We start from the raw sequence: 48,483 nt of genomic DNA, 5'->3' as shown, positions 1-48,483 counted from the left end.
TTGAAGCCTTGCAACTGGTTTGTTCTGATTTTGCTCAGGCAGCGATTCAGGACCCAGAACTGAATCGGTTCCGCAGCGCCGTCATCGGAATAGGCGATGGCTTAGAAAGGCTGGTTGCCGACAACACCTGAATTTTAAGTACCAAAGAAGGGCGCGGCATTTCCTGCGCCCGTTTTACATTTTGAGATTTGATATGTACCAATACAGCATCAACCGGCATTGGTCGGACCAGTTCTTGCCCGAAATAAAGAGCATCATCGGTTCGCAACTCCTGCAGGCCGCGCCAGATCCACTGGACCATTTCCAAGCCACGGACCTGTTGATGCTGGACGCCAAGGACATGCGGATCGCGGCGAGGGTGCGGCGACATGGTTATGCAGCCAGATACCCGCATCAGTTCACCATTCGGGCCAAGCTGCCAACTGGCGCTGAAACAGAGTTGTCCAAGATAGTAAACGGCTACGGGGACTGGATGTTCTACGGCCATGCAGGACCGAACGGACAATCGATTGTAAACTGGTGGTTGATTGACCTGCGGGCGTTCAGGGCGGCGCTGATCCGGCACAGGACATCAGGTGCTCATTTGCACATGGGTGACAAGCGCAACCCAGACGGGACGTGCTTCAAGTGGTTTGATATCCGGTCTTTCCCTGAAGATCCACCGTTGGTGGTGGCGAAAAGCTAATCGAATCTTCAGCGTAAAAAACCACCTTACACGAAGCAATCTCTTGCTATTCGGCTGCCTCGAGTTGAATTTTCACACTCTCCTCAAGACGCTCGCGTTGCTTCTCGTTGAGTTTTTTATGGGGTTTCCCTGCAGCTTTTGCGCGCGCAGAAATATAGGCCTCGTAGGTAGATACGAGCTCTTCAAATGCCTCTTTCCACTTGCTTTCAGAGGCGTTTTTCACCCTCAAAACAAGTTCTTCGGACACGATCCGAGTCATTTTTTAGCTCCCAGCCGAAACGGTGTATGTGACAGTGAGCTATGCTCGAGTAGCCAACTGTCAAGTGCTGAATATCATGCAGAATGCGGCTTTAATAGGGCGTTGACCACCCGCGCGCGGAAACGTGCCTGAAAAGTTTTCTTGACATAATTCATCATATCTAAAAGCCTCAACGCCGAATTATAGCATAAGTAGCGTTATGACGACACATTTTATGACGGTCGGTAATGCGATTAGCCGCATTCTACCTCAAGGCACGAACCCATCAACCGTGCATGACCTTATTCACGAATTGATCGGCAACAACAACGCCGAACAAGCCCCCCATGCTCTCTGGTTGGAGCCTCCTTTATTGCCACCCGACATGTTTGCAGTGTCCGGGTTTCTTTGCAAAGTGGGAGGTGTCATCCCCTTTTTTGATCCATCACCTTTCGCTGAAGACTTGCCCGGCTGCCATTTTACACTGTCACGAAAAGTACGAAACTTGGCGGACAGTGCAGCCAAAACATGGCAGAACAACGCAGAGAGCCTACCACCGGGATCTGTAAACTCCGCTTGGCGTGAATTGATCGCGGCTTGGGACATGTCCATTTACGCAGCGACCTATGACGACCAACAACAGTCAGCACCAGACTGGTGGCGCGCTGCGATGTTCTTGGTGTTGGTTTCCGATATGGTATGCGACAGAATTCTTCGCGATCCGCTCCCAAATGTTCCTGTCAGCAAGTTCGAAAAAGGCGTTAAGCTGCTGTACAAAGGCAAGGACGAAGACGACTTCAGGCCACCCGCGACATTAGGGTTTATGGCCGACCCAATGGTTGCATGCGTGCAGCCGAAGGTACGCGTCGCTCCAGTTGGTGCAACCCTCCGTAATGCCACAAGGAGTCTTTCTCTTCTTCCTCCAAAAGGGGAAGTCAGATGCTACTGGGACCTTTCAGTTGATCTGCCGTCCAACGAGGACTACGAAACCCTAGATATCCTATTGATCCCAGCGCCTTTTCTACTGCATTCAAAGGACTTCCGTGCACACGACAATGGTAAAGTCAACAAGAAGGACCTCAGGTACTCAAAGAAGAATTGGGAGAACTTTCACTTAGACCAAAACTGGATAAAATCTGAAGAAGATAGACAGAGCTTACTGGCAAAGTGCAAGGCACTGCTTGAGCAAGCGCAGAAAGAGTCAAACTGCGTAAATGGTGTCATTTTACCTGAATATGCCCTAGATTACAATTTTTTCGAGTTGCTTTGCGATGAGTTGAAGGCGGAAGAAGAGGGTTTAGAGTTCATCATTTCGGGCAGTAGAGACAACTGCGATGGCGAGGTTGGAAACACTGTACTGACGCGTGTGTGGGTAGAGAGGAACCTGCACACTACTGTTAGCAGAAAGAAACACCACCGCTGGCGGATGGACCGCAAACAGGTTGAAACGTATGCCCTGTCAGCATCGCTAAATCCAAAGATCCAGAACTGGTGGGAAACTACCCCTCTCGGAAGGAGAGAAATATATTTTCATCGGTTTCGCGAGAAATCCGTTTTTTCGGTGTTGATATGTGAGGAGTTGGCGCGCTCGGACCCCTGCCATGAAATTCTCAGGTCGGTGGCCCCAAACTTGATTTTTGCACTTCTTCTGGATGGTCCTCAAATTAGAAACAGGTGGCCCGCTCAATACGCGTCGAATTTGGCCGATGACCCAGGCAGTTCTGTGCTCACTTTTACCTCCTATGGGCTGATTGATAGGTCCAATAAGCAAGGCCATTTCGATGCCAATCACTCAATTGCAATGTGGAAAGACGATACAGGCAAGATAGTCGAGATTCCAATGCCGCCTGGGAAGGACGCGCGCGGAGTGTTGCTATCGCTCTGGTCTGAACATGTCATAGACATGACTATAATGGGCAAGCAATCAGAAGCACGAACATGGCGTTATTCAAGCCATTTTCCAGTAACGCTGGAATAGGGGTATTGGGCATTGATTAAGCAGAGAAATCCCACCAATTGTCCCCCATATGTCCCCCCTCACAACAATGACACATCCACGTCACCCAGTTTGTGATGCGGAGAACCTTCCAAGCATTTGTTCTATTTAATAAAAAAGTGGTGAGCCGTGCAGGATTCGAACCTGCGACCCACTGATTAAAAGTCAGTTGCTCTACCAACTGAGCTAACGGCCCACTCTTTGTCTTGGATCCTTAGGATCCGTGGCGCTCTGTAAGGCATTTTCCCGACAGGGTTCAAGACCTTATTTCACACCGCGCTACGCCTGTAGTTTCTTTCGAAACGGCGTCCCGATAGGCGGCCTACTTAGGCAGGTGGCGCAGGGGGGTCAACCCCTTTTTTCACGAATCTGCGCCACAGGGTGGATTCCCATCCGCAGCAACGTTATATGCCCGCCATGCAAGGAATTCAGAACACCGGATTGCCCTTTATGAAGATGCATGGGCTGGGCAATGACTTTGTCATTGTGGATGCGCGCGCGCATGAGGTCGGGGTGACTCCAGCCTTGGCCCAAGCCATTGGGCATCGGCAATTTGGGGTCGGCTTTGATCAGCTCGCCGTCATCGAAAATGGCGCATCAGATGCCCATCTGGTGTTCTACAACGCCGATGGCTCGACCTCGGCCGCCTGTGGCAATGCCACCCGCTGTATCGCGCGGTTTCTGATGGAGGAAACCGGCAAACAGACCCTGACGCTCACCACCGAGCGGGGAACGCTGTATGCAAGCGATGCGGGGGACGGGCTGACTTCGGTTAATATGGGAATACCGCAGCTGAACTGGCACGAGATTCCATTGACCGAAGACGTGGACACCTTGGAACTGCCGATCGAAGGCGCCCCAACCGCCACCGGCATGGGAAACCCGCATTGCACCTTCTTTGTCGACAATGCCGAGGCGATTCCGCTGGCAGAGTTCGGCCCGCGGTATGAATATCATCCGCTCTATCCAGAACGGACCAATGTACAAGTGGCACAGCTGATCGGTCCGGATCATATCCGCATGCGCGTATGGGAACGGGGCGTTGGCATCACCCTGGCCTCTGGCTCTTCGTCCTGCGCAACGGCCGTTGCCGCAGCCCGGCGCGGCCTGACCGGACGCAATGTTCGGATCGAGCTGGACGGCGGCACGATTTGGATTGATTGGCGCGACGATGGCGTCTGGATGACCGGCCCTACCGCCCATGTCTTCTCGGGCCTGCTGACGCCGGAATTCCTGAGGTCGCTGGGATGAACCCGCCCAAATTCACCACGCTGGGCTGCCGCCTGAACGCCTATGAGACCGAGGCGATGAAAGAGCTGTCGCAACAGGCCGGTGTGACCGATGCAGTGGTGGTGAACACCTGCGCCGTGACCGCCGAGGCAGTGCGCAAGGCCCGGCAGGAAATCCGCAAACTGCGCCGCGAAAACCCGAATGCCCGGCTGATTGTGACCGGCTGCGCTGCGCAGACAGAACCGCAGACCTTTTCCCAGATGGAAGAGGTCGATGCCGTCATTGGCAACACTGAAAAGATGCGACCCGAAACCTGGAAAGGCATGGCGGCGGATTTCATTGGTGAAACCGAGGCCGTCCAGGTTGATGACATCATGTCGGTTACCGAAACCGCTGGCCACCTGATCGACGGGTTTGGCACTCGTTCCCGCGCCTATGTACAGGTTCAGAATGGCTGTGACCACCGCTGTACCTTCTGCATCATCCCATATGGCCGCGGTAATTCGCGCAGCGTCCCCGCGGGCGTTGTTGTGGACCAGATCAAGCGTCTGGTCGATAAGGGTTATAATGAGGTCGTTCTGACCGGCGTTGACCTGACCTCATGGGGGGCTGACCTGCCTGCCCAGCCAAAGCTGGGTGATCTCGTTATGCGCATCCTTAAACTGGTGCCTGATTTGCCGCGCCTGCGGATCAGCTCGATCGATTCGATCGAGGTCGATGAAAACCTGATGCAGGCCATTGCCACAGAACCCCGCCTGATGCCTCACTTGCATCTGTCGCTGCAGCATGGCGATGATCTGATCCTGAAGCGGATGAAACGCCGCCATTTGCGTGACGATGCGATCCGCTTTACCCAAGAGGCCCGCGAGCTGCGCCCTGAGATGACCTTTGGCGCTGACATCATCGCCGGTTTCCCGACCGAGACCGAGGCCCATTTCGAAAACTCGCTAAGGCTGGTTGCCGATTGCGATCTGACATGGCTGCATGTCTTCCCCTATTCCAAACGCGAAGGCACACCCGCTGCCCGCATTCCGCAGCAGGTCAACGGCAATGTCATCAAAACCCGCGCCGCCCGTCTGCGTGCCGCTGGCGAGGTGCAGATTGCCAAGCACCTGACCGCGCAGGTTGGCAAGATACATCACATCCTGATGGAAAACCCGCATATGGGCCGGACCGAGCAGTTCACCGAAGTTACGTTCCAAACCCCTCAATCCGAAGGGCAGATCGTGACCGCGACGATCACCGGCTGCTCGGATACGCAGCTCAGCGCCTGATCCGCCTCTTCATCTGGCCGAAAATACCTCGGGGATGAATTGGCCGCAGGCCAAGAAGGGGCTGGCCCCTTCCACCCCAAAGCAACAAAAAAACCCCCGCTGCCAGTGGCGCGGGGGTTTCTAACTTTTCTGAAAAAGCGCTTAGTGTTTCTTCTTGCCTTTAACACCTGCCCACAGACGCTTGTTGACCAGGTACAGCAGGACCGACAGAAGCGTCAGGAAGACAACACCGACAAAGCCCGAATACTTACGCTCCATCATCTTCGGTTCAGCCGTCCACATCAGGAAGGCTGCAACGTCTTCCGACATATGCTCGACGTCATTTGCGTGGCCATCGGCAAACTCGACCTGCTCATCCGAAAGCGGGGGCGCCATCGAAATCCAACCACCGGGGAAGGCGGTGTTTTCGTACAGAACCGTTCCCGCTTCTTCCTTTTCGTGGCCGGTATAACCATCCAGCAACGAGGCGATGTATTCCGGGCCGCCCATGCCGTTGACCAGCTGGTTGATCCCCAGACCGTAAGGGCCGTGGAAACCGGCACGCGCCTTGGCCATCAGGCTAAGGTCGGGTGCGCCAACGCCATCATTGGCGGGGAAATGGTCAACGGGTTTAGCCGGGCGGAAATCGTCCAGCTCGGGGTCGAACACTTCAAAGTTGCCCGCCGCATAGGCGGTGACTTCGTCTTCCGAATAGCCCAGCGCTTCGAGGTCACGCAGAGGCACATAGCGCAGGCCGTGACAGGCCGCGCAAACCTCGGTGTAAATCTGCAGGCCGCGCTGCAACTGGTGTTGATCCCAGGTTCCGAACGGGCCTTCGAATGAGAATTGGAAGTCCTCGATATGCTGTTCGCCTCCGCCTGCCGCGTTAGACGCGACAGGAGCGAGTGCGATAGCAAACGCGGCACCGATTGCAAGTTTCTTGAACATGTTTCCGGTCCCTCTTCTTACTCGGCCGGCGTGGCATCGGCGTCAGCCTTGCCATAATGCGCGTTGAAGTCTTCTTCGATGGTTTCCGGCTGTGCATCGGGTTTTTCGATGACACCCAGAACCGGCAGGATCACGAAGAAATAGCCGAACCAGTAGGCCGATGCGATTAACGAGAAGGTCGCATAGGGCTCTTCTGCGGGCATCGCACCCAGCCACATCAGGGCAAAGAAGTCGACGATCAGCAGGTAGAACCACCATTTGAACATCGGCCGGTATTTACCCGAACGTACGGTCGACGTGTCCAGCCACGGCGCCAGAGCCATAGCCAGGATCGCACCAAACATCGCCAGAACACCAAAGAACTTGGCGTCAATGATGCCGCCGGTGATGAAGCTGGCGAATTGAACAATCCAGACCTCGCCGGTAAAGGCACGCAGGATCGCGTAGAACGGCAAGAAGTACCATTCGGGCACGATATGTGCCGGTGTTACCAGCGGGTTGGCTTCGATGTAGTTATCCGGGTGGCCCAGATAGTTCGGCATGAAACCAACAATCGCCCAGAACACAACCAGGATGACCGCCAGTGCGAACAGGTCCTTGATCACGAAGTAAGGCCAGAAGGGCAGCGTGTCTTTCTCAGCCTCGGCTTTCGAACCGCGGCGAACCTCAACACCTGTCGGGTTGTTGTTGCCGGTGGTGTGGAAAGCCCAGACATGCACGATGACCAGCGCCGCAATTACAAAGGGCAGCAGGTAGTGCAGCGAGAAGAAGCGGTTCAGCGTGGCGTTGTCCACAGCCGGTCCGCCCAGCAGCCAAGTCTGGATCGCGTCGCCCACAAACGGGATCGCACCAAACAGGCCGGTGATCACGGTCGCACCCCAGAAGGACATCTGACCCCAGGGCAGAACATAGCCCATAAAGGCAGTGCCCATCATACAGAGATAGATCAGCATCCCAATGATCCACGTAACCTCGCGCGGGGCTTTGTACGAGCCATAGAACAGGCCGCGGAAGATGTGGATGTATACCGCGACAAAGAACAGCGATGCGCCGTTCATGTGCAGATATCGCAGCATATAGCCGCCATTCACGTTGCGCATGATGTGCTCGATGCTAGCAAAGGCCAGATCAACATGCGGAGTGTAGTGCATCACCAGAACGATACCGGTGACAATTTGCAGGACCAGGCAAAACGCCAGGACGATGCCCCAGATCCACCACCAGTTCAGGTTCTTGGGGGTTGGGATCATCAGGGTGTCATAGATCAGGCCGACGATGGGCAGGCGGCTGTTCAGCCACTTCTCGCCACTTGTCTTCGGCTCATAGTGATCGTGGGGAATTCCGGACATCTGGGTCTCCCTTAGCCGAGTTTGATGGTGCTGGCGTCCGTCCACTCAGCGGGCGGAACGGGCAGGTTTTCAGGTGCAGGACCTTTGCGGATACGGCCAGCCATATCGTAATGCGAACCGTGGCAGGGGCAGAACCAGCCGCCAAAGTCACCAGCATCGCCCAGCGGGACACAACCGAGATGAGTACAGACGCCCATCTGGACGATCCAGGCACCTGCGGCTTCGCCTTCCGGCGACGGCATCACGCGGTTTGCATCCGTGGCCGGTGCATCAGCATTCAGATTGAAGTTACGGGCCAGCGGGTCAGGCAGGGCATCCACGCCATCGGCGTCCTGCTTCTGCGCTTCGTCGATTTCGACACCGGTGCGGTGACGGATGAACACGGGTTTGCCCAACCATTTGACGGTCAGCTGGGTTCCGGGCTCGACACCGCTCACATCCACGCGGATCGAGGACAGGGCCTGAACGTCTGCCGAGGGGTTCATTTGGTTGATCAGGGGCCATACGGCTGCACCCGTCGCAACGACACCTGCGCCGCCAGCGACGTAGTAGAGGAAATCTCTGCGGGTGCCTTCGTGGTCTTCTGCGTGGGACACGAGGTTTTCTCCGATTCCGGCGCCCGGCAATACCGGGCAAACATGCATCAGCACCGCATCAAAGCGGCGTCTCATCGCGGCTATCTATCCGGGAGAAATCGGTTCGTCCAGCGGTCATAGGCGCGCACTACGCCGCATCTTGGCATTCATGTCACAACGAAAGGCGTTTTTTTCAAGGGATGGGCCGGATTACCCGTGAAGGTTTGCCCTGCCGCGCGGGTGGTTCACGGAGTGATTCGGATGGCAACCAGGCAACGAAAACACCCTCACAACACAGAACCGAAGACTGTTGATCGGCGAAAATCTGCAAAATTCTGACCTGATTTTGCCACGCAAAAATCCACTTCGATTGAATCTACCTTGGTAAAAATAATGAGTTAAAAATAGATATTTTTCAACACACTAGACGAGTCTCAATTCGATTGCACATTTGGCTGGAATGTCCCAAGGGCCTGTAACAGGACCAACCTTAACGGGATTTTTCCATGCCAAAGCTTTTTACAGCCACTCTGACCTTCGCCCTGACTCTTTCATCGCAATCCTTCGCCGCCGGCGATCCGGCAAAGGGGGAAAGCCTCTACAATCGGTGCTCTTCGTGCCATGCAATTATCAAAGATGGAAAAGTTCTGGTCAAAGGCGGCATCACCGGGCCGAATCTCTATGGGGTCGTAGGTCGGGTGGCCGGAACAGAAACCGATTACCTGAACGGAAGCGAACGCCTACCAATCGGGATGTACACCGATGACATGATCCGTGCAGGCCAGGAAGGGCTGGTCTGGACACAGGAAAACATCGTCGAATATTCGCAGGACCCGATTGTTTTCCTGAGGGACTATCTGGATGACGAAACCGCCCGTCCGAACATGAGCGTCAAACTGAAAAAAGGGGCTGAGGATGTCGCCGCTTATCTGGCGACCTTCAGCAACTGACCAGCCCGTCCGCTCACCTAGACCGCATGAGCGCGGCGAGGTGAGTGGTCTCGCTTCCGAACCCGTCTACCGCCACATGATCTGCGGCGGCTAGACGGACATCGTCCGGCTTGTTCTGGTTCAGCTTCCAGGTGCCCTGAATGTCATCTACCTGCAATTTGCAGGGCACAATCATGCGCATCATCTTGTCCAGAGCCTCCGCGCTCATCTTGCTGGCGCTCCAGGGTGGCTTGGGGTTCAACCGGCGCTCATAAAAATCCGACTGACGATCGAGTAAATCGCGCAACGCGTCCTGCGGAAGAAGCGAAAGCGTTCCGGTCAGGTGCACCGCCACATAGTTCCAAGTGGGCACCTGATCCTCAATCCCGTACCAGTCGGGCGAGATATATCCGTCAGGCCCCGATACAGCGATTCGAACCGTGCGCGGTTCATTCAATGCCCGGACGATCGGATTGGACCGCACCAGATGCAGCGAGGCTTCTGCGCCATCTTCTGACAACAGAAACGGCACATGGCTAAGCAAAGGCTCCTGGTCCGCTGACAAAGCCAAAACACCAAATGCGCGCTCGCGCGCAAAAGCAATATGACTGTCACGATCCTCGGCGCGGAAGGCGGGATTGGGGTGCATGGCGGTCCTCCTGCAAAAGCTCTTGCAGAACCGCGCACCTATTGGCAAGGTGCGCCTCGTTCTCAGGGCGGGGCGGAATTCCCCACCGGCGGTATGCGGGCGATGACCCGTAAGCCCGCGAGCGGCCCCTTTTCGGGGTGTCAGCAGATCTGGTGAGAGGCCAGAGCCGACGGTTACAGTCCGGATGAAAGAGAACGTGCAGTGTGCCGGTAACCCCGCGCGCCTGCTCGTGATCGCCTTGGGTGACGTGTCATGTCGTGCTGGCAGCGAAAAGTGGGAACCGGTTTTCGCAACCGCCAGCAGACCACCAAACCGGAAGGAGATCTTGATGACACACACCCGCTATGCGTTTGTTAAGGCCAGCTGGCATGCCGATATTGTCGACCGTGCACTCGACGGGTTTCTGGAATTGATACCCGCCGATCAAGTGGACGTGTTCGACGTTCCAGGTGCATTCGAAATGCCCCTGCTGGCCCGCGATCTTGCCCAGACTGGGCGCTATGCAGCTGTGACCTGCGCGGCCTTTGTGGTGGATGGCGGCATCTACCGGCATGATTTCGTGGCGCAAGCTGTGGTCGACGGGTTGATGCGCGCAGGTCTGGATACCGGTGTTCCGGTTCTGTCTGTTTCGCTGACGCCGCACCAGTATCAAGAGACGGACCACCACAATGCCATCTACCGCGCGCATTTCGTGGATAAGGGGCGCGAGGCGGCACAGGCGGCGTTGAAAATCACCGCCATGCGGACGCAGCTGTCCTCGGCGGCCTGACCGGAAAGGGTTGGGGTGCTGCGCCCCAACCGCAAATCCGCTTGAGGCTACGGGCCTTGCCCGCTAATCACGATGCTCAGAAGGAGCACGCCTTATGTCGATGAACAGCTTTGGCCATCTTTTCCGCGTCACCACCTGGGGTGAAAGCCACGGGCCCGCCTTGGGTGCCACTGTTGATGGCTGCCCGCCGGGGGTGACCATCGACGCAGAGGTGATCCAGCACTGGCTGGACAAGCGTAAACCAGGACAGAATAAATACACCACCCAGCGGCGCGAGCCCGATCAGGTGAAAATCCTGTCCGGCGTGTTCGAAGGGCAGACGACCGGAACTCCGGTCCAGCTGATGATCGAGAACACCGATCAGCGGTCAAAAGACTATGGCGATATCATGGAAAAATTCCGCCCGGGCCATGCTGATATCACCTATTGGCAAAAATACGGTATCCGCGATTATCGTGGTGGTGGCCGCAGTTCGGCGCGCGAAACCGCCTCGCGCGTTGCCGCCGGGGGCTTGGCCCGCGAAGCCATCAAGCAGATCGCGCCGAATGTCCAGATCACCGGGTACATGACCCAGATCGGCCCGCATAAGATCGACCGCACGAATTTCGATTGGTCACAGATTGAACAGAACCCATTCTGGACGCCCGATGCGACAGCCGCCGAAGATTGGGCCGCCTATTTAGACGGGTTACGCAAGTCCGGCAATTCGGTCGGAGCAGTGGTTGAGGTCGTTGCGCGTGGTGTCCCTGCCGGGATTGGTGCGCCAGTTTATGCCAAGTTAGACACTGATCTGGCCGCAGCGATGATGTCGATCAACGCAGTCAAAGGTGTTGAGATCGGCGAAGGCATGGCCGCCGCTGAACTGACCGGCGAGGCCAATGCCGATGAAATCTTCATGGGGCAGAACGGCCCGCAATACAGCTCGAACCACGCAGGCGGCATACTGGGCGGGATTTCGACCGGGCAGGATATAGTCGTACGCTTTGCGGTCAAACCGACCTCGTCGATTCTGACCACGCGCAAAACGATCACCAAGTCCGGAGAAGAGACCGAGATCATCACCAAAGGCCGCCATGACCCTTGTGTCGGCATCCGTGCGGTTCCGGTTGGCGAAGCGATGATGGCTTGCGTAATCCTTGACCACCTGCTGTTGCACCGGGGTCAGATCGGCGAGAACCGTGGCCATATCGGCTGAGCTGCGCACCCGGCTGCGCGGCATCGTCGCACAGCGCATGAAAACAGATCCTGCCCATGATCTGGCGCATCTTGATCGCGTTTGGATCAATGTACAGGCCATCGCGGACACGCAAGCAGATATTCGGGTTCTGCTTGCGGCAAGCTATCTTCATGACCTGGTCAACTTGCCCAAAGATGACCCCGACCGCCACTTGGCCTCACGCCGGTCTGCTACTGAGTCAGAGCCTATTCTGGAGGAATTGACGTTTTCACGACCCGAGATCGACGCCATCCAGCACGCCATTGCTGCACACAGTTTCTCGGCCGGGATACCGCCAGAAACACCCGAGGCCCGCTTCCTACGCGATGCAGATCGGCTTGATGCACTGGGGGCCATCGGCATTGCGCGCACCTTCGTAGTGGCTGGCGCATTGGGGCGCGACTTGTATGACGCCGAGGATGCCTTTGCCCGCGCCCGTGATCTGAACGATCAGCAATTCTCGATTGACCACTGGAAGGTCAAACTGTTGAGCCTGCCGGCAGACATGCTGACGCCCAACGGGCGCGAATTGGCACAGGCGCGTGTGGCACGGATGATCCGGTTTCTTGAGGCGTTCAGCGAAGAGATCGGCCAACCCCTGCCCGACACGTGGAAATCTGCCTGATTGGTACAATCCAATCGTTGATCTTTCGCAGTCAAAGGCTCAGGTTCCCGGCCAATGGCACAATCCCTGACTTCCCATCGACCCATGCTTGCCGTGGGCCTGAAACTGGCCGCGTTGGTTCTGTTCACCTCAATGTCTGCACTGGTCAAAGCACTGTCCGAGGACTTCCCCCCCGGTGAACTGGTGTTCTTCCGGTCGCTCTTCGCCATTCCGGTCATCATCGTCTGGTTAATCTGGCGCGGAGAGCTGGCCAAAGGCTTTGTCGTCAAAAAGCCGATGGGTCATTTCTGGCGTGGCGTTCTGGGCACCAGTGCCATGGGTCTGACCTTTACCGGCCTCAGCCTGTTGCCACTGCCCGAAGTCACCGCGATTGGCTATGCCACCCCGATCTTCACCCTGATTCTGGCCGCGCTGATTCTGGGTGAGCGCATTCGCATGATCCGCATCGGCGCCGTCGCGCTGGGATTGCTGGGCGTGCTGATTATGGTTTGGCCCAGGCTGGGCACCACCCAGATGGAGATGGCAGCCACGATCGGCGCGCTTTGCGTGCTGGCGGCCACACTCGCCCGTGCCTTTGTTCAGATCCATATCCGGCAGCTGGTCAAGGTGGATCACCCGGCCGCGATCGTGTTCTATTTCTCGATGACCGCTACTCTGCTTTCAGCTCTGACCGCGTTTTGGGGTTGGACCATGCCGACACTTAATCAGGCTCTAATCATGATCATAATGGGGTTGATCGGCGGTGTTGCACAGATTCTAGTCACCTCGTCCTATCGCTTTGGTCAGGCCTCAATGCTGGCGCCTTATGACTATACCACCATGCTGTTTGCCATATTCATCGGCTATATCTGGTTTGATGAGCTGCCGACGCTTGCGATCCTGTTGGGTGCAGCGTTGGTGATTGCGGGCAATGTGGTCGTGATCTGGCGCGAACACCAGCTGGGACTGGAACGCGGCAAGGCCCGGTCCCTGACCGATCACAAAGCGTGACTTTACCTTTTTCAATCTTGCCCTAGTTTGGGCCCAACAATCACAGAGGTGCCCGAATGAGCGACGCGCAGGATCACAAAGAAAAGATGCAGCAGGTGCAGGCCAAGCACCGCAAAAAAGTGTCCGAGGCCGTCGACCCGGGCCGTGGTCTGGTGCTGATCAATACCGGCAAGGGCAAGGGCAAATCCTCGGCCGCGTTTGGTGTCGTGATCCGAGCGCTGGGATGGGGTCAGAAAGTTGCCGTCGTACAGTTCATCAAGGGCAAGTGGAAAACCGGTGAGCGGCGGTTCTTTGAAGAGCGCGACTTGGTCACCTGGCACACGATGGGCGAAGGCTTTACCTGGGACACTCAGGACCGCGAACGCGATATCGCTGCTGCCAACGCCGCTTTTGACAAGGCCCGGGCACTGATGGAAAGCGGTGAGTATGATCTGGTCGTGCTGGACGAGATCAATATTGCCCTGCGGTATGAATATCTGACGGTGGATCAGGTGATTGGCGGATTGAAGGCGCGGTCCGACAAGACCAGCGTGTTCCTGACCGGCCGCGACGCCCCGGAGGCGCTGCGTGACTATGCTGATCTGGTCACTGAGATGACCGAAGAAAAGCACCCGTTTCAGGCCGGAATCAAAGCCCAGCGCGGCGTAGATTTCTGAGCGCTTTATCAAGGTCACCGCGATAAGCCGCCCGTTGTTTGAACGGGCGGCTTTTTTCCGAGTGGGAAGCAAAGGTTTCGAGGCGTCAGGGCATGTGCCCGTTCAAGCAAACGCCTCTTTCTCTGGCGCGCTGAGCGAGATGACCGCCACCACCGCCGCGCCGTTCAGCCAGTAGAATATCGCATCCAGACCCTGGAACCCAAACAGGCTGGGTGCCGCCAGAAACACCACCCCGACCAGCAGATCGACGCCCAGATGGACGCGATAAGGCAATACCCTCCAAATCCCCAGATGATGATCGGTCAATACGGTCAGGACAAAGGCTGCAATGCCGGTCACAACCGACAGCCACAGGGCCATCGGATTGGACTGACCCAACCCCAGAACAAACGGCAGCGCCATCAGGGCGATGGCAACCGGGTAATCGAGGTAGGCATGAATATTGCGGGTAACGAAACGGAGAGACATTGCATTTTCCTTTCCTTGTTTGAGATGATCTCAAACTAGGACAAGTAGGTCGAACGTTTAATTCTGGATCGTCCATGAAACCTTGCAGATCGTTCAGAATGATGGAGGATCAATGCATGGCTCGATAAGCCGCCGGTGACAGACCGATCTGTTTCTTGAACACGCGGGAAAACGCGGCCTCAGAGGCATACCCCACCTCGGCCGCCGCATCGGAAACGTTCCAGCGGCTTTCGACCAATCCCTGACAGGCAATCTGCATCCGCCAATCGGTGAGGTATTGCATGGGCGTGGCCCCCATCTTTTCAGCAAAGAGCTGGGCAAAGGCCGTGCGGGACATAGCGGCCTCTCGGGCCAGGGTCTCAACGCTCCATTCTTCCGCTGGTGCGCGGTGAAACGCGGTCAGCGCGCGTGAAATTCGCGGATCTGCAAATCCTGCCAGGGCCGAGTCACTTGGGCTTTGATGTTCAAGATAAGCACGGATGGCCTGCGCGAACAGCACTTCGGACAGTTTCAACGCGATCAGGTCGCCACCGATACGCGCGCCGCTGACCTCGGATCCAATCATGCGCAGGGTGGACTCGAACCAGGCCCCAGCCTCTTCACCGTAATTCTCGATCAGGATGTAAGGAGGCAACCGATCCAGCAACATATGCCCGGTACCTTGTCGACCCGGAGGGCCGGTGAACGAGAAGTGGCCGCAGATCAGTTGCGTGTCACGACCTTTGTCCTCTCCGCCATAGATCAAAACCCCATCCCCCGTGTAACCCGCATCTTCCAGCACCTGCTCCAGAGGCAAAGCGTCCAACGGCTTGACTTCGTTGCACAGCAACGCATGGGCCGTACCATGGGGAATCAGGATCAGATCACCCTGCTTCAAACGCAGAGTTTCCCCTGTATTAGAGACGAAAACATGAAGCTCACCCCGTTGAACAAAATGAAACCGGGCGACGTTTTCAAAGGCTGGAACCTGAATTCCGAACGGAGGCGTAAAAGAAGTGCGGAAGTAAAACGTCCCGCGCAAGGACAGACGGGTGAGGATATCGCTGAGAAGGTCTAACATTACCGTAACCTACACCCCGCCACGCGTTCGTCCAGTTACCTGTACGATCTGCAATGAATTGCGAATGAACGGCAAAGAAAAACCCCCGCGAAATCGCGGGGGCTCTATCTGTCTCAAATCTGCGATCAGGCGCGGACCAGCGCCTCATAATCTGCGGCGATTTCGCGGGTGAGGTCACCGACCTCGAACGTATAGTCGCCGATCTGGCCCACAGGCGTGACCTCGGCCGCAGTACCGGTCAGCCAGCATTGTTCAAAATCGGCCATCTCTTCGGGTTTGATGCGGCGCTCATGCACCGTGATGCCTTTATCTTTTAGCATCTGGATCACTGTCTGGCGGGTGATCCCGTTCAAAAAGCAATCGGCCAACGGGGTATGAACTTCGCCGTCCTTCACAAAGAAGACGTTCGCCCCGGTCGCCTCGGCAACATAACCGCGCCAGTCCATGAACAGCGCATCCGAGCAGCCCTTGGCCTCGGCCTTATGCTTGGAAATGGTGCATATCATGTACAGCCCGGCCGCCTTGGCATGGACCGGGATGGTTTCAGGGCTGGGCCGCTTCCATTCCGCGATATCCAGCTTGGCGCCCTGCATCTTGGCGTCGCCATAATAGGCACCCCAGGGCCAGACCGCTACGGCCATGCGGACCGGGTTCTTGGCCGAGGCCACGCCCATATCCTCACCCGAACCACGCCAGACCAGCGCACGGACATAGGCGTCCTGCAAGCCACTTGCCTTCAGCGCGTCTTCCTTTGCCGCTTCGATCTGGTCGATCGTATAGGGCATCGGCATGTCCAGCGCCTCGGCCGAGGCGACCAGCCGTTCAGAATGCTCCCGACTTTTGAAAATTTTGCCGTTATAGGCCCGCTCGCCCTCAAAGACCGAAGACGCATAGTGCATCGCATGGCTCAGAATGTGGACATTCGCCTCGCGCCAGGGCACAAGTTCTCCATCCATCCAGATGACACCGTCACGATCATCATACCCCGCCATGCGAAACCTCCCTGCCTGGGTTGAATATTCCGATTATTGCGCAATATAGGTCCGAAGTGGACATAAAGTTGCGCAAAAACTGCGATTCGATACCTGTCCGCTCTTGGAATGTCAACAACGCTGACATAAACTCGGACCTGTGTAACGAATGAGGCAGAATATGTCAGATACCCGCCCCGCCCAGGCCTTTGGCGGAGAAAGCCTGTTGTTTCTTACGGATGAACAGCTGCGGCAGGGGATCGAGGCGATGTTTTTCGCCTATCGCGGGTTCACGGCGGACCCGGATCGCATTCTGACACAGCTGGCCTATGGGCGGGCACACCACCGTGCTATCCACTTTATAAATCGCGCACCGGGGACGACCGTCAATAACCTGCTTGCTATTCTTGGGGTGACGAAACAGTCTCTGAACCGGGTCCTTCGGACATTGATTGACGATGGGTTGGTCGAAAGCAGGGTCGGTACAGTGGACAAGCGCGAACGGCACCTGTTTCTGACCGAAGCCGGGAGGGCGCTTGAAACCAGGCTGTCCGAGGCCCAGCGCGTGCGGATGCGCGCGGCCTATAAGGACGCAGGCCCAGAAGCGGTGTCTGGGTTTCGCAAAGTGCTTGAAGCAATGATGGATGCTGATATGCGTCATGCCTATACCAAATTGCGGGATACGACCTCATGAGTGATATGGACGCCCATCTGTTGATCGTTGACGATGACGAGCGTATTCGCGATCTGCTCAAGAAATTCCTGATGCGAAACGGGTTTCTGGTGACCGCGGCGCGGGATGCGGCCCATGCACGTCGGGTGCTGTCGGGGCTGGATTTCGACATGATCGTTCTGGATGTGATGATGCCCGGCGAAGATGGTGTCAGCCTGACCAGAGCCCTGCGCGAGACCCACACCACCCCGATCCTGTTGCTGACGGCGCGGGGAGAAACCGAACACCGTATCGCCGGGCTTGAGGCGGGGGCCGATGATTATCTGGCCAAACCGTTCGAGCCCAAAGAGCTTTTGTTGCGGATCAATGCGATCCTGCGCCGGATGCCGGAAACCCCGGCACAGGATGCCGCAACCAAGATTCTGCATCTCGGCCCGATCCGCTATGATGTTGAGCGCGGTGAGATGTGGCGGGGCGAAGAAACGGTCCGCCTAACCGCAACGGAAAGCCAGCTGATGAAGATCTTCTCGGCCCAACCCGGCGCCCCTATCAGTCGCGCCAAGCTGGTCGAGGATCTGGGCCGTGATAAGGGTCAGGCGCAGGAGCGTGCCGTGGATGTGCAGATCACACGGCTGAGACGCAAGATCGAGCAAGACCCGAAACAACCCCGGTACCTGCAGACCGTGCGCGGGGCCGGGTACATGCTGGCACCGGATTGATTGAGCCGCTGCGTGGCGGTTCTTTGCCTTCGGCGAAGGTATTTTGACCAGATGAACAGGGGATTGTGATGAAAACTGCCCTTTTGACCCATGCGGATTGTCTTGGGCACGTGACACCCGAGGGGCATCCGGAACAAGTCGCGCGACTGGAACATATCCTTCATGCGCTGGATAGGCTGGACCTGGATCGTGTGACCGCGCCGCTTGCAGCCGATGATGACCTGCTGCGTATTCACCCCGAAAGCCATATTCGCGACATCCGCAAAAGTCGCCCGACAGAGGGATTCCGGCAAGTGGACGGCGATACATTCATGTCGCCGGGATCTGTAGATGCGGCCTATAGGGCTGCAGGGGCTGTGGTAAAAGCCGTGGATTTAGTGCTGGGCGGAGAAGCCCCAAATGCGTTCTGTGCCATTCGCCCTCCCGGCCATCACGCCGAGAATGAAACCGCCATGGGGTTCTGCCTGTTCGGCAACGCCGCATTGGGGGTGAAACACGCGTTGGATCATCACGGTCTGTGCCGCGTCGCTGTGGTGGATTTCGATGTACACCATGGCAATGGCACGCAGGATTTGCTGTGGGATGAGCCGCGCGCGTTGGTGATCACCAGCCAACAGATGCCCTTGTGGCCGGGATCAGGCCGCGCCGACGAGACCGGCGCCTTTGACAACGTCCTGAATATTCCACTGTCCCCCGGAACCGGCGGCGCCAAGATGCGCGCCGCCTATGAAACATTGGCTTTCCCGCGACTGCGCGCCTTCAAACCCGAGCTGATCATAATCTCTGCCGGGTTTGACGCCCATCAGGATGATCCGCTGGCCAATCTGAACTGGGCCACCGAAGATTTCGCCTGGATCACTGCCGAATTGTGCAAGATTGCCGATGAGCATTGCGCGGGACGTATCGTCTCGACTTTGGAAGGCGGGTATGATCTGAAAGCCTTGGCCGAGGCCACACGTGCCCATGTGGAAGAGTTGATGAAGGCAGCCCGATGACAGATACACCCGTTGACCAGATGACATTCGAACAGGCGATGAAAGAGCTTGAGGCCGTTGTCGGCCAGCTGGAGCGTGGCGATGTGGCGCTGGACCAGTCCATCGCCTTGTATGAACGGGGTGCAGCGCTGAAGAAACGCTGCGAGGATGAACTGAAGCGGGCCGAGGAAAAAGTGGCCGCGATCACCTTGGACGCCGATGGTCAACCGACCGGGACGACGGTTGTCGAAGGTCAGTAAATGTTTCGCGAAAGACTGGCGCAGGATGCAACGCTGATTCAGGACCATTTTGATCTGGTTCTGGGCGCGCTGGACGATCTGGATGTGACACAGGCGATGGCCTATGCCACGCAAGGCGGCAAAGGTCTGCGCGGGTTTTTGGTGCTGGAAAGCGCGCGGCTGCATGATGTGGATACAGCGCGTGCGATCTGGCCTGCCATGGGGATCGAGGCGTTGCACGCCTATTCTCTGGTGCATGATGACCTGCCCTGCATGGATGACGACGATTTGCGTCGCGGGCGCCCGACAGTTCATGTGAAATGGGATGAGGGCATCGCGGTTCTGGCAGGCGACGCGTTGCAGACGCTGGCATTCGAACTTTGCACCCGTCCCGAAATTGGCCCCGCCGAAATTCGCGCGGAATTGGCCTTGTCTCTGGCGCAGGCAAGCGGAGCGCAGGGCATGGTGCTGGGCCAGGCGCTGGATATCGCGGCGGAATCGGCAGGCTCTCCGCTGACGCTGGAAGAAATCACCCATTTGCAGGCAGGAAAAACCGGAGCGCTGATCGAGTGGTCTGCATGCGCCGGCGCGCGTCTGGCCCAAGCTGATCTTGCGCCCTTGCGCCAATATGCCCAATCCCTTGGTCTTGCTTTTCAAATCGCAGATGACATCTTGGATATAGAGGGTAACGCCGAAATTGCGGGCAAGCGCCTTCAGAAGGATGCCGAGGCGGGAAAGGCCACGTTTGTGTCTCTGCTGGGCCTCGACGCCGCCAGAACCCGTGCCGCGGAGCTGGTGGAACAGGGCTGCGCCGCGTTGGAAGGCTATGGCGCGTCGGCTGAAACCTTGAAGGACGCCGCCCGCTTCGTTATTGCCCGGGACAGCTAAGCCAGGAACGCGCCATATGTCTGACCGCCCGAACACTCCTCTGCTGGATCTTGTGAACCGCCCGGCCGACCTGCGGCAGTTTTCGGACGCGCAGCTGCATCAGGTGGCGCAGGAATTACGGGCCGAGACGATCTCGGCCGTATCGGTCACCGGCGGGCATCTGGGTGCGGGTCTGGGCGTGGTGGAACTGACCACCGCGCTGCATGCGGTATTCGATACGCCGCGTGACAAAATCATCTGGGATGTCGGGCACCAGTGCTATCCGCATAAAATCCTGACCGGGCGGCGCGACCGGATCCGTACCCTGCGCCAACCCGGTGGGTTGAGCGGGTTCACCAAGCGCAGCGAAAGCCCCTACGACCCGTTTGGCGCGGCGCATTCCAGCACCTCGATCAGTGCGGCCCTTGGCTTTGCCGTGGCGCGCGATCTGGGTGGCGTGACGCCCGAAGGTCTGGGCGATGCGATTGCGGTGATCGGCGATGGATCTATGTCGGCGGGCATGGCCTTTGAGGCGATGAACAACGCAGGCCACCTGAAAAAGCGCCTGATCGTTATCCTCAACGACAATGAAATGAGCATCGCACCGCCGGTTGGCGCCCTGTCCAGTTATCTGTCGCGCATTTATGCCGAAGAACCGTTCCACGATCTGAAGGCCGCCGCCAAGGGCGCAGTGTCCTTGTTGCCGGAACCGTTCCGCGAAGGCGCCAAACGCGCCAAGGAAATGCTCAAGGGCATGGCCGTAGGGGGTACTTTATTCGAAGAACTGGGCTTTTCCTATCTCGGCCCGATTGACGGACACGACATGGATCAGCTGTTGCCGGTGCTGCGCACGGTCAAGGCACGGGCAACCGGCCCGATCCTGATCCATGTGTTGACCAAAAAGGGCAAAGGCTATGCCCCAGCCGAGCAGGCCCGCGACAAGGGTCACGCGACCGCGAAATTCGATGTTGTGACGGGTGAGCAAAAGAAGGCACCGTCAAACGCGCCCTCTTATACGTCGGTCTTCGGCAAGACCCTGGTGGAAGAAGCCGCGCGGGACGACAAGATCGTCGCCGTCACCGCCGCCATGCCCGATGGAACCGGGTTGAACCTGTTTGCCGAACGCTACCCGTCACGTTGTTTCGATGTAGCGATTGCGGAACAGCATGGTGTGACGTTCTCGGCGGCTTTGGCTGCGGGCGGGATGAAGCCGTTCTGCACCATGTATTCGACCTTCCTGCAGCGCGGCTATGATCAGGTCGTGCATGATGTGGCCATTCAGCGCCTGCCCGTGCGATTTGCCATCGACCGCGCTGGTCTGGTGGGCGCTGATGGGGCGACCCATGCCGGATCGTTTGACATTGCCTATCTGGCCAACCTGCCGGGCATGGTCGTGATGGCCGCCGCAGACGAGGCCGAGCTGATGCATATGGTGGCCACCGCCGTCGCCCACGACGAAGGCCCGATCGCCTTCCGCTATCCCCGCGGTGAAGGCGTGGGCGTGGACCTGCCCGAGCGTGGTGAAGTGCTTAAAATCGGCAAAGGCCGGATAATTCAGAAGGGCGCGCGCGTGGCATTGCTGTCTTTCGGTACGCGCTTGGCCGAAGTACAAAAAGCCGCCGAGGCCCTATCCGCACGCGGCATCACCCCCACCATCGCCGATGCACGTTTCGCCAAACCGCTGGACCGCGACCTGATCCTGAATCTGGCCTCCGATCATGAGGCGCTGATCACCATCGAAGAGGGTGCGATTGGCGGTTTCGGCAGCCATGTGGCGCAGCTACTGGCCGATGAGGGTGTGTTTGATCAGGGCCTTAAATACCGCTCGATGGTGTTTCCGGATATCTTCATTGATCAGGCAAACCCGGCGGATATGTATGCGGTTGCCGGTATGAATGCCGAACAGATCGAGGCCAAGGTCCTGTCTGTTCTGGGTGTGGCCACGATTGGTGAAAAACGCGCCTGAGGGACCATTAAGGTTATCAACTCCAAGGAAGAGCGTGCCTCAAGATAGCTCTTCAGTGAGTGAAGATTGAACTAAGCCAACATAAGTAAAAGATATTGCAAGTTTGTGATTTCACACGTGTCGCTTTTGTTTCGCCTTTTTGACTCTTTCTGCATTGCTTACACAGTGCCGGCCAAAAAAACGGGCGCCTCAGCGCCCGTATTAGCTTTTTGTCGATGTTGATCAGTGAACCGTCTCGACCTTGTGGAAATCCAGATCACGGTCTTCGGGCATCCCATTGATGCTCAGCACCTCTTTGCGTTTGGTGATCAGGATATAGACCACACAGGCCAGATAGAGGCCGACAACAACTGCGCCGATCCACTGGATCTGCAACCACTGGCTTTGGAACAGCAAGGTCAGGACGAACAGCAGCACAACATTGCCCGCCACATAGATCGCTTTACCAAAGCGGGCGACTGTCATGTTCAGGTTGTCCGTATAGAGCCTAATCAACGAATCCAGTGAGTTGATCACGAAGGTCACGCCCACAATCACCATCGCAATGTTGGTGATGCCTGCAGTGCTGATGCCGTTCAGGTGGTAATAGTAGAGAACGGTGAACCAGATCGCCAAAGGTATCGACGGAAAGATCAGCAGAGCAGCCAGTAGCTGCCAGGTCTTCAGCCCACCTACAAAGCGAGATGTGAACTGGCCGATCATGATCGACCAGGCAAACCACCAGAACAGGTAGAAGGCGTGATAATCTGTCAGCGGCAGGACAAACTTGTGCAGGTTGGTGAAATAGGCACCAACATTGCTTCCGGTTTCCACAAAGCCATTCACGCCCATGCCCGCAGCAACCCACATGCCCAGGATCAGTGCCAGGAACAAAAAGGTCGAGCCCACCGACAGGATACGCACGTATTTCAGGTCGGTCGAAGAATAGGCCGCTGCCAGAATGACGACAAACACGATGACATAGAAGGTGGTGACCACTGACTCGCCGTCTCCGACCTCGGGCAGGTAGCCGGGCAGGTAGATCAGGAACAGGCTGGCGGTGAAAGCGCAGGTGCCGATGATGACCACGTTGTTGATCAGCTTGACCAGCGGAATTTCAAAGAACTTCACGCGCGGCTCGATGACACAGAAATAGAACGCGGTCAGAAAGTAGAACGCCCAGATCAGAAAGCCCCAGAACCCGAATTCGATCGCCAGTGGGTTGGCAAACGCATAGGCGGGATCTTCGGCATAGCCGCCGAATTCGGTCAGCGGAAACATGATCAGGCCGACATCCAACCCGGATGTGAACAGAATCGCGATGAAGGTGAACAGATGAACCGGCGTTACGCCGACGATCCGTAGATTCCACCACTTCACCACAAAGAAGGCAACAAGGCCCAACGCCAGCAAGACGCCAAATGATAGTATGTACTCCAATAGCACCGACAATCCTCCCATTAATGTCAGTTCATGACGCTGTTATAGTTTATTGGCTGATCAATCAATAAAAACAGCACTGCTTGCGGCGCGCGCTTATTCGGTCAACAGTGCGAAAATCTGAACAGGGGGTCGCGATGGATTTTCGCGCAATGGCCATGGGGCTGACATTTGCGTTTATCTGGTCTTCGGCCTTCACCTCGGCCCGGATCATCGTGGCGGACGCATCGCCGTTGTTTTCCCTGGCTCTGCGGTTTCTGATCTCGGGTTTGATTGGCGTCGTGATTGCACGGGCGATTGGCCAAAGCTGGCGGCTGACGCGGTCACAATGGTATGCCACCATCCTGTTCGGGATATGTCAAAATGCCCTTTATTTGGGCCTAAACTTCTATGCGATGCAAACAATCGAGGCCTCTGTTGCCGCCATCATCGCCTCGACCATGCCATTGCTGGTTGCCTTGGCCAGTTGGGTGTTTATGGGCGACAGATTACGGCCAGTTGGAATTGTCGGCCTGTGTGCCGGGTTCGCCGGTGTTGCTCTGATCATGAGCAGTCGGATCGGCGACGGCGTTGATCTGTTCGGCGTCATGCTTTGTGGCATTGGAGCGCTTGCGCTGACATTTGCCACGCTCGCAGTGCGTGGGGCGACATCGGGCGGGAATTTCATGATGGTGGTTGGCTTACAGATGCTGGTCGGATCGGCCATTCTGTTTGTTGCAGCACCGGTATTCGAAACGATTCATATCCACTTGACGGTGCCGCTGGTCCTGGCCTTCACCTATACAACTCTGTTTCCCGGCCTTCTGGCCACGTTCATCTGGTTCCTGCTGCTGGATCGGATCGGCGCAACCCGGGCGGCCACGTTTCACTTTCTCAACCCGGTCTTTGGTGTCACCATCGCCGCGATCTTGTTGGGCGAAAAACTGGGGCCGCTGGATGCGGTCGGGGTTCTTATCACCACTCTGGGCATTCTGGCGGTGCAACTGTCCCGCCAACCCGCTGCAAAACCGGCCTGACCCACACATAAGCGCGAGGAACGCAAAACCCCCTTTGCTTTCCGCCGCCAAACCCCATCTATAATGCGAACCACCAAAGCGACCGGAGGAGCCATGACCCGTTACACCAAATCCCCTGAGGCCATCGCCGCATTGTCGCCCGAGGAATATCACGTCACGCAAAACAGCGGCACCGAACGGCCCGGCACTGGCAAACTGCTGAACAACAAAGAGCCCGGCATCTATGTGGATATCGTCTCGGGTGAACCTCTGTTCGCCTCGGCGCATAAATACGAATCCGGCTGCGGCTGGCCCAGTTTCACCAAACCAATCGTGCATGAGCATGTTGAAGAACTGCGCGATGCCTCGCTGGGTATGATCCGGACCGAAGTTCGCTCGAAACATGGCGATAGCCATTTGGGGCATGTATTTCCCGACGGCCCCCGCGAACATGGCGGGCTGCGATACTGTATCAACTCAGCCTCATTACGGTTCGTCCATCGCGATCAGATGGAAGCCGAAGGCTATGGCGAATTCCTGATTCATGTGGAGGAGATCGAATGACCGAACATCGCGCCGTTCTTGCCGGGGGCTGCTTTTGGGGCATGCAGGATCTGATCCGCAAACGCCCGGGCGTTTTCCGCACTCGCGTCGGATATACTGGTGGAGACGTGCCCAACGCCACTTATCGCAACCACGGCACCCATGCCGAGGGAATCGAGATCTTTTACGATCCTACCGTGACCACTTATCGCGATCTGCTTGAGTTTTTCTTTCAGATCCATGACCCGACTACGGTGAACCGGCAAGGGAACGACATGGGGATGAGCTATCGCTCGGCCATTTATTATGTCGATGACGCCCAGAAACAGGTCGCCCTGGACACCATTGCCGATGTGAATGCCAGTGGCATCTGGCCCGGCAAGGTCGTGACCGAGCTGGAACCCGTTGGCGATTTCTGGGAGGCCGAGTCCGAGCATCAGGATTATCTTGAACGCATCCCGAACGGCTATACCTGCCATTTCCCGCGCCCGGATTGGGTTCTGCCCAAACGCGACGCGGCCGAGTAAGGATTAGGCCCGGATCTGGGGCTAGTCAGACGCCACCCGCGGCCTTCCACTGGCCTCGACGGTGATCATTGCCTCAACAAAGACCTCCTGCGCTTCGATACGGGCGGTGCGGATATCCCGGTCGACGATCACTCGGATATCCTCGGCACCGGCCCGGCGCACTTCTCCTTCCGCCTCAGCCCTCAGGATGGATTCCAGCAGCGCCATCGCCTCGTCAGAATCGCTAAAGTCCTGAGGCCCGTCTTCAAGATGCACCCTGTACCTCCCTTCGGATGGCGCGGTGACGGTCCCGGCCCGGCGCAGTGTCAGCCTGCCAACCACAGCTCCAATCGCATTGGCCACGCCCGTGTGTTCCGGCAGAATCATGCGGCATCGCAATCTTTCCCCGACTGCGGGGTAATAGCTGGGGGCCGACGCCCCAAGACCGATCACATCCACATTCAGTGCCGCGTCCAGCGCCACCAAACCGCGATGCCCGGCCAGACCTTTCCGCGTCAAAACATGCCGGGCCAGATCGGGTGCCGGAACGCCGAAATCTTCGGCTTCTTCTGAAAACGCGGTCTCTAACAAGGTCAAAGAGGTCTGTTCGGTCAGCTGATCAACGATCATCTGCGCCAACAGATCCGGTGTTGCAGCCAGCATATCACCGGTGCCAATCCGTTTTCGCGCCACCAGTTCCAGCGCTTTGCGTGCAGCCTCTGCGTCCCAGGCATCCAAACGGCCCAGAACATGGCTGGCATCCGAAGGTGTCACGCCGGATACCTGAACGATTCCACGATCCACCAAACGAGTAAGTGCGCCTGTCTCCATCCGCGTTTTAAGCAAATCAGACAGCGGCAGGACCTTCTGCCCCAAGCGATCCACCAGGGCGGTTTCCCTTGCCCCCAGACCTTCGGCATGAACACCCGGTACCAGACGTGCGAACCGGGTGTCATGTTCACCCACAGTTGGGGCCCGCAACTGCGCATCCAAGGCCGTGTGAACCTCGTCGGGCGCTTCTGACGCGATCAGAGATACGGGCAAAACACGGCGCGGTCCCAGGAAGATGCCGCCGCCCAGCCCTTCGGTTACAACATGTACCTGACTGTCCCCGCCCAACCCGTGGGTCCGCATTGCGACGGCCTCCACCATGGTACGAAAGCCGCCAACCCTGGCACCTTCGGGATCAATGGCGGGCTTGCCATCCCGGATCAAGGCGACATCGGTCGTGGTACCTCCGATATCTGATACCAGCGCGTTCTCGGCTCCCGTTAGCCAGCGCGCCCCGACGATCGAGGCCGCAGGGCCGCTCAAAATCGTTTCAATCGGTCGATCCCGCGCCTGTTCGGCGCTCATCAACGCTCCGTCGCCGCGAACCACCATCATTGGCGCTGAAATACCTAGCGTCACAAGCTGATCCTGTGCTCGTCCGATCAAGCGGTCGATCATGCCAATCAACCGTGCATTCAGCACCGCTGTCACCGCACGTTTTGGGCCATTCAACTTGGCCGACAGATGGTGCGAACATGTCACCGGCGCACCCGTCCGATCAGTAATAATGCGGGCGACCTCAAGTTCATGCGCCGGGTTTCTGGTGGCGAACTGACCGGCCACAGCGAAACCTGAAACCCCTGGATTAGAGTCTAAAAAGGCTTCAATCGCCTGAACATCCAATGGCCTGGCCTCTGTTCCCGCATGCGTGTGACCGCCCGCCACAACCAAAGCTGGATCCCCTTTCAAAGCATCCCGCAGACCATGCTTCTCCAGATCTCCTTCCCTGAACCCGATATAGACAAGGGCAACCCGGCCACCCTGCCCTTCGACCAGCGCATTCGTGGCCAATGTCGTTGACAGCGACGCCATTGAGATCTGCTCCGGTGACACCTGAGCCTGCGTCAGAACCGCGGAAATCGCCTTGCCGACGCCAATCGCCAGATCAGCTCGTGTTGTCAGAGATTTGGCTGAAGCAATCACCTCAGTCTCATCCCGGACCAGCACCGCATCCGTATAGGTTCCGCCTGTATCAACCCCCAAAGCCAGCGCCATCGGGTTCTCCTTCCTGTTCGCTGTGATTGGGTTTAGCGGTTTGCACCGACACGTCCAGCCTGTTTGCGGCACCTAGGAGAGTTGTTTGACTGCCCAGCGCGCGGCATCTGCCACGGCTGAATCCGGATCCTCTGTCAAACCTTGTGCAATCGGTATCAACCCCTGCAGGCCCGAGTTGCCAATGGCGTACAGCACATTTCGCACAAACCGGTCCCGTCCAATCCGCTTAATCGGAGAACCCGAGAATTTCGTTCGAAATTCCGGATCGTCCAGGCCAGCCAATTCCGCCAGCCGAGGAGCCTTCAGATCCTCACGCGCTGCATAGCGCATGTCACTGGCCGTGACTGCGAATTTGTTCCAGGGGCAGGCGGCAAGGCAATCATCGCAACCATAGATCCGATTGCCGAGTTTCGCGCGCAGGTCTTCATCAACCGGACCCTTGTGTTCGATTGTCAGGTAAGAAATGCAGCGCCGCGCGTCCAACTGATAAGGCGCCGGGAATGCGTCTGTCGGACAGGCGGCCAAACAGGCCCGGCAGGATCCACAGTGATCCACCTCTGCTTGATCCGAAGGTAGGTCCAGAGTTGTAAAAACAGACCCTATAAAGGCCCAATTTCCCCAATCGCGACTTACAAGATTGGTGTGCTTACCCTGCCATCCCAACCCCGCAGCATGACCCAAGGCCTTTTCCGGAACCGGGGCGGTATCGACAAAGACCTTCACCTCGCCACCAGCCTCGGCTATCAACCAGCGGGCTAACCTTTTGAGCCGCTTCTTGACCAGGTCGTGATAGTCCTTGTTCTGCGCATAGATTGAGATCGCCCCTTTCTCGGGGTGGTCCAGAATCTCGGTTGGATCATGTTCGGGCGCATAGCTTTCTGCCAACATGATCACCGATTTCGCCTCAGGCCAGAGCGCTGCCGGATCGCCCCGCCAATGGGTCCGTTCGGCCATCCATTCCATCTGCCCGTGATATCCGGCCTGCAGGAACGCCTCAAGCCGGTCGGGCACTAGGGGGACATCCCACGGGCGACAAATACGGCACGACACAAAGCCCTCGCTCAGCGCCTGCGCCACCAACTTACCCTTTAAACCCGATCCGCTCTTCATCTGGCCCTAAATACCTTTGGGGGGAAATCGCGTCTCAAGGCGCGATTGGGGGCAGACTGCCCCCCTTACGTGACCCTATCAGAAATCCAGATCTGCGTAATGGGTGGGCGGCCTGAACCCAGGAACCTGATCCGCCAGAATCGACCGGAAAGCAGGTCGGGATTTGATCTTGGCATACCAGTCTTTAACTGCCTGAGACCGATTCCAATCTACGTCCGAGATATAGTCCAGCGCCGATAGATGCGCCGCAGCCGCAAAATCGGCCAATGTCATCTGATCCCCGGCCAGCCAACGGCGGTGATCCAGCAACCAGGCCATGTAATCCAGATGATACTTGATGGCCTTGGCACCTTGCTTGACATTTTTGCTGTCAGGATAGCCCTGACCGGTAACTTTCTTGTTCACGCGCTCATAAACCAGTTTGGATGTCACCTCGTGATGGAACTTGTCATCAAACCAGGATACCAACCGGCGCACTTCATATCGCGCCTCGGGCGTTTTGGGCATCAGGGCAGGTTCTGGGCGGGTTTCCTCAATATATTCGCAAATCGCGTTGCTTTCGGACATGATCTTTCCGTCCAGACGCAGAACCGGGACTTTTCCGGCCGGGTTGCGGCGCAGGAAATCGGGATCTTTCTCCCAGTATTTCTCCTCGACCAGCTCAACCTCAATCTTCTTTTCCGCCAGTGACAGGCGCACCTTACGGCAGAAGGGGGACAAGGGAACATGAAACAAACGCGCCATGGGCTTCCAATCGAACCAGTGATTACACTCAAGCTTTAGCCTTGCAGGGCCTTGGGTTTCAATCCTCGAAACAATCCGCGCGACCATCTGCGCGAATGGTGGCCGCCCCATCGAGGATCGAGGCAGCCCGTCTGCGTGTGCGGACCGACGGATCCCGAACGGACCTGTTTTTGGGAGAAGGCAGGATTGCGGCAATACGTGCGGCCTGAACTGGCGACAGCTGGGCCGCGGTCACATTGAAGTTGCGCTGGGCTGCGGCCTCAACGCCAAACACACCTTCGCCAGTCTCGGCCACGTTCAAATAGACCTCGAGAATGCGCTGCTTGCTCCAGAAAATCTCGACCACGGGGGTGAGAGATGTCTCAAGCGCCTTACGCACCCAACTGCGCCCCTGCCACAGGAACACATTCTTCACCACTTGCTGCGTGATGGTTGAGGCGCCACGTGTACCGCCTTCCTCCAAAGCATCGCGAATGGCATCGACATCAAACCCCCAGTGCAGGCAGAAATTGGCATCCTCTGCCGCCACCACGGATCGCGCCATGACGGGCGAGATCTGTTCAATCGGCACCCAATCGCGCTGAACCTTGCCCAGCCGCCGCCATTCAGACCAGATCGTATGGGTTACCGGGGGATTCACCACGGAAAAAAGCACCACAAGCGCCACAACAAACGCAACCAGACCGAATACCACGCGGGTCACCCAGCGGCGAATCCGCGATTGTGTCTGGTTCTTTGCCTTCGACGCCTTGCTTTTCTTACTGCTCGATTTGCGCGCTGCTTTCTTTGCCATATTGTTGCTATACGACGCGGCGGCGATGTTTGGAACGGATTAAATCGCCAAAGCGCGCGCCTCGCGCGGGCGTATCACGGGACGGGCGGTTTCTGGCAGGACCGCATCGCGGGTCTGCAATTCGGGAAACAGGGCCAGAACTTCAGCCTTTGTCTCGGCGTCAGACTGAGAGAGCGCGTGCCCCGGGTAATAACTTTCGCTTTTGGCCCCATTTGCAATGACGATCTCATGGCGCGAAAATAGAAGATGAATATAGTCGATCTGACCACCCTCAACACGCGTAACAGAATCCCCGTTGACCAGGCTATGCGCTGCGATCAGCACTTCGGAATGGCCGAACAAATACGGCGCCCGCCAGTCCGAGACCAGCATCCGGTGCTGTGGCGATACGATCAAAGGCTGTTCCAGCCCCAGCACGCCAGCCTCAAACCGAATGGGCGCCAGCTTGCCTTCGGCCTCAACCGTGGTCCGCCCCATCCAAAGCAGCGGCTGCGCACCGTTGTCCGATGTGATGACCATATCGCCGGGCTTCAGATCTTCGATAAGACGAGGGCCATCAGCCGTTTCGATCAGCGTTCCGGGGGTGAAACAGGGCGGGCCAAGATTGCCAACATCTAGCGGCCCCTGCGTGTTGACAAAGGTTGATGAGACAAACGTGCCCGGTTGCAGAACCTGCCCGTCTGTTGGTGTAAAGACACGGGTTCCGTCAGCAAGATAGAAGGTCGTGCCGGTATAGGTGACATTGCCAACGCCTGTCACGTTAATCGTAACAACATCACCCGGCCACGACGAAGTAACATCCTGGCCGTTTACCGTATCCCCGCTGGGCGCGTCGATCTCGCCATCGTCATCCACATCGGTGAGGTTGAATTTATCAACAACTACCGATGTACCGCCCGGTGGCGGATTCGCGGGGTCAAACGAATAAAACTGATCAAGATAGGTGGTTGGCATCTAACAGACTCCTACGCGTTCGCACGACTGCAAAGCAGCCTAACCGCAACTTCCGAACAAAAAGTGACGAAATCTAGGCTTATTGGGCCCGTTTCGACAAGCAAACGACCACCTAGGACCAATAAAAGAAAACCCCACGTGGTTTAAAAGACACGCGGGGTTGCCATTTTCATTAGTCCTCAGATTACTCTGCAGGAACCGCTGTTGCCTCGACCGCCAACGGATGGCTAAGCTTGTTCAGCATCTCTTTCGGGCAGACCTGGATAAAGTTCGCCTTCTCGACCTCCCAGTGCTGCAGGATATCCGCAGCCTTGCGGCTAATGGTTTCGGCCTGATGGGTTTCGATCAGCGATTTCAGCTGATCTTCCCAATGGCCAATGGTCACGGGGCATGTCACCAGCGTTTCCATATTCATCAGCGCCTGCGCCTTGCCGTCGGGGTCGTACAGGTAAGCCATGCCGCCTGTCATGCCCGCTCCGAAATTGGCGCCGATACTGCCCAGGATCACGGCGACCCCGCCGGTCATGTATTCGCACCCGTTCGAGCCGCAGCCTTCGATCACCACCTTGGCGCCTGAATTGCGCACAGCGAACCGTTCCCCGGCGCGGCCTGCTGCAAACAGATACCCGTCCGTGGCCCCATACAGAACCGTGTTGCCAATGATGGTGTTGTCATCCGCCTTCAGCGGGCTGACCTGCGGTGGACGCACAACAATCATACCACCAGACAAGCCCTTTCCGACATAGTCATTGGCATCACCCGAAACTTCAAGCTTGAGTCCCGGCGCTGCAAACGCTCCCAGCGACTGACCGGCAGAGCCCTGCAGCTTCACGTGCAGGTGATCCGACTGGAACGTGTTCCGCATCCCGAAATTTTGCACGATATGGCTGGAAACCCGCGTCCCAACGGTTCGGTGCGTGTTTTGCACTGCGTAAGACAGCTGCATTTTCTCGCCGTCTTTCAGGAACCGGGCCGCATCGCGCACGATTTCTGCGTCCAGCGTATCGGGCACCGCGTTCCGGTCTCTGTCGCGATTATAGACGATGTTATGGGCACCATCGACGGTGATCAGCAGCGGGTTGAGGTCCAGATCATCCAGATGCGCCGAACCGCGGCTGACCTGCGCCAGCAGATCGGCCCGACCGATGATGTCGTCAATCGACCGCGCACCGAGGTTGGCCAGCAGCTCGCGCACTTCTTGCGCGTAGAAGGTGATCAGGTTGACGACCTTATCCGCGTTACCGGTGAATTTGGCGCGCAGGCTTTCGTCCTGAGTACACACGCCAACTGGGCAAGTGTTGGACTGGCACTGACGCACCATGATACAGCCCATCGCGATAAGGGCGGCAGTGCCTATACCGTATTCCTCGGCCCCCATCATCGCGGCCATGACGATGTCACGACCGGTACGCAAGCCGCCATCGGTTCGCAGGGTCACGCGATCCCGCAGGTTGTTCATCGCCAGAACCTGATGCGCCTCGGTCAGGCCCATCTCCCACGGCAGACCAGCATATTTGATGGATGTCGCAGGCGACGCGCCGGTGCCGCCATTGTGACCCGAAATAAGGATAATGTCCGCTTTTGCCTTGGCTACACCTGCAGCAATCGTGCCAACACCCGAGGACGCCACCAGCTTGACCGTCACCTTACAGCGCGGGTTGATCTGTTTCAGATCATAGATCAACTGCGCCAGATCCTCGATCGAATAGATATCGTGGTGCGGCGGCGGTGAGATCAGTGTTACACCCTTGGTCGAATGGCGCAGGCGCGCAATCAGGTCGGTGACCTTCATGCCAGGCAACTGCCCGCCCTCACCGGGTTTGGCACCCTGGGCAACCTTGATTTCCAGCTCTTCGCACTGGTTCAGGTATTCGGCGGTTACACCGAACCGGCCCGAAGCCACCTGTTTGATCTTGGCCGAGGGGTTGTCACCATTGGGTTCCGGCACGAAATGCGCCGGATCTTCGCCGCCCTCGCCGCTGTCGGATTTCGCCCCGATCCGGTTCATCGCAACGTTCAGCGTCTTGTGCGCCTCGGGCGACAGCGCCCCCAGCGACATGCCCGGCGTCACGAACCGTTTGCGGATCGAGGTGATAGATTCCACCTCTTCAATCGGGATCGGCTTGCTCAGCGGTTTGAAATCCATCAGGTCGCGCAGATGGATCGGCGGGTTCGATTGCATCTTGGCCGAATACTGCTTCCACAGCTCGTAAGACGCTTTGTTGCAGGCCATCTGCAGCATGTGCATCGAGGTCGCTTCCCACGCATGGGTCTCGCCTGATTTACGCGCCTTATAGAAACCACCGATCGGCAGAACATCCAGACCGCTTTCCCAGCCCTTGGCATGGATCTCTTCGGCCTTGGATTGAATGCCGGTAACACCGATGCCGGAAATCCGGCTGGTCATACCGGGAAAAAATTCGGCGACCATGGCACGGCTGAGGCCCACGGCCTCAAAGTTCAATCCGCCACGATAGGACGAGATCACCGAAATCCCCATCTTGGCCATGATTTTCAGCAAGCCCTGGTCAATCGCCTCGCGGTACCGCGCGACATTTTCGGTCAGGCTGCCATCCAGCAACCCGCGATCAATACGATCGGCCAGAGAATCTTCGGCCAGATAGGCGTTGACCACAGTGGCCCCGCACCCGATCAGAACGGCGAAGTAATGCGGATCAACGCATTCCGCCGACCGCACGTTCAGCGAGCAGAATGTGCGCAGACCCTTGCGGGTCAGATGCGAATGCACCGCGCTTGTTGCCAGGATCATTGGCATCGCCACGCGACCCTGACCTGAATTCATGTCGGACAACACCAAATGCCCCGCGCCCGAGCGCACGGCCTCTTCGGCTTCGGCTCTAATACGGGCCAAAGCTGCGCCCAGCGCCCCTTGTCCGGCTTCAAAGCTACAGTCGATTTCTGCCAATGGAGCATTGAAGTTTTCAGCCAGTGCTTCCCATTGGGCATTGCCCACAAACGGGCTTTCCAGCACGATAATTTCGGTTTGGCTGCTGTCTTCATCCAGCACGTTTTTCAGGTTTCCGAACCGGGTTTTCAGCGACATCACACGATATTCGCGCAACGAGTCGATGGGAGGGTTGGTCACCTGGCTGAAGTTCTGGCGGAAGAAATGGCTGAGCGGACGGTACTGTTTCGACAGAACAGCCGATGGCGTGTCATCGCCCATTGAAGCCAGTGCCTCTTTGCCATCTTCGGCCATTGGCGCCAGAATCTGCTCTAGTTCCTCGATCGAATATCCGGCGGCGATCTGACGCTTACGCAGCTCCTCGCCCGCATAGATCGGCGCTTCGGTGATTCCAGCCAGAGACTCGTCCAAATCGTTGATCTTGCCGACCCAATCGCCGAATGGCAGTGCGCGGGCCAGCTTGTTCTTGATCTGCGTATCGCGATACAGCTTGCCCTTTTTCATATCCACGGCCAGCATTTGGCCCGGGCCCAACGCGCCTTTTTCGGTCACGCTGGCCTCATCAATCGGGACCATCCCGGCCTCGGAGCCTGCAATTACAAGACCATCTCCAGTGACCACATAACGCATCGGACGCAATCCATTCCGGTCAAGACCGGCACAGACCCAGCGGCCATCGGTCATGGCCAACGCGGCAGGGCCATCCCAGGGTTCCATCACCGAGTTGCAGTAAGAATACATGTCGCGCCAGGCCTGCGGCAATTCCACCGCCTGCTTGGACCAGCTTTCGGGCACCAGCATGGTTTTCGCCATCGGGGCCGAGCGGCCTGCGCGTACAAGAACTTCGAATACAGAGTCTAATGCGGCAGAATCCGACGATCCACCAGCGATGATCGGTTTGATATCCTCGGCGTAATCGCCAAAGGTGCCGCTGGCCATGCGGATTTCATGGCTTTTCATCCAGTTGACGTTGCCCCTGAGGGTGTTGATCTCACCGTTATGGGCCAACATGCGGAAGGGCTGGGCGAGCCACCATTGCGGGAAGGTGTTGGTCGAATAGCGCTGGTGATAGATGGCGAAGGCGGATTCGAACCGTTCATCCATCAGATCGGGGTAGAAAACCGCGACCTGCTCGGCCAGCATCATGCCTTTGTAGATGATCGAACGACACGACAGCGAAGCCAGATACAGCCCGGAAATCCCGGCCGCTGCGGCAGCCTTTTCAATGCGGCGACGGATGACATAAAGCTCACGCTCGAATGTCTCTTCGTCCACGCCTTTGGAATTCGAGATCAGGATTTGCTCAATCTCGGGCCGGGTCGCGTTGGCCTTTTCGCCGAGGCAGGTGACATCAACCGGAACGTGGCGCCAGCCATAGATATAATAACCCATGCGCAGCACTTCGGATTCCACGATGGTCCGGCACTGTTCCTGCGCACCGAAATCGGTGCGGGGCAGAAAGACCTGACCAACCGCGATCAGCTGATCCAATTTGGGCTCGTGCCCGGTGCGACGGATCTGGTCATAGAAGAAAGGAACCGGGATCTGCACATGGATACCCGCGCCGTCGCCGGTCTTGCCATCCGCATCTACCGCGCCGCGGTGCCAGATCGCCTTGAGCGCGGCGATGCCAGCATCCACAACCTTGCGTGACGGCTTGCCATCAACTGAGACCACAAGACCCACACCGCAGGACGAATGCTCTTCTTTCTCGGAATAGAGACCGTTTTCGGCCATGAACTGACGTTTGGCTTCTTCGGCCCGTACCCAATCGGCATCATATTTGGTCATTGGCTGTCTCCTTCTTCCGGCAGGCCGTACATGGCTTCGACCTCAGCTTTGGTCATCTGCCGACGCTCGCCTGCGAACGCGTACCCGTCAGGCTTTTTGTCGATATAAAGTTCCAGTTGCAGCGGATTGTCCGTGTCGTCGAACAGGCCTGCTGCCATTTGGGTATGCCCTTGCATTTCACCCGGCAGCGTAATCCGGTACCACAGGGCCGATCCGCAATCGGCGCAAAATGCACGTTCCGCCCAGTCCGAGGACGTAAAGGTCTTAACCGGCCCAAGGGCCGCATACCCCTCTTGCGCGGGAAACGTTATCAGCATCGAGCTAGTCCAGCGGCGACACTGGTCGCAATGGCACGCGCCCAACGACTCTTTCGCCGGGGTGGCAGTCACTGTGACCGCGCCGCACATACATTGGCCTTGCAATTCGGGCATCTCTGTCCCTCCTGTCGCGGGGCTTATTCGGCTGCAACCGCAGCCGTGTTGTTGAAACGGTCAAGGATCGCGTCGGCGCAGTCGCGCCCATCGCGGATCGCCCAGACCACCAGCGAGGCACCGCGCACGATGTCACCGATGGCATAGACCCCGTCCATCTCGGTCTCGCCGGTCTCGAATGCTGCTTTTACAGTGCCCCAGCGGGTCACGGGCAGGTCAGGCTGGCCAAACAGGGTGGGCAGGTCTTCGGGCTCGAACCCCAGCGCCTTGATCACCAGATCAGCGTCTTCGACATAATCCGCGCCTTCGATCAACTCGGGGGCCTGACGACCAGTGGCATCGGGCTGACCCAGACGCATCTTCTGGACCATAACGCCGGAAACCTGATCATCGCCGGTAAAGCCCTTTGGTGCGCTTAGCCATTCGAATACGACGCCTTCTTCCTCGGCATTCTGCGTTTCGCGCTGCGATCCGGGCATGTTCGCGCGGTCGCGGCGATACAGGCATTTGACCGAGGTCGCACCCTGACGGATCGAAGTCCGCACGCAATCCATCGCGGTATCACCGCCACCGATCACGACAACTTTTTTGCCTTCGGCATTCAAACGGCCATTGTCGAAATCTTCGACCTCATCGCCAAAGCTTTTGCGGTTCGAGGCTGTCAGGAAGTCGATGGCCTTTTCAATACCCGTCAAACCGCTCCCAGGCATGGACAGGTCGCGCGACTTGTAAACGCCGGTTGCGATGATAATCGCATCATGTTTGGAACGGATTTCCGCGAATTTGGCGGCGTCCACGTCGCAATTCAGAACAAACTCAACCCCGCCATCAACCAACAGGTCATTGCGGCGCTGAACAACGTCTTTTTCCAGCTTAAAACCCGGAATTCCATACATCAGCAGTCCGCCTGCCCGGTCATGGCGATCATACACGGAGACCTGAATACCCGCACGGCGCAGCATGTCCGCCGCTGCCAGTCCACCAGGGCCGCCGCCGATGATGCCGACGCTTTCGCGGCGCTCAGCACCCGGTACGACCGGCTTGACCCACCCCTTTTCCCAGGCTGTGTCGGTGATATATTTCTCGATCGAGCCAATGGTAACAGTGCCGTGCCCGGATTGTTCGATCACGCAATTCCCTTCACACAGGCGGTCCTGTGGGCAGATGCGCCCACAAATCTCGGGGAAGGTGTTGGTGGCCTGACTGGTGTGATAGGCCTCCTCCAGACGGCCCGTTGCGGTCAGGTTCAGCCAGTCGGGAATGTTGTTGTGCAGCGGGCAATGCGACTGACAATAAGGCACACCGCATTGGCTGCAGCGGCTGGCCTGTTCTTCAGCTTTGGCAGCAGCGAATTCGGCATAGATTTCGTCAAAGTCTTCCGTGCGGGCATCGGCGGCCCGTTTTTCCGGCATTACTCGGTCGATCTGCACAAATTTCAGCATCGGTTGCTTGGCCACGGGTCAGACTCCATGAATTGGCTTGGTCGCGCCTCTTTAAAAGATGCGTAGGGAGATTAAAAGTCAAGTGTGCTGACCTTTTTTCAAAAACTTTGCGGGATTCCACCGATGGCCAGTGAGAAATACAGGATTTTAGTTCCGTTTCGGACCTATTTGCATCCTTTTCTTTTCCTTACCGCGCTTATACGCAGGGATCACAAAGAACACGTGACGGCAGCACGGGCAGGTAAATGAGTCTTTTTCAGTTGATTCTTGCAGCAGTCATTCAGGGAATTACCGAATTTCTGCCGATCTCATCTTCGGGTCATCTGATACTTTTACCCAGCCTGACCGGTATGGACGATCAGGGGTTGGCCATCGATGTCGCTGTGCATGTGGGCACTCTGGGCGCCGTAATTCTGTATTTCTGGTCTGATGTGAAAATGGCGATTTCCGGACTGCCGCAGGCTCTTTTGGGGCGCACCGATACACCACAAGCCCGATTGGCCCTGGGGCTGATTCTGGCCACGATCCCAACCGTCATTGTCGGAGCGATCCTGTTCAAAACCGGGCTCAGCCAGTCTCTGCGCTCAATGACGGTCATCGGCTGGACGATGCTGGGGTTCGGCATATTGCTCTACTGGATGGACCAGAAAGGGCCGCAAAGCAAAGAAACCTCTGACTGGGGCCTGCGCGATGCGATGATCATGGGCCTGTGGCAAGTCCTGGCGCTGATCCCCGGAACATCCCGGTCCGGGATCACGATCACCGGGGCGCGCCAGCTTGGATACAGCCGCGAAGACGGTGCACGCATCGCGATGTTGATGTCCATACCCACGATTCTGGCATCCGGAGCGCTGCTGTCCACAGAGGTCATCCGCCAGGCAAATGCCCAACTGGCGTTCGACAGTGCTGTTGCTGCGTTCTTTGCGTTTCTGTCCGCGCTGCTTGCCTTGTCGCTGATGATGCGCCTGTTGCGCAGCGTCAGCTTTACGCCATACGTGATCTACCGCGTAGTAGTGGGCGCAATCCTACTGGTCATCGCCTACAGCTGATCAGGTCCGCATATTGCTGGCCGAGTTCTGTATGTCATCATACTGACCCGAGGGGCGGAACTTCCACAGATAATCCGGCAGGACCGATTCCAGCGTCGCCGGCTCGATCCCCAGATCGGCAAAGCCAAGCGCGCTATCTGAGGCAACATTGTCGTGACGCAGATTCTTGAGTTGATCACGCGTCAAGATATTGTTCGGAAACAACTGAAAGCTCGCAAATTTCATTATGTCCAGCATTCCCGCCATGATCCGGGCCACCCAAAAGGGAATCCCAAGGATAATCCGGTGGCGGTTGATCACATCCAGCATCTGCAGCATCAACGCACGGAAGGTTTTCACTTCGGGTCCGCCCAATTCGTAGACACCCCCGCTGGCCTGCCCCAGCACGCCCTGCACCGCAGCCTTAGCGACATCATCCACATAGACCGGCTGAAATTGCGTCTGGGCCCCGACCAGCGGCAGAAATGGCCCCATCCGGGTCATCGCAGCGAAACGGTTGAAGAACTGATCCTCGGTTCCGAAAATCACCGAAGGGCGCAGGATCATTGCACCCGGCATATGCGCCAGAACACCGGCCTCGCCCTGCGCTTTGGTACGAGAGTATTCGCTCCCCGCCTCGGCATCAGCACCAATGGCCGAGATATGGACCATACGGGTTACACCTTCAGCGGCTGCTAGACGCGCAACGCGTTCAGCCCCTTCGGTTTGAACGGTATCGAATTCATTCCGGCCAATCTCGTTCAACACACCAACACAGTTCACCACCGCATCAGCCCCCCGCATCGCCAAAGCAACCGAAGCGTCATCGCGGATGTTACACAGGACAGGTTCGACCTGCCCCACCGCACCATAGGGTCTAACAAACATCGCTTCGTTCGGACGGCGCACCGCAACCCGAACGCGCCAGCCATCATTCGCCAGACGTCGCGCAATATATCGGCCGACAAATCCGGATCCGCCATAAATCGTGACCAGTTTGGACATTTGAGGGCTCCTGCTATTGGGTCCTGATCCGATCTACCGCCCAATGCCCTTTCAAACAAGGCGCAATAACGCCGCGCAGCCACGAAAAAGCAACGCGGCAAAGACGGTTGAAAGCAGTGGTCAAAAAACTTTCAAAAAACTTTCCGAATCCGGTTGACGCCTTCCGCCAGTAGGCTTAAACGCCCCTCCACGACACCTGCCCAGGTGGCGGAATTGGTAGACGCGCTAGCTTCAGGTGCTAGTGTCCGTATGGACGTGGAGGTTCGAGTCCTCTCCTGGGCACCAAATATCCATAATATTATAATATTTTTCAATCGCTTAAGGCGGGTATCTGTATTTCTATCCACCTTATAGCCCACCTTTGAGCGTATGGTGTTCTTCCAGCTTTCCGACTTGAAGGGACGAAAGCCGAAGTTCGCTGCATCCGCGAGAGCATCCCGTAAGAAAGATCAAAGCGGCCATTCAAGCGGGAAGTTGCTCCATCCCAACTCTGCACCAGCCATCAAGGTCAGCGACGCGCATTCTGTACATGCAGAAGCTTACAAAGCGCTCTTGCAGAAACTCATTTTGCTGAGGAACGAAAAAGGCTGGTCGCATGCGGATTGCCGATTTTTTTTGCAGCTCGTCGTCGTGTGGACCTGCGGCTTATTGCCATTTTCATTGCAAAAGGAATGATAGGCTTAGCCGCGGTGAATTTTAACTTCCTGTGCCTCGAATGCTCTGGCTCCGAGAATCAAGTACTTTGTTTGGCCGCTCGTGCCTTGCCTCTGCTGGCCTCGAAATGCCACCAGAAAGGCCCGACCAAACCCACTGTTGGATAGCGGTTCTGAATTGGCCGCTCAACCAAACCGCTTCACAACAGGTGGAAATGATTGACAACCATGTCGCCCTTCGGCGCGGCGACATTTAAGTTTAGTTCCCTGTCGCTCCAGATCTGCTTTTCCATATGCCAATCGCAATCGAGCAACAGGAAGCTGCAGAAGAGCCTGCCGAAATCGAACGCGTAGTCACGTCCTGGGCAACCATGGTCGTCACTCTTGACAGCGGCGGTATGAGAGGCGTGGGGCCAGACCAGATTGCCTGGGCATGCGCCCCGTTCAAAGCGATCCGGTCTAAAATCGTCCGGATTGTCGTAGACATCCGGATCCATTTGAACCATCGGGATGACCCCGGTCAGCTTGTCGCCCTTGGCAATCCGGTAGACTCCGGTCGAGGTTTTCAAACAGAAGTTCTGCGTGGCGGTTCCAAAAATAAAGAAGACCGGAGGATGTTTGCGAAGCACTTCAAGCAGGAAGTTGTCCAGCTTCTTCGAGGAACTCAGAGCGGCGAATTTGGTCTCACGCAATCGGCTGGCTCCTGCTTCGATCAGCTCTTTCTTGATATCGTTCGCGACGTATTCATTGTTGGATAACTCAGCCCAGATTGACTTGGCGATGTTTTGCAGACCCAGAAAATTGTTGACCCCAAGAACGAAGAGCAGTTGGTGCAAGATTTCCTCGGGGTCGTCGAGGTTCATATTTTCCTTGGCCAATTCGCAATAGTTTTTGAACCTGTCAGACGAACGCACGAAGTTTGTGAGCCCTTTGTACTCTGCTTTCCCGCCATAAAGCCCAAGAGAATTGATGAGCGAGATCAACGGTTTGTACTTGAATATCTTCAGGTAGACCTTTTTGACATCCGCAGTATCCGGGCCGTCTCCCAGATACCAACGGAAGACAAAATCCGCCGCAAAATCTTCAATCGCGCTCCGCATCGGCTGCCCCGATGTGGTCTCCCATCCGGAGGCGTGGTCATAGACGACGTTTTCGAACGTTGATTTCAACGTCGGCGCATTTTGGGTCAGTATCGCACTGTATAGGCGCTTGAATGCGTCGTGCGCCGGACCATCGGTAAATATGCTTGGGATTGTGTTGCCGATGAGTCGAGCCGGCGGTGCGGCCCAACCAAATCCAAAGGTCTTTTTCAGCCGTCCATCATTCCAATTCAGAAACGGTTCCATTCCCAATTTGTCCAGAACAACAATTGACCGTATCAAAAACCCTGATTTGAACACCGAGCTATTGTAATATTTCTTCCGCTTCTCGAAAAATCTGCGCCACCCCGAAATGAATAGGAAGTCAAGCGTATCAACAACGACGCCAAGGCCCGGGAGGCCATAAGAACCCGGAACAGCGCGGGGCGTTGTAAAGGACGCGCACACGGAATTGGGTCTCGTGACGTTTCGCCGAATGACCTGGCCCAGTGTGTCCGTGTTTTCAAGATATTGCCGCCCCTGCTGAGTGAAGGTGTCGTCAGTGTATACCTGCTGGGACAGAAGCGGGTTCGTGAGCGCAAGCGTGAAGGCATCGTAACCGACCATTCGTGACATCAGATCGCCGAAAGGACGACCTTCTTGAGCCTTTTCGGCGAACACGCCGACGTGCCATTCAAGCTCTCTCAGGTCGTCTTTCCCCGAATAGAGTTCATCTAGCTTCCTGCGCAGTCTCTGTTCGTCCGGCCCAGAATCTCCGGTCAGATCGGCGAACCCCTTAAGGGGTTTCAAGCCGAAGGCTTTTCGGTAGTCGACATATCTTCCGATTTCCGCATCCCGGCCCATTTTTACGGACCGAACCATGACACTGTCATGTGTTGTGTCGCCAACTTTGAAGGGTTGAAAGAACATCTTATGCGTGTTTTGCAACCCTATCCGCCCGGCCTTTTGCTGCGTCGCGGCCGTGATCAGCTTTTCAATCCCGAACTTTTTGAGCAGATCGGGGGCCTTGAGTTCCATCTGGTCAAAACTTTGGTCTCCAATCTGAAACTCATCCGGGACCATCGAGTGCCAGCGGTACAAAAGATTGAACTCGATCGCGATCCAGTTTTCCCGATACCATTTCTTCCGCTCAGCCATGCCTGGCACGATATCCAACGCCACATCTATCGGGGAAATATGCCGAATGTAGTCGCGTATGATTATCCGCAGGTACTGGACGATGTTGATGTTTCGCGCTCTCTCAAAGATTTCGTCGTCATCGGTCAAAGCCGTGCTGTCGCGCAGCATGCGGGCAATACGGTTATGCTCGCGCATCCAGATCGTGTTAAGAAGTGTCTGGCCGAGAGAAGAGTTTCCGTGCTCCAGACCGGTGGCGAAATAGTACCTCAGATTCTCAGGGTTCGAGTTCCCGAAAACAGCTTTGAGACGTTTGAGATCGTGTAATTTTGCAAAGTCTTTATGAACGAACGCCTGCGGCTGCGCGGCAAATTTCTTCGGATCGATTCCGATTTTGTCTTGATCAAAAAGGTAGGGAAGAAATTCCTCATCTCCCTGTTTCTGAAGTCTTTGGGATTTCAGGAGTCCGTCCTTCTTTTCTCGTAAGGCCTTCGTTTGATCGGGACCCAGCCCGTAGATCTGGCAAAGATCCAACTCATGGTTTGAATGGTTCCGTTTCGTGCACCCGAGATCCGTTCTCAGAAAGCTGTCTGTCAGCCATTGGGCGTAAAAAGAAAACAGCATGCTGGACTTGATGGATGGTATTTCCCGCTCGCCCCGTCGCCACAATTGCGCGACCGAATCCACATCCGGCAGGTCTTGGTACTTTTCTGGTGGCAGGTGGCGTCCGGTAAAGCTCTTGTCGGTCAAAGAGCGCCAGGACGTGTAAGGTGAGGCGAGCGATAGTGGTCGCGGGCGTGGCGGCATCGAGTTTGCAATAAAGTTAATGAATGCCCGGGAGAAGAGCCGAGATATCAGACCGGATTGAAACAAAAAATAGAAGAAGGTCGGAAACCTCTTAAATAACTTCGTGAATAACTTCGTTAAATACATCATGGCGGCAGGCCCCCAATCGACATGATACCTGCAGAAAGTGTGCCAGAGTTGACTGCTTTGACCAAGCGGCGATACTCGACCTTAGTCGGTTTGCCTGTGTTTTGCCGGTGATTGTCGTGTGGAAAGATGACCGATGAAGCGAGATCAACTTGATTTAAAAGAGGAAAGTGGCGAGCGGCGCTTGCTCACGGCGATTTTCTGCGACCTAGTTGACTCGACCGCCCTGGCCTCTGAACTCGGCACCGACGATCTGTTCGAGTTGATGGACGCGTATTATCAGCTCTGTCAGGAGGTCGTCGAAGACTTCGGCGGATCGATTTATCAGTTTGCCGGCGATGGCGTGGTCGCAGTGTTTGGTTACGCAGATGCGCTTGATGCCTTTGCGCTTCGTGCGGTATCCGCTGCCGTTGAAATTAGTCGCAAGGTGCAACGGTTTGACCAGAAACTGAGATCGAGGCTGCAAACGCGCATAGGGGTCGCCTCTGGTGAGGCGGTCATTAAGCCCAGCAGGGGTAGCGACGGCGAGCTGCAAATGACGATCACAGGATCCGCGGTTTTTCTAGCCGCCCGAATTCAAAGCGCCGTCGATATCGGTGCCGTCGGAATATCGGAGAGCACACATGGCCTTGTTGCCGACATGGTTCCGCTGAGCGGCCCACGACATGTGTCCCTCAAGGGCTTTGGTGTGGATGTCCCCTTTTGGACAGTCGAGGGAACCGAATTGTCCACCGCGCTCCCCGCCTTGGAACAAAAAAGCAACGATTCCGTCGCAACAGGGCGCGAGAGGGAACTGGGCGAGCTGAGGGCCAAATGGAAAAAGGTTCAGGCGGGTGTAAAACAGGTCGTGCTGGTCAAGGGTGAGCCAGGCATTGGCAAGAGCTTCCTCATAAATCTGTTTTTGGAAGAAGTCGGACACGAAGCTGCCAGCGTTTTGCTGCTCCGCGGGTCGCCAATTTATGCACATAGCCCGTTGCATCCTATTCGAGAATTGCTGTTGCACCAGATACAAACGGAGTCCGACAACGAATCGGGCAGCACGCTTGCGAGGCTAAATGCTGTGACTGGGGCCACGCTTGACAGTGACGAGCGTCAGGCGATCGAAGACTTGCTTGCCGGTGTCGCAAAAACCCCAACGAAACTTGGGCCTAAAAAGAGAATGGTCAGCATTCTATCTTCCTTGTCCAAGCTGATCTTTGCTCGGGTCAAGGAAGGCCCGGTTCTGGTTGTGGCCGACGATATCCAATGGATTGATTCAGCGACCAATGATGCCTTGCTGCAGATCGCGGAGGAAGACGCAGGCGCGCCGCTCATGGTTCTTTTGGGGTGCCGGGACCGCGACCATCAGAAACTTGCGTCTTGGGTAGCCCATGAAGCGGTCGAGTTGGCGCCACTGAACCCGGACGTGTCCATGGCGATTATCAGTTCGCTGGATGGCAAGAACTGTTTGGATGCCAAGGCCCGGTCTACACTGGTCGAACGGTCCGAGGGAATGCCCTTGTTCCTGGTGGAATTGGCAAAGGTCATGCTAAGCGACCATGAGACCGATCAGGCGGGTGTTACCGGAGATGTTGTGTCACGCGTTCCCCTGACCCTCCACGAAAGCCTTCAGGCGCGTCTGGATACTGTGGAGGCTCCGACGAGACATCTACTACAGGTCGCGGCCGCACTGGGGGGGCCGTTTGGCCCCAACCTGCTCTCGGAGGTCCTGAACGTTCCGCTAGAGCAGATAAACTCTGGCTTGAACAGCGCGGTCCAGGCGGGGTTGCTGCATACGCTGGAAGAAAATCAGGATTATGTGTTCGAACACTCCCTGATCCGCGATGTTGCATATGGCAGCCAAATTCGCCGGGCAAAGACCGCGTTGCACGCCCGGGTGGCAAGCGTGTTGTCAATGGACGACAATAACAGGCCGCCCACATCTCCGGAAGTAATTGCCTATCATTGGACGCAAGCCGGCATGGTCCACCAAGCTACACCACTTTGGCGAAAGGCGGCGTCGCTCGCGCTCAGCCGCGGCGCTCCAAAGGATGCGGTCACGTTGTACTCGAAAGGATTGAAGCTGGTTGCGGACAACGCCGAAAGCGACGAGGTGTTGCGAAGACTGGCATTCGAAATGCATCTCGGGCTCGGTCAGGCGTCATATGTTGCCAGAGGACCGGCCGAAGAGAAAACGGTTAACGCTTTTCGGAATGCGTTATCACTGATCGATACGATCGACGATCTGGATCAGCGATGCCAGGTTATCTACGGCATATTCGCCGGGTTTCACTTTTCGTCACATTTCGACGCGGCAAGGGAACCGGCGCAGCACATGTTCCAACTCGCAACAGAAAAGGACCAGGACCGGTATCTTTGCCAGGCGCACAGGATGCTCGCCTACATCAACTTCTTTCTCGCGAATTTTCCCGAGATGAACCAGCACATTGATCAGTTAACTGTACACTACGAGAGAGAGTCAGCCCTAGCGATGATGACGAGATTTGGTTCCGATTGTTTGATCGCGGCGTTAGGATTTCGGGCCGTGAGCCTAGCACTAAAGGGGGATCATACCGCAACGACAAATTTGCTCTCGAACAACCTTGCGGCAGCACACTCTCTGGGACATCCGGCAACAATCGGATGGTCTTACACGGCAGAAATCTACGCCCATTGCTTTCTTGGAAATTTCGGAAAAGTGCTTGAACTGGCGGAAGTTGCCATTCCGTATTGCGAAACAAATGACGTTACAGCTTGGGGAGCCCATAGTCGGTTTCTCCGCATCTGGTCCGAGTCAAAGCTCTTTGGTGCGAGCAGCAGCACGATCCTGGAGATGAAAGATACATTGCATTTGGCGACCAAGGGCGTTGCATTGGCTGCTCCACTGTTTCGCGCGTTGCTGGCTGATACATTGCGTAGGACTGGAAGGCTGTCTGATGCAACAAAGGAAGCGCGCACGGCCTACGATTTTTGCAAGCGAAGCGGACAACGTGTTTTTCAACCCGCAGCGACGCAAGTGCTTGCTGACTGTTTAGAAGCCGACCAATCGGATGAGTCAGTGTACAGGACCGAAGCGAACCTGTTGTGTTCGGAACTTTGCCTGCAAATTGACTTTGTCGCAATGAATTCAGACTAGGCGTCCGTCAGCAGCTTGCTGGCCTGGACACAATGGGTCTGTTTGTACTGCCTGTTCTCCGCCCACGCCAATTAGCGTAGGTTGCAGGTCTCTTTTTACAAAGGAGTCACGCTGTGCTCGACCAAAAGGAGCAAAATGAGAGCTACCACAGACCCGAAACCCGGAAACCACATTATGACCTGGTCGTAGTGGGGGCCGGGATTGCGGGACTCAATGCATTGCATGCCGCTTCGGTTTATCTTCCCAAATCCGCGCGGGTATTGCTGGTCGATGAAAAGGCCAAGCCCGGTGGTATGTGGACTGTGGCTTATGACTACGTGCGTTTGCATCAACCTCATCCTCTTTTTACAGTTGGAAATATGCGGTGGAACTGGCGTAACCCAAGACAGTACCTTGCCGCGCGCGATGAAGTTCAGGCACATCTGGCCAGGTGCCTAGAGACAATAGGCCGCCTGCTAACGCTGGAGCAACTCTTCGGCCATGTTGCGACAGACATCAAAGAAGTCGTGAAATCCGGCCGATGGAGCGCGGAAGTTTATGTGCATCCGACGGGGCGTCCGCACGAGATCATCTGCGTCGAAGCAAACCGTGTCATACATGCATCCGGGTTCTACTATCAGGTGCCCGAGCGCATGTCGCTGTCGTCAAGACAAGTACTTTCAATCACGCCATCTGAACTTAGGGAGACACTTTCGACCTCTCCGAATGCCCCGGTCTACGTAGTCGGCGGCGGTAAAACGGGATTGGACACGGTTCTTGAAATATTGAACGAAAACAACGGCCGGCCTGTCTCGCTTATCAATGGGAACGGAACCTATTACCTGAACAGAACGAAGTTTTTTCCGACTGGAATTCGCAGGTGGGTCGGTGGAGCGTTAGCGGCACAGGTGTTTCGCGATTGCGTCATCCGGTTCGACGGCCACAACGAAGAGGTTGTGCGCAAGCATTTCATCGCGAATTACGCCACCAACCCAGACCCAAGAAGCATGAACTACATCTATGGCCTCCTTGCGGAAGATGAGAACCAGCGGATTGAAGCGGGTTTACGAGAAAAGATATGGGACTATCTCGACGATGTCGTTGACGCTGGATCCGGGCCGCAGATGGTAATGCGAAGCGGAAAACGTCTTGCAGTCGAACAAGGTTGTATCTTCGTTAATTGCACGGGCAGCCTGATGCGCAATGTACGCCCGGAAGATTGGAAACCATGCCTGTCGCCGAACGGCGTCTTACTATCTGTCAATACCCGTCACGCCATACATATTCTTACGACCTACGCAAGCTTTATGCTTTCTCATTTGTATTTTAACGGAAGCTTGCGGACATCCGGGCTGTATTTCCTTGATCTCGAGGCATTGCTTCGCAAAAGCAAGGTCGCATTCACAGCGGCCACCATGACACAATCGTATCACAACCTACTGTTGAGCCTCAAAAACCTAGACATGGATGCCCACAAATGCTTTGGCATTGATTTCAACCGTTGGTATCCGACGCCACGGCGTTTGCTGGTGCTGAATGCGATCAGAAAGAACGCTCGCGAAGACATACAACATTGCCGCAAATCGCTGGATGTTATCGTCGAACGGTTTGGCATAGTGGGTGGACAAATTGAGTAACTTTACTTCCGGCAGCTTGGTTAGCCGCAAGTTGCGCAAGGTCACGGCTGTGGGATTCATGATCAACAATCTTGGGCATTTGATGCGTCCAATAGGTCCGGTTCACGAGTGCCAGTTATTCAACACGCAGTCCATAGTCGTTGCGCCGCCTAATCAAGGGGAGTGGTAAATT

General features: G+C 56.6%; 42 protein-coding genes, 2 tRNA genes and 1 riboswitch. Of the genes, 24 read left to right on the top strand and 20 right to left on the bottom strand.

Going from position 1 to position 48,483, the window contains the following annotated elements; genetic code table 11:
* Window positions 1-193 precede the first annotated feature (193 nt).
* Window positions 194-685, top strand: coding sequence for a hypothetical protein (locus AC2FH9_RS19635; protein WP_496872689.1), 492 nt, complete (start codon window positions 194-196; stop codon window positions 683-685).
* 46 nt (window positions 686-731) lie between these two features.
* Here the strand turns inward: AC2FH9_RS19635 and AC2FH9_RS19630 are convergent, their stop codons facing one another.
* Window positions 732-944 carry a hypothetical protein gene (locus AC2FH9_RS19630; RefSeq protein ID WP_496872687.1) on the bottom strand — a complete coding sequence of 71 codons (213 nt, stop codon included), beginning with the start codon at window positions 942-944 and terminating at the stop codon, window positions 732-734.
* A 199-nt stretch (window positions 945-1,143) separates the two neighbouring features.
* Between AC2FH9_RS19630 and AC2FH9_RS19625 the strand changes: the two genes are divergently transcribed.
* Window positions 1,144-2,901: an HMG-box domain-containing protein gene (locus AC2FH9_RS19625; RefSeq protein ID WP_496872684.1), complete on the top strand. Its 1,758-nt coding sequence runs from the start codon at window positions 1,144-1,146 to the stop codon at window positions 2,899-2,901.
* Window positions 2,902-3,039: 138 nt separating this feature from the next.
* Here AC2FH9_RS19625 and AC2FH9_RS19620 read toward each other — a convergent pair.
* Window positions 3,040-3,115 (bottom strand) — tRNA-Lys (locus tag AC2FH9_RS19620).
* Between the two features lie 212 nt (window positions 3,116-3,327).
* On the opposite strand from AC2FH9_RS19620, the gene dapF reads away from it, so the two are divergent.
* On the top strand, window positions 3,328-4,170 hold the full coding sequence (gene dapF, locus AC2FH9_RS19615) for a diaminopimelate epimerase (protein ID WP_496872683.1): 843 nt from the start codon (window positions 3,328-3,330) through the stop codon (window positions 4,168-4,170).
* Entirely contained in the window at window positions 4,167-5,423 is a 1,257-nt protein-coding gene (gene mtaB, locus AC2FH9_RS19610; RefSeq protein ID WP_496699271.1) for a tRNA (N(6)-L-threonylcarbamoyladenosine(37)-C(2))-methylthiotransferase MtaB, read from the top strand. Before dapF ends, mtaB begins: the two co-directional genes overlap by 4 nt.
* A 141-nt stretch (window positions 5,424-5,564) precedes the next feature.
* On the opposite strand, the gene AC2FH9_RS19605 is transcribed toward mtaB, so the two are convergent.
* From AC2FH9_RS19605 to petA, 3 genes are read right to left on the bottom strand one after another with little or no spacing between them, the layout of a single operon-like run.
* The gene (locus AC2FH9_RS19605; protein ID WP_142640228.1) at window positions 5,565-6,350 is read right to left on the bottom strand and encodes a cytochrome c1; all 786 of its coding nucleotides are present in this window, start codon (window positions 6,348-6,350) and stop codon (window positions 5,565-5,567) included.
* A gap of 17 nt (window positions 6,351-6,367) precedes the next feature.
* Window positions 6,368-7,699 (bottom strand): cytochrome b, encoded by a 1,332-nt coding sequence (gene petB / locus AC2FH9_RS19600; protein WP_496872682.1) that lies wholly within the window; start codon window positions 7,697-7,699, stop codon window positions 6,368-6,370.
* Between the two features lie 11 nt (window positions 7,700-7,710).
* Window positions 7,711-8,295 carry a ubiquinol-cytochrome c reductase iron-sulfur subunit gene (gene petA / locus AC2FH9_RS19595; RefSeq protein WP_142640296.1) on the bottom strand — a complete coding sequence of 195 codons (585 nt, stop codon included), beginning with the start codon at window positions 8,293-8,295 and terminating at the stop codon, window positions 7,711-7,713.
* A gap of 485 nt (window positions 8,296-8,780) precedes the next feature.
* Here petA and AC2FH9_RS19590 point away from each other — a divergent pair, with 485 nt between their 5' ends.
* On the top strand, window positions 8,781-9,224 hold the full coding sequence (locus AC2FH9_RS19590; protein WP_496692653.1) for a c-type cytochrome: 444 nt from the start codon (window positions 8,781-8,783) through the stop codon (window positions 9,222-9,224).
* A gap of 13 nt (window positions 9,225-9,237) precedes the next feature.
* Here AC2FH9_RS19590 and AC2FH9_RS19585 read toward each other — a convergent pair whose 3' ends face one another.
* Window positions 9,238-9,852 (bottom strand): FMN-binding negative transcriptional regulator, encoded by a 615-nt coding sequence (locus tag AC2FH9_RS19585; RefSeq protein ID WP_496872680.1) that lies wholly within the window; start codon window positions 9,850-9,852, stop codon window positions 9,238-9,240.
* A gap of 54 nt (window positions 9,853-9,906) precedes the next feature.
* Window positions 9,907-10,052, top strand: a riboswitch (FMN riboswitch).
* 128 nt (window positions 10,053-10,180) lie between these two features.
* On the opposite strand from AC2FH9_RS19585, the gene AC2FH9_RS19580 reads away from it, so the two are divergent.
* From AC2FH9_RS19580 to cobO, 5 genes are all read left to right on the top strand, one after another.
* Window positions 10,181-10,621 carry a 6,7-dimethyl-8-ribityllumazine synthase gene (locus tag AC2FH9_RS19580; protein WP_496694617.1) on the top strand — a complete coding sequence of 147 codons (441 nt, stop codon included), beginning with the start codon at window positions 10,181-10,183 and terminating at the stop codon, window positions 10,619-10,621.
* A 94-nt stretch (window positions 10,622-10,715) separates the two neighbouring features.
* Entirely contained in the window at window positions 10,716-11,816 is a 1,101-nt protein-coding gene (gene aroC, locus AC2FH9_RS19575; protein ID WP_271951712.1) for a chorismate synthase, read from the top strand.
* Window positions 11,800-12,462: an HD domain-containing protein gene (locus AC2FH9_RS19570; RefSeq protein ID WP_496872678.1), complete on the top strand. Its 663-nt coding sequence runs from the start codon at window positions 11,800-11,802 to the stop codon at window positions 12,460-12,462. The genes aroC and AC2FH9_RS19570 overlap by 17 nt, the downstream gene beginning before the upstream one ends.
* 54 nt (window positions 12,463-12,516) lie before the next feature.
* The gene (locus AC2FH9_RS19565; protein WP_496787160.1) at window positions 12,517-13,452 is read left to right on the top strand and encodes a DMT family transporter; all 936 of its coding nucleotides are present in this window, start codon (window positions 12,517-12,519) and stop codon (window positions 13,450-13,452) included.
* A gap of 56 nt (window positions 13,453-13,508) precedes the next feature.
* A complete protein-coding gene (gene cobO, locus AC2FH9_RS19560) occupies window positions 13,509-14,108 on the top strand; it encodes a cob(I)yrinic acid a,c-diamide adenosyltransferase (RefSeq protein WP_496872677.1) in 600 nt (199 codons plus the stop codon).
* Window positions 14,109-14,210: 102 nt separating this feature from the next.
* Here cobO and AC2FH9_RS19555 read toward each other — a convergent pair whose 3' ends face one another.
* The 3 genes from AC2FH9_RS19555 to AC2FH9_RS19545 all read right to left on the bottom strand — a co-directional run bounded on the left by AC2FH9_RS19555 (window position 14,211) and on the right by AC2FH9_RS19545 (window position 16,628).
* Window positions 14,211-14,576 carry an SPW repeat domain-containing protein gene (locus AC2FH9_RS19555; RefSeq protein WP_496872675.1) on the bottom strand — a complete coding sequence of 122 codons (366 nt, stop codon included), beginning with the start codon at window positions 14,574-14,576 and terminating at the stop codon, window positions 14,211-14,213.
* 109 nt (window positions 14,577-14,685) lie between these two features.
* On the bottom strand, window positions 14,686-15,636 hold the full coding sequence (locus AC2FH9_RS19550) for an AraC family transcriptional regulator (RefSeq protein WP_496872673.1): 951 nt from the start codon (window positions 15,634-15,636) through the stop codon (window positions 14,686-14,688).
* 125 nt (window positions 15,637-15,761) lie between these two features.
* Entirely contained in the window at window positions 15,762-16,628 is an 867-nt protein-coding gene (locus AC2FH9_RS19545) for a branched-chain amino acid aminotransferase (protein WP_496692646.1), read from the bottom strand.
* A 160-nt stretch (window positions 16,629-16,788) separates the two neighbouring features.
* Here AC2FH9_RS19545 and AC2FH9_RS19540 point away from each other — a divergent pair, with 160 nt between their 5' ends.
* From AC2FH9_RS19540 to dxs, 6 genes are all read left to right on the top strand, one after another.
* Window positions 16,789-17,301, top strand: a complete 513-nt coding sequence (locus AC2FH9_RS19540) for a MarR family winged helix-turn-helix transcriptional regulator (RefSeq protein ID WP_142640252.1) — start codon at window positions 16,789-16,791, stop codon at window positions 17,299-17,301.
* Window positions 17,298-17,999, top strand: a complete 702-nt coding sequence (locus AC2FH9_RS19535) for a response regulator (RefSeq protein ID WP_142640254.1) — start codon at window positions 17,298-17,300, stop codon at window positions 17,997-17,999. The genes AC2FH9_RS19540 and AC2FH9_RS19535 overlap by 4 nt, the downstream gene beginning before the upstream one ends.
* A 68-nt stretch (window positions 18,000-18,067) precedes the next feature.
* Window positions 18,068-18,994: a histone deacetylase family protein gene (locus AC2FH9_RS19530; protein WP_496751094.1), complete on the top strand. Its 927-nt coding sequence runs from the start codon at window positions 18,068-18,070 to the stop codon at window positions 18,992-18,994.
* Complete coding sequence (locus AC2FH9_RS19525) at window positions 18,991-19,233, top strand: exodeoxyribonuclease VII small subunit (protein WP_142640258.1); 243 nt, start codon at window positions 18,991-18,993, stop codon at window positions 19,231-19,233. Before AC2FH9_RS19530 ends, AC2FH9_RS19525 begins: the two co-directional genes overlap by 4 nt.
* Entirely contained in the window at window positions 19,234-20,100 is an 867-nt protein-coding gene (locus tag AC2FH9_RS19520; protein ID WP_496872671.1) for a polyprenyl synthetase family protein, read from the top strand.
* Between the two features lie 16 nt (window positions 20,101-20,116).
* Entirely contained in the window at window positions 20,117-22,045 is a 1,929-nt protein-coding gene (gene dxs / locus AC2FH9_RS19515; RefSeq protein WP_142640262.1) for a 1-deoxy-D-xylulose-5-phosphate synthase, read from the top strand.
* A gap of 222 nt (window positions 22,046-22,267) precedes the next feature.
* On the opposite strand, the gene AC2FH9_RS19510 is transcribed toward dxs, so the two are convergent.
* Window positions 22,268-23,464, bottom strand: a complete 1,197-nt coding sequence (locus AC2FH9_RS19510) for a BCCT family transporter (RefSeq protein ID WP_496699288.1) — start codon at window positions 23,462-23,464, stop codon at window positions 22,268-22,270.
* A 137-nt stretch (window positions 23,465-23,601) separates the two neighbouring features.
* Here AC2FH9_RS19510 and AC2FH9_RS19505 point away from each other — a divergent pair, with 137 nt between their 5' ends.
* From AC2FH9_RS19505 to msrA, 3 genes are all read left to right on the top strand, one after another.
* Window positions 23,602-24,480 (top strand): DMT family transporter, encoded by an 879-nt coding sequence (locus AC2FH9_RS19505; protein WP_496872670.1) that lies wholly within the window; start codon window positions 23,602-23,604, stop codon window positions 24,478-24,480.
* 93 nt (window positions 24,481-24,573) lie between these two features.
* On the top strand, window positions 24,574-25,023 hold the full coding sequence (gene msrB / locus AC2FH9_RS19500; protein ID WP_496692641.1) for a peptide-methionine (R)-S-oxide reductase MsrB: 450 nt from the start codon (window positions 24,574-24,576) through the stop codon (window positions 25,021-25,023).
* Entirely contained in the window at window positions 25,020-25,529 is a 510-nt protein-coding gene (msrA, locus tag AC2FH9_RS19495) for a peptide-methionine (S)-S-oxide reductase MsrA (RefSeq protein ID WP_282022325.1), read from the top strand. The genes msrB and msrA overlap by 4 nt, the downstream gene beginning before the upstream one ends.
* 21 nt (window positions 25,530-25,550) lie before the next feature.
* Here msrA and AC2FH9_RS19490 read toward each other — a convergent pair whose 3' ends face one another.
* From AC2FH9_RS19490 to AC2FH9_RS19455, 8 genes are all read right to left on the bottom strand, one after another.
* Window positions 25,551-27,554, bottom strand: a complete 2,004-nt coding sequence (locus AC2FH9_RS19490; RefSeq protein WP_496872667.1) for a hydantoinase/oxoprolinase N-terminal domain-containing protein — start codon at window positions 27,552-27,554, stop codon at window positions 25,551-25,553.
* A gap of 72 nt (window positions 27,555-27,626) precedes the next feature.
* Window positions 27,627-28,664 carry a tRNA epoxyqueuosine(34) reductase QueG gene (gene queG / locus AC2FH9_RS19485; protein ID WP_496872666.1) on the bottom strand — a complete coding sequence of 346 codons (1,038 nt, stop codon included), beginning with the start codon at window positions 28,662-28,664 and terminating at the stop codon, window positions 27,627-27,629.
* A gap of 78 nt (window positions 28,665-28,742) precedes the next feature.
* Entirely contained in the window at window positions 28,743-29,408 is a 666-nt protein-coding gene (gene fzlA / locus AC2FH9_RS19480; protein ID WP_496699298.1) for an FtsZ-binding protein FzlA, read from the bottom strand.
* 58 nt (window positions 29,409-29,466) lie between these two features.
* Window positions 29,467-30,201: a monofunctional biosynthetic peptidoglycan transglycosylase gene (mtgA, locus tag AC2FH9_RS19475; RefSeq protein WP_496872664.1), complete on the bottom strand. Its 735-nt coding sequence runs from the start codon at window positions 30,199-30,201 to the stop codon at window positions 29,467-29,469.
* 39 nt (window positions 30,202-30,240) lie between these two features.
* Window positions 30,241-31,155, bottom strand: coding sequence for a Hint domain-containing protein (locus tag AC2FH9_RS19470; RefSeq protein WP_496872663.1), 915 nt, complete (start codon window positions 31,153-31,155; stop codon window positions 30,241-30,243).
* A 184-nt stretch (window positions 31,156-31,339) separates the two neighbouring features.
* A complete protein-coding gene (gltB, locus tag AC2FH9_RS19465) occupies window positions 31,340-35,872 on the bottom strand; it encodes a glutamate synthase large subunit (RefSeq protein WP_496872661.1) in 4,533 nt (1,510 codons plus the stop codon).
* Window positions 35,869-36,303, bottom strand: coding sequence for a GFA family protein (locus AC2FH9_RS19460; RefSeq protein WP_496699303.1), 435 nt, complete (start codon window positions 36,301-36,303; stop codon window positions 35,869-35,871). Before AC2FH9_RS19460 ends, gltB begins: the two co-directional genes overlap by 4 nt.
* Window positions 36,304-36,326: 23 nt before the next feature.
* On the bottom strand, window positions 36,327-37,760 hold the full coding sequence (locus AC2FH9_RS19455; protein WP_496699305.1) for an NAD(P)-dependent oxidoreductase: 1,434 nt from the start codon (window positions 37,758-37,760) through the stop codon (window positions 36,327-36,329).
* A gap of 230 nt (window positions 37,761-37,990) precedes the next feature.
* On the opposite strand from AC2FH9_RS19455, the gene AC2FH9_RS19450 reads away from it, so the two are divergent.
* Window positions 37,991-38,794, top strand: coding sequence for an undecaprenyl-diphosphate phosphatase (locus tag AC2FH9_RS19450; protein WP_142640289.1), 804 nt, complete (start codon window positions 37,991-37,993; stop codon window positions 38,792-38,794).
* On the opposite strand, the gene AC2FH9_RS19445 is transcribed toward AC2FH9_RS19450, so the two are convergent.
* Entirely contained in the window at window positions 38,795-39,778 is a 984-nt protein-coding gene (locus AC2FH9_RS19445; RefSeq protein WP_496751082.1) for a complex I NDUFA9 subunit family protein, read from the bottom strand.
* A gap of 198 nt (window positions 39,779-39,976) precedes the next feature.
* On the opposite strand from AC2FH9_RS19445, the gene AC2FH9_RS19440 reads away from it, so the two are divergent.
* Window positions 39,977-40,063: transfer RNA gene (locus AC2FH9_RS19440), tRNA-Leu, on the top strand.
* Window positions 40,064-40,147: 84 nt separating this feature from the next.
* Complete coding sequence (locus AC2FH9_RS19435; RefSeq protein ID WP_496872660.1) at window positions 40,148-40,453, top strand: hypothetical protein; 306 nt, start codon at window positions 40,148-40,150, stop codon at window positions 40,451-40,453.
* A 178-nt stretch (window positions 40,454-40,631) separates the two neighbouring features.
* Here AC2FH9_RS19435 and AC2FH9_RS19430 read toward each other — a convergent pair whose 3' ends face one another.
* On the bottom strand, window positions 40,632-43,583 hold the full coding sequence (locus AC2FH9_RS19430) for a cytochrome P450 (protein WP_496872658.1): 2,952 nt from the start codon (window positions 43,581-43,583) through the stop codon (window positions 40,632-40,634).
* A gap of 133 nt (window positions 43,584-43,716) precedes the next feature.
* Here AC2FH9_RS19430 and AC2FH9_RS19425 point away from each other — a divergent pair, with 133 nt between their 5' ends.
* Both AC2FH9_RS19425 and AC2FH9_RS19420 read left to right on the top strand, forming a co-directional pair.
* Window positions 43,717-46,695, top strand: coding sequence for an ATP-binding protein (locus AC2FH9_RS19425; protein WP_496751079.1), 2,979 nt, complete (start codon window positions 43,717-43,719; stop codon window positions 46,693-46,695).
* 113 nt (window positions 46,696-46,808) lie between these two features.
* Window positions 46,809-48,311 (top strand): NAD(P)/FAD-dependent oxidoreductase, encoded by a 1,503-nt coding sequence (locus AC2FH9_RS19420; RefSeq protein WP_496751077.1) that lies wholly within the window; start codon window positions 46,809-46,811, stop codon window positions 48,309-48,311.
* The last annotated feature ends 172 nt before the right edge of the window (window positions 48,312-48,483 follow it).

It is taken from the genome of Ruegeria sp. CDSC081 (assembly GCF_059610485.1).
This window is presented reverse-complemented; position numbering and strand designations above follow the sequence as displayed.

Bases quoted from the DNA above. Each gene is read 5' to 3' on its own strand.
- AC2FH9_RS19445 (WP_496751082.1), bottom strand. From the start codon at position 39,778: ATGTCCAAACTGGTCACGATTTATGGCGGATCCGGATTTGTCGGCCGA.
- AC2FH9_RS19525 (WP_142640258.1), top strand. From the start codon at position 18,991: ATGACAGATACACCCGTTGACCAGATGACATTCGAACAGGCGATGAAA.
- dapF (WP_496872683.1), top strand. From the start codon at position 3,328: ATGCCCGCCATGCAAGGAATTCAGAACACCGGATTGCCCTTTATGAAG.
- AC2FH9_RS19540 (WP_142640252.1), top strand. From the start codon at position 16,789: ATGTCAGATACCCGCCCCGCCCAGGCCTTTGGCGGAGAAAGCCTGTTG.
- petB (WP_496872682.1), bottom strand. From the start codon at position 7,699: ATGTCCGGAATTCCCCACGATCACTATGAGCCGAAGACAAGTGGCGAG.
- AC2FH9_RS19535 (WP_142640254.1), top strand. From the start codon at position 17,298: ATGAGTGATATGGACGCCCATCTGTTGATCGTTGACGATGACGAGCGT.
- AC2FH9_RS19490 (WP_496872667.1), bottom strand. From the start codon at position 27,554: ATGGCGCTGGCTTTGGGGGTTGATACAGGCGGAACCTATACGGATGCG.
- AC2FH9_RS19545 (WP_496692646.1), bottom strand. From the start codon at position 16,628: ATGGCGGGGTATGATGATCGTGACGGTGTCATCTGGATGGATGGAGAA.
- mtgA (WP_496872664.1), bottom strand. From the start codon at position 30,201: ATGGCAAAGAAAGCAGCGCGCAAATCGAGCAGTAAGAAAAGCAAGGCG.
- AC2FH9_RS19435 (WP_496872660.1), top strand. From the start codon at position 40,148: ATGGTGTTCTTCCAGCTTTCCGACTTGAAGGGACGAAAGCCGAAGTTC.
- AC2FH9_RS19505 (WP_496872670.1), top strand. From the start codon at position 23,602: ATGGATTTTCGCGCAATGGCCATGGGGCTGACATTTGCGTTTATCTGG.
- AC2FH9_RS19630 (WP_496872687.1), bottom strand. From the start codon at position 944: ATGACTCGGATCGTGTCCGAAGAACTTGTTTTGAGGGTGAAAAACGCC.
- AC2FH9_RS19590 (WP_496692653.1), top strand. From the start codon at position 8,781: ATGCCAAAGCTTTTTACAGCCACTCTGACCTTCGCCCTGACTCTTTCA.
- AC2FH9_RS19555 (WP_496872675.1), bottom strand. From the start codon at position 14,576: ATGTCTCTCCGTTTCGTTACCCGCAATATTCATGCCTACCTCGATTAC.
- msrA (WP_282022325.1), top strand. From the start codon at position 25,020: ATGACCGAACATCGCGCCGTTCTTGCCGGGGGCTGCTTTTGGGGCATG.
- cobO (WP_496872677.1), top strand. From the start codon at position 13,509: ATGAGCGACGCGCAGGATCACAAAGAAAAGATGCAGCAGGTGCAGGCC.
- AC2FH9_RS19605 (WP_142640228.1), bottom strand. From the start codon at position 6,350: ATGTTCAAGAAACTTGCAATCGGTGCCGCGTTTGCTATCGCACTCGCT.
- aroC (WP_271951712.1), top strand. From the start codon at position 10,716: ATGTCGATGAACAGCTTTGGCCATCTTTTCCGCGTCACCACCTGGGGT.
- AC2FH9_RS19530 (WP_496751094.1), top strand. From the start codon at position 18,068: ATGAAAACTGCCCTTTTGACCCATGCGGATTGTCTTGGGCACGTGACA.
- msrB (WP_496692641.1), top strand. From the start codon at position 24,574: ATGACCCGTTACACCAAATCCCCTGAGGCCATCGCCGCATTGTCGCCC.
- AC2FH9_RS19625 (WP_496872684.1), top strand. From the start codon at position 1,144: ATGACGACACATTTTATGACGGTCGGTAATGCGATTAGCCGCATTCTA.
- AC2FH9_RS19470 (WP_496872663.1), bottom strand. From the start codon at position 31,155: ATGCCAACCACCTATCTTGATCAGTTTTATTCGTTTGACCCCGCGAAT.
- AC2FH9_RS19550 (WP_496872673.1), bottom strand. From the start codon at position 15,636: ATGTTAGACCTTCTCAGCGATATCCTCACCCGTCTGTCCTTGCGCGGG.
- AC2FH9_RS19580 (WP_496694617.1), top strand. From the start codon at position 10,181: ATGACACACACCCGCTATGCGTTTGTTAAGGCCAGCTGGCATGCCGAT.
- fzlA (WP_496699298.1), bottom strand. From the start codon at position 29,408: ATGGCGCGTTTGTTTCATGTTCCCTTGTCCCCCTTCTGCCGTAAGGTG.
- AC2FH9_RS19460 (WP_496699303.1), bottom strand. From the start codon at position 36,303: ATGCCCGAATTGCAAGGCCAATGTATGTGCGGCGCGGTCACAGTGACT.
- mtaB (WP_496699271.1), top strand. From the start codon at position 4,167: ATGAACCCGCCCAAATTCACCACGCTGGGCTGCCGCCTGAACGCCTAT.
- AC2FH9_RS19585 (WP_496872680.1), bottom strand. From the start codon at position 9,852: ATGCACCCCAATCCCGCCTTCCGCGCCGAGGATCGTGACAGTCATATT.
- AC2FH9_RS19635 (WP_496872689.1), top strand. From the start codon at position 194: ATGTACCAATACAGCATCAACCGGCATTGGTCGGACCAGTTCTTGCCC.
- gltB (WP_496872661.1), bottom strand. From the start codon at position 35,872: ATGACCAAATATGATGCCGATTGGGTACGGGCCGAAGAAGCCAAACGT.
- AC2FH9_RS19425 (WP_496751079.1), top strand. From the start codon at position 43,717: ATGAAGCGAGATCAACTTGATTTAAAAGAGGAAAGTGGCGAGCGGCGC.
- queG (WP_496872666.1), bottom strand. From the start codon at position 28,664: ATGAAGAGCGGATCGGGTTTAAAGGGTAAGTTGGTGGCGCAGGCGCTG.
- AC2FH9_RS19565 (WP_496787160.1), top strand. From the start codon at position 12,517: ATGGCACAATCCCTGACTTCCCATCGACCCATGCTTGCCGTGGGCCTG.
- AC2FH9_RS19430 (WP_496872658.1), bottom strand. From the start codon at position 43,583: ATGATGTATTTAACGAAGTTATTCACGAAGTTATTTAAGAGGTTTCCG.
- AC2FH9_RS19520 (WP_496872671.1), top strand. From the start codon at position 19,234: ATGTTTCGCGAAAGACTGGCGCAGGATGCAACGCTGATTCAGGACCAT.
- AC2FH9_RS19450 (WP_142640289.1), top strand. From the start codon at position 37,991: ATGAGTCTTTTTCAGTTGATTCTTGCAGCAGTCATTCAGGGAATTACC.
- dxs (WP_142640262.1), top strand. From the start codon at position 20,117: ATGTCTGACCGCCCGAACACTCCTCTGCTGGATCTTGTGAACCGCCCG.